Origin of the sequence: Streptomyces dangxiongensis (assembly GCF_003675325.1) — a bacterium.
In the GTDB taxonomy this organism is placed as follows: Bacteria; Actinomycetota; Actinomycetes; order Streptomycetales; family Streptomycetaceae; genus Streptomyces; species Streptomyces dangxiongensis.
The window spans coordinates 744,209-801,539 of sequence record NZ_CP033073.1 but is presented as its reverse complement, the minus strand read 5'-3'; the positions used below and the strand labels follow the sequence as shown (position 1 = coordinate 801,539).

Annotated in this window: 49 protein-coding genes and 5 pseudogenes (2 of these 54 cut by a window edge); 30 read left to right on the top strand and 24 right to left on the bottom strand. The window is 71.9% G+C overall.

Annotation, left to right across the window (positions count from 1 at the left end; all coding sequences use genetic code 11):
- From D9753_RS03830 to D9753_RS03810, 4 genes and pseudogenes are all read left to right on the top strand, one after another.
- A protein-coding gene (locus tag D9753_RS03830) for an ATP-binding protein (protein ID WP_121785720.1) crosses the window boundary here: on the top strand, positions 1-169 show its end. 410 nt of this gene lie to the left of the window's left edge; 169 of the gene's 579 nt are visible here — the last part of the coding sequence; its start codon lies off the left edge, out of view; the stop codon is at positions 167-169.
- Between the two features lie 237 nt (positions 170-406).
- Positions 407-847: a hypothetical protein gene (locus tag D9753_RS03825; protein ID WP_338057957.1), complete on the top strand. Its 441-nt coding sequence runs from the start codon at positions 407-409 to the stop codon at positions 845-847.
- Positions 848-1,065: 218 nt separating this feature from the next.
- Positions 1,066-1,895, top strand: a pseudogene (locus D9753_RS03815) (IS630 family transposase); the annotation flags it as partial.
- A 56-nt stretch (positions 1,896-1,951) separates the two neighbouring features.
- Entirely contained in the window at positions 1,952-2,299 is a 348-nt protein-coding gene (locus D9753_RS03810; RefSeq protein WP_240468019.1) for a hypothetical protein, read from the top strand.
- A gap of 326 nt (positions 2,300-2,625) precedes the next feature.
- Here D9753_RS03810 and D9753_RS03800 read toward each other — a convergent pair whose 3' ends face one another.
- The 7 genes and pseudogenes from D9753_RS03800 to D9753_RS03760 all read right to left on the bottom strand — a co-directional run bounded on the left by D9753_RS03800 (position 2,626) and on the right by D9753_RS03760 (position 8,991).
- Positions 2,626-3,333 carry a site-specific integrase gene (locus D9753_RS03800; RefSeq protein WP_121785716.1) on the bottom strand — a complete coding sequence of 236 codons (708 nt, stop codon included), beginning with the start codon at positions 3,331-3,333 and terminating at the stop codon, positions 2,626-2,628.
- A 634-nt stretch (positions 3,334-3,967) separates the two neighbouring features.
- Positions 3,968-4,162: pseudogene (locus tag D9753_RS03795) on the bottom strand (IS5/IS1182 family transposase); the annotation flags it as partial.
- Positions 4,163-4,169: 7 nt separating this feature from the next.
- Entirely contained in the window at positions 4,170-4,856 is a 687-nt protein-coding gene (locus tag D9753_RS03790) for an HAD-IA family hydrolase (protein WP_121785715.1), read from the bottom strand.
- A gap of 306 nt (positions 4,857-5,162) precedes the next feature.
- Complete coding sequence (locus tag D9753_RS03780) at positions 5,163-6,191, bottom strand: hypothetical protein (RefSeq protein ID WP_163010609.1); 1,029 nt, start codon at positions 6,189-6,191, stop codon at positions 5,163-5,165.
- Between the two features lie 676 nt (positions 6,192-6,867).
- Positions 6,868-7,329: a hypothetical protein gene (locus D9753_RS03775; protein WP_121785712.1), complete on the bottom strand. Its 462-nt coding sequence runs from the start codon at positions 7,327-7,329 to the stop codon at positions 6,868-6,870.
- 557 nt (positions 7,330-7,886) lie between these two features.
- Positions 7,887-8,378, bottom strand: coding sequence for a hypothetical protein (locus D9753_RS03765; RefSeq protein WP_121785711.1), 492 nt, complete (start codon positions 8,376-8,378; stop codon positions 7,887-7,889).
- Between the two features lie 97 nt (positions 8,379-8,475).
- Positions 8,476-8,991: a RipA family octameric membrane protein gene (locus D9753_RS03760; protein WP_121785710.1), complete on the bottom strand. Its 516-nt coding sequence runs from the start codon at positions 8,989-8,991 to the stop codon at positions 8,476-8,478.
- Between the two features lie 102 nt (positions 8,992-9,093).
- On the opposite strand from D9753_RS03760, the gene D9753_RS03755 reads away from it, so the two are divergent.
- Entirely contained in the window at positions 9,094-11,286 is a 2,193-nt protein-coding gene (locus D9753_RS03755) for a hypothetical protein (protein WP_163010608.1), read from the top strand.
- The gene (locus D9753_RS03750; RefSeq protein WP_163010607.1) at positions 11,283-12,203 is read left to right on the top strand and encodes a hypothetical protein; all 921 of its coding nucleotides are present in this window, start codon (positions 11,283-11,285) and stop codon (positions 12,201-12,203) included. Before D9753_RS03755 ends, D9753_RS03750 begins: the two co-directional genes overlap by 4 nt.
- 57 nt (positions 12,204-12,260) lie before the next feature.
- Here D9753_RS03750 and D9753_RS39220 read toward each other — a convergent pair whose 3' ends face one another.
- Both D9753_RS39220 and D9753_RS03735 read right to left on the bottom strand, forming a co-directional pair.
- Positions 12,261-12,980, bottom strand: a complete 720-nt coding sequence (locus D9753_RS39220) for a hypothetical protein (protein WP_121785707.1) — start codon at positions 12,978-12,980, stop codon at positions 12,261-12,263.
- 232 nt (positions 12,981-13,212) lie between these two features.
- Positions 13,213-13,455, bottom strand: a complete 243-nt coding sequence (locus D9753_RS03735) for a helix-turn-helix domain-containing protein (protein WP_121785705.1) — start codon at positions 13,453-13,455, stop codon at positions 13,213-13,215.
- 586 nt (positions 13,456-14,041) lie between these two features.
- On the opposite strand from D9753_RS03735, the gene panD reads away from it, so the two are divergent.
- Together panD and D9753_RS03725 are read left to right on the top strand one after the other, a co-directional pair.
- Entirely contained in the window at positions 14,042-14,461 is a 420-nt protein-coding gene (gene panD / locus D9753_RS03730) for an aspartate 1-decarboxylase (protein WP_121785704.1), read from the top strand.
- A 33-nt stretch (positions 14,462-14,494) separates the two neighbouring features.
- Positions 14,495-14,839 (top strand): GNAT family N-acetyltransferase, encoded by a 345-nt coding sequence (locus D9753_RS03725; protein WP_121785703.1) that lies wholly within the window; start codon positions 14,495-14,497, stop codon positions 14,837-14,839.
- A 675-nt stretch (positions 14,840-15,514) separates the two neighbouring features.
- On the opposite strand, the gene gndA is transcribed toward D9753_RS03725, so the two are convergent.
- Positions 15,515-16,951 (bottom strand): NADP-dependent phosphogluconate dehydrogenase, encoded by a 1,437-nt coding sequence (gene gndA / locus D9753_RS03715; protein WP_121785701.1) that lies wholly within the window; start codon positions 16,949-16,951, stop codon positions 15,515-15,517.
- 275 nt (positions 16,952-17,226) lie between these two features.
- On the opposite strand from gndA, the gene D9753_RS03710 reads away from it, so the two are divergent.
- On the top strand, positions 17,227-18,381 hold the full coding sequence (locus D9753_RS03710; RefSeq protein ID WP_121785700.1) for a transglycosylase family protein: 1,155 nt from the start codon (positions 17,227-17,229) through the stop codon (positions 18,379-18,381).
- A gap of 84 nt (positions 18,382-18,465) precedes the next feature.
- Here D9753_RS03710 and D9753_RS03705 read toward each other — a convergent pair whose 3' ends face one another.
- The gene (locus D9753_RS03705; protein WP_121785699.1) at positions 18,466-19,647 is read right to left on the bottom strand and encodes a DMT family transporter; all 1,182 of its coding nucleotides are present in this window, start codon (positions 19,645-19,647) and stop codon (positions 18,466-18,468) included.
- A gap of 227 nt (positions 19,648-19,874) precedes the next feature.
- On the opposite strand from D9753_RS03705, the gene D9753_RS03700 reads away from it, so the two are divergent.
- The 6 genes from D9753_RS03700 (at position 19,875) to D9753_RS03675 (ending at position 28,666) form a co-directional block, all read left to right on the top strand.
- Positions 19,875-20,636 carry a (2Fe-2S)-binding protein gene (locus D9753_RS03700; RefSeq protein WP_121790881.1) on the top strand — a complete coding sequence of 254 codons (762 nt, stop codon included), beginning with the start codon at positions 19,875-19,877 and terminating at the stop codon, positions 20,634-20,636.
- Positions 20,637-20,677: 41 nt separating this feature from the next.
- Positions 20,678-21,829, top strand: a complete 1,152-nt coding sequence (glgA, locus tag D9753_RS03695) for a glycogen synthase (protein ID WP_121785698.1) — start codon at positions 20,678-20,680, stop codon at positions 21,827-21,829.
- Between the two features lie 51 nt (positions 21,830-21,880).
- Positions 21,881-23,101 carry a glucose-1-phosphate adenylyltransferase gene (glgC, locus tag D9753_RS03690; protein WP_121785697.1) on the top strand — a complete coding sequence of 407 codons (1,221 nt, stop codon included), beginning with the start codon at positions 21,881-21,883 and terminating at the stop codon, positions 23,099-23,101.
- Between the two features lie 126 nt (positions 23,102-23,227).
- Entirely contained in the window at positions 23,228-25,549 is a 2,322-nt protein-coding gene (locus D9753_RS03685) for a GH92 family glycosyl hydrolase (RefSeq protein WP_121785696.1), read from the top strand.
- A gap of 144 nt (positions 25,550-25,693) precedes the next feature.
- Positions 25,694-27,025: a wax ester/triacylglycerol synthase family O-acyltransferase gene (locus tag D9753_RS03680; RefSeq protein ID WP_121785695.1), complete on the top strand. Its 1,332-nt coding sequence runs from the start codon at positions 25,694-25,696 to the stop codon at positions 27,023-27,025.
- A gap of 129 nt (positions 27,026-27,154) precedes the next feature.
- Positions 27,155-28,666 (top strand): SDR family NAD(P)-dependent oxidoreductase, encoded by a 1,512-nt coding sequence (locus tag D9753_RS03675; protein ID WP_394346683.1) that lies wholly within the window; start codon positions 27,155-27,157, stop codon positions 28,664-28,666.
- A gap of 300 nt (positions 28,667-28,966) precedes the next feature.
- On the opposite strand, the gene D9753_RS03670 is transcribed toward D9753_RS03675, so the two are convergent.
- Positions 28,967-29,362 (bottom strand): hypothetical protein, encoded by a 396-nt coding sequence (locus D9753_RS03670; RefSeq protein WP_121785694.1) that lies wholly within the window; start codon positions 29,360-29,362, stop codon positions 28,967-28,969.
- Between the two features lie 492 nt (positions 29,363-29,854).
- Here D9753_RS03670 and D9753_RS03665 point away from each other — a divergent pair, with 492 nt between their 5' ends.
- The 3 genes from D9753_RS03665 (at position 29,855) to D9753_RS37540 (ending at position 30,932) form a co-directional block, all read left to right on the top strand.
- Positions 29,855-30,028 carry a hypothetical protein gene (locus D9753_RS03665; RefSeq protein ID WP_106980896.1) on the top strand — a complete coding sequence of 58 codons (174 nt, stop codon included), beginning with the start codon at positions 29,855-29,857 and terminating at the stop codon, positions 30,026-30,028.
- A gap of 57 nt (positions 30,029-30,085) precedes the next feature.
- A complete protein-coding gene (locus tag D9753_RS03660; RefSeq protein ID WP_121785693.1) occupies positions 30,086-30,583 on the top strand; it encodes a GNAT family N-acetyltransferase in 498 nt (165 codons plus the stop codon).
- A 178-nt stretch (positions 30,584-30,761) separates the two neighbouring features.
- The gene (locus D9753_RS37540) at positions 30,762-30,932 is read left to right on the top strand and encodes a hypothetical protein (protein WP_240468018.1); all 171 of its coding nucleotides are present in this window, start codon (positions 30,762-30,764) and stop codon (positions 30,930-30,932) included.
- A gap of 49 nt (positions 30,933-30,981) precedes the next feature.
- Here D9753_RS37540 and D9753_RS03650 read toward each other — a convergent pair whose 3' ends face one another.
- Positions 30,982-32,334 carry an amidase gene (locus D9753_RS03650; protein ID WP_121785692.1) on the bottom strand — a complete coding sequence of 451 codons (1,353 nt, stop codon included), beginning with the start codon at positions 32,332-32,334 and terminating at the stop codon, positions 30,982-30,984.
- Between the two features lie 197 nt (positions 32,335-32,531).
- Between D9753_RS03650 and D9753_RS03645 the strand changes: the two are divergent.
- Both D9753_RS03645 and D9753_RS37535 read left to right on the top strand, forming a co-directional pair.
- Positions 32,532-32,666, top strand: a pseudogene (locus tag D9753_RS03645) (glycoside hydrolase family 38 N-terminal domain-containing protein); the annotation flags it as partial.
- A pseudogene (locus D9753_RS37535) lies at positions 32,667-33,171 on the top strand (amidohydrolase family protein); the annotation flags it as partial.
- Here D9753_RS37535 and D9753_RS03635 read toward each other — a convergent pair.
- The gene (locus D9753_RS03635; RefSeq protein WP_121785691.1) at positions 33,159-34,580 is read right to left on the bottom strand and encodes a lipase maturation factor family protein; all 1,422 of its coding nucleotides are present in this window, start codon (positions 34,578-34,580) and stop codon (positions 33,159-33,161) included. The pseudogene D9753_RS37535 and the gene D9753_RS03635 overlap by 13 nt on opposite strands.
- 125 nt (positions 34,581-34,705) lie before the next feature.
- Here D9753_RS03635 and D9753_RS03630 point away from each other — a divergent pair, with 125 nt between their 5' ends.
- From D9753_RS03630 to D9753_RS03620, 3 genes are all read left to right on the top strand, one after another.
- Positions 34,706-35,686, top strand: a complete 981-nt coding sequence (locus D9753_RS03630; RefSeq protein WP_121785690.1) for a DUF6777 domain-containing protein — start codon at positions 34,706-34,708, stop codon at positions 35,684-35,686.
- A 257-nt stretch (positions 35,687-35,943) separates the two neighbouring features.
- Entirely contained in the window at positions 35,944-38,010 is a 2,067-nt protein-coding gene (locus D9753_RS03625; RefSeq protein ID WP_121785689.1) for a SpoIIE family protein phosphatase, read from the top strand.
- Between the two features lie 55 nt (positions 38,011-38,065).
- Positions 38,066-38,929, top strand: coding sequence for an Fpg/Nei family DNA glycosylase (locus D9753_RS03620; protein ID WP_121785688.1), 864 nt, complete (start codon positions 38,066-38,068; stop codon positions 38,927-38,929).
- A gap of 63 nt (positions 38,930-38,992) precedes the next feature.
- Here the strand turns inward: D9753_RS03620 and D9753_RS03615 are convergent, their stop codons facing one another.
- The 3 genes from D9753_RS03615 to D9753_RS03605 form a co-directional block, all read right to left on the bottom strand.
- Positions 38,993-39,646 (bottom strand): zf-HC2 domain-containing protein, encoded by a 654-nt coding sequence (locus tag D9753_RS03615; protein ID WP_121785687.1) that lies wholly within the window; start codon positions 39,644-39,646, stop codon positions 38,993-38,995.
- A 151-nt stretch (positions 39,647-39,797) separates the two neighbouring features.
- On the bottom strand, positions 39,798-40,313 hold the full coding sequence (locus D9753_RS03610) for a hypothetical protein (protein ID WP_121785686.1): 516 nt from the start codon (positions 40,311-40,313) through the stop codon (positions 39,798-39,800).
- 156 nt (positions 40,314-40,469) lie between these two features.
- Positions 40,470-41,018 carry a sigma-70 family RNA polymerase sigma factor gene (locus tag D9753_RS03605; protein ID WP_121790879.1) on the bottom strand — a complete coding sequence of 183 codons (549 nt, stop codon included), beginning with the start codon at positions 41,016-41,018 and terminating at the stop codon, positions 40,470-40,472.
- Between the two features lie 213 nt (positions 41,019-41,231).
- Between D9753_RS03605 and D9753_RS03600 the strand changes: the two genes are divergently transcribed.
- Positions 41,232-42,386 (top strand): CapA family protein, encoded by a 1,155-nt coding sequence (locus D9753_RS03600; protein WP_121785685.1) that lies wholly within the window; start codon positions 41,232-41,234, stop codon positions 42,384-42,386.
- On the opposite strand, the gene D9753_RS03595 is transcribed toward D9753_RS03600, so the two are convergent.
- Complete coding sequence (locus D9753_RS03595; RefSeq protein ID WP_121785684.1) at positions 42,387-43,811, bottom strand: amino acid permease; 1,425 nt, start codon at positions 43,809-43,811, stop codon at positions 42,387-42,389.
- 240 nt (positions 43,812-44,051) lie between these two features.
- Positions 44,052-44,522 carry a universal stress protein gene (locus D9753_RS03590; RefSeq protein WP_121785683.1) on the bottom strand — a complete coding sequence of 157 codons (471 nt, stop codon included), beginning with the start codon at positions 44,520-44,522 and terminating at the stop codon, positions 44,052-44,054.
- Positions 44,523-44,648: 126 nt separating this feature from the next.
- Between D9753_RS03590 and lysX the strand changes: the two genes are divergently transcribed.
- Both lysX and D9753_RS03580 read left to right on the top strand, forming a co-directional pair.
- Positions 44,649-47,921: a bifunctional lysylphosphatidylglycerol synthetase/lysine--tRNA ligase LysX gene (lysX, locus tag D9753_RS03585; protein WP_121785682.1), complete on the top strand. Its 3,273-nt coding sequence runs from the start codon at positions 44,649-44,651 to the stop codon at positions 47,919-47,921.
- 92 nt (positions 47,922-48,013) lie between these two features.
- A complete protein-coding gene (locus D9753_RS03580; protein WP_121785681.1) occupies positions 48,014-48,859 on the top strand; it encodes a polysaccharide deacetylase family protein in 846 nt (281 codons plus the stop codon).
- Positions 48,860-48,913: 54 nt separating this feature from the next.
- Here D9753_RS03580 and D9753_RS03575 read toward each other — a convergent pair whose 3' ends face one another.
- Positions 48,914-49,585: a class F sortase gene (locus D9753_RS03575; protein WP_121785680.1), complete on the bottom strand. Its 672-nt coding sequence runs from the start codon at positions 49,583-49,585 to the stop codon at positions 48,914-48,916.
- Positions 49,586-50,497: 912 nt separating this feature from the next.
- Here D9753_RS03575 and D9753_RS37530 point away from each other — a divergent pair.
- A pseudogene (locus D9753_RS37530) lies at positions 50,498-50,887 on the top strand (hypothetical protein); the annotation flags it as partial.
- 168 nt (positions 50,888-51,055) lie between these two features.
- Here D9753_RS37530 and D9753_RS03565 read toward each other — a convergent pair.
- From D9753_RS03565 to D9753_RS36945, 3 genes are all read right to left on the bottom strand, one after another.
- Complete coding sequence (locus D9753_RS03565; protein WP_121785679.1) at positions 51,056-51,820, bottom strand: bestrophin-like domain; 765 nt, start codon at positions 51,818-51,820, stop codon at positions 51,056-51,058.
- Between the two features lie 34 nt (positions 51,821-51,854).
- A complete protein-coding gene (locus D9753_RS38600) occupies positions 51,855-51,983 on the bottom strand; it encodes a hypothetical protein (protein WP_276209415.1) in 129 nt (42 codons plus the stop codon).
- Positions 51,984-52,218: 235 nt separating this feature from the next.
- Positions 52,219-52,491 carry a hypothetical protein gene (locus D9753_RS36945; RefSeq protein ID WP_205614045.1) on the bottom strand — a complete coding sequence of 91 codons (273 nt, stop codon included), beginning with the start codon at positions 52,489-52,491 and terminating at the stop codon, positions 52,219-52,221.
- Between the two features lie 277 nt (positions 52,492-52,768).
- Between D9753_RS36945 and D9753_RS03555 the strand changes: the two genes are divergently transcribed.
- The 3 genes from D9753_RS03555 (at position 52,769) to D9753_RS03545 (ending at position 56,975) form a co-directional block, all read left to right on the top strand.
- The gene (locus D9753_RS03555; protein ID WP_121785678.1) at positions 52,769-53,734 is read left to right on the top strand and encodes an SCO0930 family lipoprotein; all 966 of its coding nucleotides are present in this window, start codon (positions 52,769-52,771) and stop codon (positions 53,732-53,734) included.
- A gap of 290 nt (positions 53,735-54,024) precedes the next feature.
- The gene (locus tag D9753_RS03550; RefSeq protein WP_121785677.1) at positions 54,025-54,837 is read left to right on the top strand and encodes an SAM-dependent methyltransferase; all 813 of its coding nucleotides are present in this window, start codon (positions 54,025-54,027) and stop codon (positions 54,835-54,837) included.
- Entirely contained in the window at positions 54,834-56,975 is a 2,142-nt protein-coding gene (locus D9753_RS03545; RefSeq protein ID WP_121785676.1) for a putative bifunctional diguanylate cyclase/phosphodiesterase, read from the top strand. Before D9753_RS03550 ends, D9753_RS03545 begins: the two co-directional genes overlap by 4 nt.
- A 36-nt stretch (positions 56,976-57,011) precedes the next feature.
- Here the strand turns inward: D9753_RS03545 and D9753_RS03540 are convergent, their stop codons facing one another.
- Positions 57,012-57,331 carry the end of a LysR family transcriptional regulator gene (locus D9753_RS03540; protein WP_121785675.1) on the bottom strand. The gene runs 598 nt beyond the window's last position, so 320 of the gene's 918 nt are visible here — the last part of the coding sequence; its start codon lies beyond the right edge, outside the window; the stop codon is at positions 57,012-57,014.

Genomic DNA, 57,331 nt, shown 5'->3' with positions numbered 1-57,331 from the left:
CTGTCACACCGTGCTGCGCCGCGACCCGATGCTGTCCTCCCGCATCTTCATCTGGCAGCACTTCACCCGCCTCACCCCCAGCGAAGTCCTCGAGGCCATCCCCCTGTTCCACCCCGTCTGGGCTGACGCCGACCCCGACGACATCACGTTCGCCACTGAGACACATTAGGCAAGTTGGTTGAACCTAAGTCCAGGTGTTCTGGCCGGAACACCTGCGTTTAGCTGACTGCAAATGTCGTCAACCGAGCGGGGTAGTCACGTCAACCTGCAGGTTGATCCCCGGCAGGGGAAGACCAGGAACACTGAGAGTATGCCAACCAACATGGTCCATACGGTAGTTGGGAGTAGGGGGACGGAGCGCCCCGTCCCGCTGTGGGCGGAGAGAGTCGCCCACCTCATTCCGCTGGTGGGGCTGCCGGTGTGTCTCTGGCGGCTGCCCATCGGCTTCGGTTACGCGATGGGTGGGGACAACACTCCGTCGGCGTGGTGGCACATCCCGTACGTCTTCGGACTCAGTCTCCTGACGGAGGCGTTCGCGCTGCTCGGGTTCGGGCTGGTGCGCCGATGGGGAGAGGTGGTGCCCAACTGGGTCCCGAAACTGGGTGGCCGCCGCATCCCACCCTTCGCGGCGATCGTTCCCGCCACAATCGGCGGGCTCCTCCTCCTGGGGCTGATGGTCAACTGGATCTTCACGGCCTTCCGCATCGACGGTTCGCCTGGTTTCCCGTACGCCCCGGGCTGGGACACCCTGGCGATGACGGTCAGCGGCCTGCTGACCCTGTGGGGCCCCCTGATGCTGGCTTTGACCTACGGCTACTACCGCCGCCGCTGCCGCCCGGACGCCTGAGCGTTCCCTCGCCCCGGCGCGGTCCTCCCTGTCCGCAAGTACGGGACCTTCCCGCGCCCGGAGGAGGTTGACCGCCCGCCGATTTCCTGCCGCTTCCTGTCAGCGCATCGTCCGGCGGAGGGAGCGGGGAGTCAGGTTTTGGCAGGTCGCTGAAGCCGGCCTTGCTGCCAGATCGCGGGCCGTTGGAGGGTAGCTGGGGCAGTCCGTTATCCATAGAAGCGGCGTATTTGGAGCAGGGCCCGGCCGCGCACGGCTGGGTGGAGGACCAGGTGTGGACGGCGGCGAGGGTGGCCACGCTGATCGGCAGGAAGTTCCACGTCTCCTACAGCGTCTCCGGGGCGACAAGGCTGATGCACCGGCTCGGCTTCAGCCCGCAGGTCCCCGCACGGCGGGTCGCCGAGCGCGACGAGCAGGCCGTCACCACGTGAAAGGAGGTGATCTGGGACGAGGTAGAAGAACCCGGGCGGCCTGCGGGGGCTACATCTGCTTCGAGGACGAGGCAGGCTTCATCCGGCGGCCGCCCAAGGGACGTACCTGGGGCCGACGCGGAGTGACTCCGCAGGTGACGGTGAGCGGGCGACGCTCGGGACGCCTGTCGGTGGCCGGACTGATCGCCATGCGGCCCGGCTCCCGCACCAGGCTGTGCCACCGCCTGCGCACCCACCCCGCGGGCAAGGGCAAACGCCGCAGCATGGGCGCACGCGACTTCATCGCACTGATCGACGGCATCCACCAGCTCGTCAAGGCGCCGATCGTGCTGGTCTGGGACCGCCTGAACACCCACGTATCCCACGCGATACGCGAGCTGATCACCGAGCGTGAATGGCTCACGGTGTTCCTGCTGCCCGCCTACTCGCCCGACCTCAACCCCGTCGAGTGGGTCTGGGCCCACGTCAAACGCAGCCTGGCCAACCTCGCCGTCGTTGCCCTCGACCGGCTCGAAGCCCTCGTCCGCAATCGGCCCAAGCGCCTGCAATACCGGCCCGACACCCTCGACGGCTTCATAGCCGGCACCGGCTTGACCCTCGACGCCCCAACGTCACCCTGACGAGCCGAAGTCAGTAACTGCAACCACAGCGTGGCGTTGGACGGAGTACGAAGAAGATGACCGTCTCATCTAAAGGGAGCATCACAGTGATCTTGAAGGTTCTGGCCGTCGCAGCTTTCGCGATTGCCGCAACGACGGCCGTCGCTGTACCCGCATCGGCGACGGACTTCGGAGCCGGCAACGGCGCCACGGACTTCGGAACCCGCAACAGCAACACCGCCGTCACGGGCGACGCAGGCGGCATCCTCAACACCTATGGCGCTCCGCTGATCAACATCGACGGCCGCTGCCTGGTGCCGCTACCGGAGGGTGAGGGCATCGGGGGGCATGGACTCGGCGGGCCCAACACCGCGTGCAACATCGCACCCGTCGACCAGTACCAGGCACCGCAGAAGCTGCTCTGACGTCGCGCCTGGATCGGGTTCGCAGAGTGCGTTGTCGTACTTGAACGCGCAGATCAGGAACGCATCCGGGGTGTCATAGAGCACGACGCCGTCCCGGGCGAGGAACTTGGCGGCCTTCTTCGCGAATGTTCTGGGGACGATGCGGCCCTCGAAGCGCGGGGTTGTGGCCGCGGCGGCCAGTGCCCTGCTGGCTGCGGGGCCCGAGATCTTCTCTCCGGTGGCGATGAGGACGCCGTGGACGCCGTGGCGACTCCGTGAGGCATAGCCGCTTGAGGTGCGGGCGTCCAGGACGGTGCGCATGTGCCCGTATTGGATGGCCAGCGCGATCAGCCCGCCGGGCCGGCGGGCGATGTGCCAGGCGAGGGTCCGTCTGAAGCGTGAGACCCCGATCGCGCAATGCGGGTCCTGGGGGACTGTCTGTTCGGGCGTCCCTGTACCACGGCCTTGTGGTTCACCCAGTCCACGAAGTCCTCGATTCGCTCGTTCAGCGTGCCACCGTTCAGCACGCCGGGAAGATCGCGTCGGTAGAGGAAGTCGTGTCGGGCCGCGCTGAACAGGAACTCTCCCTCGGGGACGAACCTTTCCAAGACCCGGATGGCATGGACGACCGGCGTGATGGCGACCCACGGGACCTCACGTTCCGCGCCGGCCGACACGTGGTGGCCGTCGTCGTCGGTGACGTTCTTGTAGTGGTGGCTGCGTATCAGATGCCGTCCCGGGCTGTCGTCCGCATCGGTTTCCGGGTCGGGGCAGCACCCGGATCGCAGGCACTGGGCCTCCTGGGGGCGCATGCCCGTGAGATAAAGAATGATGATCATGGCGGCGGTGCCCAGATGCCGCATCAGGGGCAGGGCCTCGGTGAAGTCCATGTGTTCGCGCCAGGGCTTGCCGTCGATCCGGCCGGTGACTGGCACGTCCATCGGACACGGTGCCGGCTGCCGGGCTGCCCGGTCGGCCAGTTCGTGCAGTCGGTTCGCGTAGTCGACCTGGCGCAGGCTCGCACCGGTGGTGGCGGCGATGAAGGTGCGGGCCATCTTGATGTTCCCGTTGATCTCGACCGCCGCGGGACATCGGCGTCCCCGGCTATGAGGGCGGCAAGCGCGGCGGTGCCCGCAGGCGTGCTGGGGTTGGCGGCAGCCACGTCGGTGAGACGACGGTGCTCGGCCCAGGCAGCGAGGATGTCGTCGGCGAAGTCATCGACGAACCGGATGGCCCAGACCAGCAGCGGACCGAGAACCTGCGGGTCCAGCGGCTCCGTCGCGTTCTCCCGGCCCGTTGTTCCCTCCGCGGCTGGAAGGAAGTCGTCGATGCCCTCGACGTCCCAGGGAGGCCGCGCGATGCCGGCGGGCTGGGCGCAGAGCTGGTCGAACGCCCACAGATCCGTCAGCGATCCCAGGACCTTCTCCGCGCGGTCCCGGCCGACACCCTCTCTCCAGCGTTCGGCCGGATACTGCCGCCACATTTCCTCGGTGCATTCGGCGAGGTCGGTGATGCCGCGCTGGTCCAGCCAGCGTGCCAGCCGGATCCACCCGCCGCAGGTGTGCCGCATGTCCGGGGCCGACGTCCGGGTCAGTGCTCGAACACCTCGGTCCCGCAGATGCCCGTTGATCATCTTCCAGGCCGGCAGCTTCACCTGGCCTCGGAGAGACTCCGGACACGGAACCCAGTGGACAAGTTCGTGCGCCAGTACGCCGCGACCAGCAGAGCCCGGTCCTCCAGCGGAAGGCTCCAGGGCCTGCCCCTGCGGACCGCGGCCGCACCCTTGCGCCGCAGCACGGTCACCAGCTTCCCGAAGGTGCGCGGGCTCAGCCCGGTGAACGGGACTGTCCAAGACGGCTCCGATGCCGTGATCACACCAGCCACATCAAGATCATTCCATCGCGGCTGATCCCTCCAGCCCGTGAGGGCGGGGTCCGGACACGAAGGCAAGGACGTCGCGGACCGCTTCGCGGAGGCTGCCGAAGTGACGATGCACGCCGTCCACCGCCGTAGGGGCGTTGACACCCCATACCGTCATCCCGGCACGCAGCCCGGACTCCACCCCGGAAGGGGCGTCCTCGATGACCAGACAGTCCTCGGGTTTGGCACCAAGTCGCGCGGCTGCCTGCAGATACGGCACAGGCGACGGCTTGCCTTCCTCCACGGCGGCCGCATCCACGAGGACCTCCGGGACCGGCAAGCCCGTCCGTGCGAAGCGTCCACGTACCCGGTGCTCGTAGTTTGAAGTCACCAGTGCCCAGGACCCGGGCTGCAGGGCACTCAGCAGCTCCGAGGCGCCGCCGAAGGCCGTATAGGCGCCGGAGCGGACGTCCTCGTCCTCCAGCTCGTGCAGTGCAGCAAGGCACTCCCCGGGGTCCTGGTCCGGAGCAACCTGCGCGAAGGTCTCCATCGGCCTCGTCCGCAGCGCCACTCGGTAGACCTCATCGGGGTCCAGGCCGTATCGCTCTGCCCACGTTCGCCAAACCAGGCGCTGATTGTCCACGGCGTCGATGAACGTGCCATCAACATCAAACAGGACAAACCTCAACGCACCAGGACGGCCGGGTTCACTGATCACGCTTCGATCATGCCATCAGGCCCTGAGCAGGCAGTTTGCGGGACAAGCCTTAGCCGCCGGTGTCAGCCGGGTTCATCGCGTACGTGGCACGGTTACGTGGTCATGCGGCCGGTGCTACCCAGGACGAGGGAGATGAGGGAGGCGAGCCGCACGAAGAGATAGTCGATCGCGGCGTCTGTGGGGAGGTCGGTCTGGTCGTGCTCGTGGTGCCGGATTTCGGCATCGAGCTGGAGCGGATACCCGAGGTCCGCTCCGGGACCTGACAGCGTCTGCCGGGCCCGGTGGCCGGCAGCAGATGCTGTATTGCTAGTGCTGCCAGAAGTCGGCGAAGTTCTGCGCCCAGGCCCTTGCTTTCGTGATCTGCTCGTTCGTGATGTGGATCCCCGGTCCCGGGTCGTTCAGGACGTTGTCCTGCTCCGTGCTGTGCGCCTGGGAATCCGTGATCAGGTGGCCGATCTCATGGGCGATGGTCGCGAACCTGTCCGACGCGCCAGCGGATATGCCCACGCACTGGCTGCCGATGAGGGCGCGGCCGATGTGCGCTGATTCCTGATGTTCTATGCGATGCATGAAGATGACTTTGAGCACACTCTTGTCCGAGATGTGCTGCGGGTGGCTGGACAAAGTGTCGTTGTTCTCCCGAAGCGGTCTGTCGTTCGCGCCCTGTCCCGTCACCGGGGCGGTGTGCTGGTTGTCCGTCTTGATGTCGATGTAATTGACCAGTCGGAACCTGATTTTCGCCTTGCCCCAGATACTGTCCGGTGAGACCCAGCCGAGATGGGTGTAGAGGCCCGCGGCGTCGGGCTCGGGCCAGAGGTCCCATGCGCGTTCCGCGAACCTCAGTTCCCCGGAGGCGCCGTCCACGCTTCGGGCGTTGACAGTCGGACTGATAACGGGGATCTGGTCCCACAGCGCCATCTGGCCGGCCGCCGTGATCTCCGAGACCGGGACGCTGTCGGAGAAGAAGCGCGCGACTTCGACGGGGACGAGAAGCACTTCCGGGTCGAGCACGATGCGTGCCTGCTCGACCGGGTTGGCGGCGAAACCCTTGGGGGCCTCGACCAGGAGCTTGATGTCGACCGGGTGGTAGCCGACGCGGATGCGGGACAGCAGCTTGACTTCGGAACCGGCGTCGCCACTGAACGTTCCCGAGGTGGCGGGCCAGGCGTATGCGCTGTCGCTCAAGGATCCGGCCCGGACGGGGCGCGGGATCGATCCCGCGTCCGCTTCGCCGTTGGCGACGGAGAGCCGGACGTCTCCGTTGGTGAAGTGCCAGGTCTTCTCCTTCCGGATGAGTTCCTGCGGCACCATGGCGTTCGCCGACTCCGAGCGCACTGTGATCAGCTTGGTCGGGGACTCGACCCGGGGGTTGTCCGTGTCGACGGAAGGTGATCCCGTTGTGAATGTTCACGGTGCCTTCGACGACGAGTGAGAGCGTCTGCACGGGCGGCGATTGCGGTACGTCCTGTGGCTTCAGCCGTGACGCGAAATCGGTATGCTCCGTCGCGTAACGATTGTTGAACCCTTCGAGTATCGCTTCCTTGAGGACCTCGAAATCCACGTCCTCAAGCCGACGGGGCGATGGATCGCCCGGCGAATGCTCGTAGTTGAACACGATGACGTCGAGGAAGACAGGGCGTTGCAGCATGCGCTCGTCGAGCAATGAGAGCAGTCCTGCGGAGAGTGCCGGGTACGGCGTGAACTCGGCGTTGCCCAGGAAGTCGGTGAGAGCGGACTTCGGAATACTGAAATCCACCCCTACGCCGTCGAGGGCACGAATCGTGGCTTCGGGATCCATGTCGTTCGGCATGACGGTCGCCCCTTCGGAGCGGAGCTGTTCCGGTAAACGGCGCGGTGACGAGCTCTATTCGGAATGATCGCGATGCATCTGCTACAGACGGATTTCTATAGTCTCACGGCATGCGGCAGCAGGGTGCCACGGCTGGCCTGGCAGCGCCTCCATTTCGGGGGCTCGCAGACGGGGCGGTAGTGATTTTCGGGGCCCGGATAGCTATCGCCTGAGGTTGGACCGGCGTTCGGGGTGGGCGGCGTAGATGTACTTCAGCGCGGTCTCGGCGGCGATGCCGAAGACGCGCATGAGGTGGACGGGGTCGGCGGTCTGACGGGCCTCGTCGAGGATGCGGTCCTGGCGGAGTTTGGACAGGCTCAGGCCGAGCGGCCGGAAGATGGCGTTCGTGACCATGGTGGAGACGGGCGGGAGCCGCTCGTCGGCCACGGTCTGCTGGCTGACCAGCAGGTAGGGGTTGGCGGTCAGGGGCCACCGCTGGTGGCGGTCGCGCAGCCAGTCGCTGGCGAGGATGTGAATGAGTTCGTCGAGGTAGACGGTGTGCCGTAGGTCCCGCCGGACCGTCAGACGGCCGCGAGCGAGGTCGAGATCGGCCAGGAGGAGGCAGCGGGTCTCGCGTCGGCCGAGGCCGTGGATGGCGACGAGCGCGACGACGAGCTTCGCCATCGGGGTGTCGGCTCGGTCGATCGGACCGCGGAGCCGGTCGGTGGGGTCCCGTTGACGAGGAAGCGGCCCCACTGTCCGGACTCCCAGTGCACGTCCCCGATGCATACGCCGCACAACTCGGCGGCCCGCACGCCGGATATGCAGGTGAGCTTGCCCATCACGTAGTCGCGACGGGCGATGACGGGCTTGCGCGCGTCCTCCAGCGAGTTGCGCCACCGGGCGAAGAACTCCCGGGCGGCCCGCTGCGACGGCGGCACCCGCAGCCCGAGTCCCCACGGTGCTTGTGGCGGTTGAACGGGGCGACGGGCGACTCAACGGCCGCCCCGAACCGGCGGGCGATCTCGCCGGCATAGCGCTGTTCGAGGAACGCGAAGTAGTGGTCGATCTGGTTCATCTTCTGTCGGACCGTGGAACGGCCGTGCTTGCCCGGCCCGGCGAAGTACCGGTCGACCTGCCGCGGAGTGAGCCGCCACGGCTTCGGCCGAGCCACCCCACACCCCCGGATCAACGGTCTCGGAGTGATCCAACCACCTCGAAGATCATTTCGTTAGGAGTTCTTAGGCGCCGGACCTGCGCGCACCAGGAGGCCATACAACGTCGACGGTCAGCCCGGCCGAGCGGGCGGCGGCCACGGTGTCAGCCGTGCCGCCACCACGGCCGGTGGGCGCGCTGCCGTCCCAGACGGCCAGCAGCCAGTCCGCGCCTTGGAGAAGGCGGAAGTTGGCCGCTTCGTAGGCCGCGCGCCCCGCGTGCTCGTACGGCATGATCACCACCTCGTCGGCGGCCTCGCACAGCGCGTCGAACCTGATGAGGTCTGCCGGGGCCACTACCGCGTCCCGGTAGTCCCTGGACGGGATGATCGCCGACAGCCGACCGCCGAGGGCCAGGATTTCCTCGGCGAAAAGGGTGTCAGCGCCGCGGGCCAGGCAGGAACGCCCCACGAGTGCGTCGCCCCGCAGGCCGGCCAGCAGTTCATGCAGGGCCGTGCGCACCGCCTCGGCTACCTCGTCGGCCAGGTCCATGTGACCGGTGACGGCGACCGTGACCACGCGGCAATCCCCTTCCGGCCCGGGTGATGTGGCCGTCACTCTATCCGGTGGCGGTCACCGGTCGAGTCGATCGAGCGGTACGGACCATCTGCAGGCTTCACAGAGCCATGGCGGCGGCGAATCCCAGGATGTAGGCACCGGCGAAGAGAAGGGGGATCCACCGCTCAACCCGGTTCAGCGGCAGATAGACGCGCCAGTCCCGGCCCTCGCCGAGAGCATGCCACTCGGCGGCCACGAAGGTGCGGGCTGGCAGCCGCTCCTCCAGCGCACCGATCACCTCGAACTTGCCCCGGTTCAACTGGTGGTAGGAGCGGATAGTGAACCACCAGGTGACACACATGCCCAGCAGGACCAGCACGGCCGCGAGGGCGAGGACGACCGGCAAATCGCGGTGGTGATCCTGGGACAGCCAGGTGCCGAGGAAGGCGAGCAGGGCGGTGTGGAGGGTCAGAAAGAAGGTGTTGGCGAGGTTGCGCCGGGCGCTGACCCGGTCGGCCATCTCCACGCACAGCCTGTACTGCTCGAAGATCGCGGCGTGATACGTGGCCCTCGCGTCTCGATAGTCCTCCGCGCCGACTCCGTCGTTCCATAGTGAGTCACTGATTTCGGCCATGGCAGTGTCTCCCCGTAGTCGTCACGCTCGCCAACCGTGCTGAAAAGATACGTGCTTTGATCGCATGGTCGGCATAAGACCCCTTGTAAGAAGGTGAGTTGATTGTCCCGGAGTGAACCGTCAGGTGACGACATCAAGGCCATGTTGTCGATCCCGCCGCAGAAGCTACGCAGGCACCCCCGGCTGCTGTACGCCCGGCGCGCGAGCGAGGCAGCGGCCAAGGCGCTGGCCTATTCCCGGGGCGGAGGCGGAGGCGGGGGCAAGCGGACGTACGACGAGCTCGCGTACCGCTATCTGTGCGCCTGCCCACAGGTTCCATTTGTCGGCGTCGAGACCCTGGCGGGCCGCGCGGAGCGAGATCGGCGGCGGCAGCGGGCGGGACTGCCCGCCGACCTGGCCCGGCTCGCCGGGCAGCGCGACTTCCTGGTCCACCGGCGCCTCGCCTTCCCGGACGGGCAGTTTCGGGTCGGCATCGAGCGGGGGCTGCTGTACGCCATGGCCGAACCGGGGGGCGAGATCGTCGGCAGGATTCCCCTGGCAGTCCGCCACCGCGCGCTGGACGGGCTCACCAAGCCGCAGGACGTCCGTCCCCAGCCCACCATGTCGGTCTGGACGCACCTGACCGAGTCGCGTTGGCTGCCACTGGACGAACTCATCGGGTACGCCCGCTTTCCCCGGATGCGCGAGGCGGCGTCCCGGCTGGTGCACGGTGTCTTCCCCGACCGGCACCATGTGTTCGTCTCACACCGCTGGCTGAACGCCGAACAGCCCGACCCGGACGGCACACAGGCGCGCCTAGTCGCGTGGCATCTGGTCGCCTCGATGTGCGAGGCAGTCCGGGTCGCCCACCGGCGTGGACTGCACACCCCTCGCCAAGTGGCTCCCGCGGCGATGCACATGCCGGTCGGAGTGGCCGGATCGGACCTGGCGGAGTGCCTGCTGGTCGGGGTCCTGCGGGAAGTGCTGGACGAGACATCACTGGTGCCGGTGGCCCAGGATGTGGAGCGGGTCGGCGTGGACGCGGTCGAACTCGGCGCATCCAAGGCGTCCGAGGACATCGGCCTGGAGCGCTTGGGCGCTCTGCTCGACGCCCTGCCCGCACTGCGGCCGCTGCTGGAGCACATCCATATCTGGTACGACTACACCTGCGTGCCACAGGCTCCCCGCACCCCCGAGGAACAGGAGCTGTTCCGCAAGACCCTCAAATCGCTGTTCCTGCTGCAGTTCGCCGGGCGCACCCTCGTGCTGCTGGACGACGTGGCCGACTACCTGGGCCGGGCCTGGTGCAGCCTGGAGGCAGCGACCGCGCTGGCGGCCACGGCGGGCGGGCGCCCGGACATCCTGCACACCGGTGGACCGGCGCGGCCGTCGGGCCCCGCGACGGACGCGGAGTCGCTGCGCAGCCTGGTGAACGACCGCCAGCTCGTCATCTGGCGCGGACTGCTGGACACCGAAGTGTTCCGGCTGCAGTCGCGCGAGGAGTGCGTGCGCCGGCTCGGACTGTCCATGGCGGAGCCGGGCGACCTTCCCTACCTCTACGACCGCATGCTCTCCTTCGCGGTGCCGAACGGCCGGATGAGCAGGCAGGCCCTGGTCACGGGGGTGGTCCCGCTGCCGGAAACGGGGGAGGGCAAGATCCTGATCCCGATGCCGGACTACTCGGGGTCACAACCGGTCGACGGCGGGCGGCCGGTCCGTGTGATCGGCACCCTCGACGGGTGGGGCGGCCTGAACCTCCGGGGCTACATCGAGGAGCAACAGGCCGCAGGGTCCCCCGACGCGACGCCGTACTGGCGCTTGACCGACCTGAACGCCACCGGCACCAGGCAGACGTGCCATGTCGCGGTCGTCGCCGAGTGCGAGGGGGAAGCCGTGCTCATCTCGTCATGGGTACGACGGCATCGGGCGGAGCTGGAGAAGCAGCTGCGGCTCACGGTCGTCTCGGGGAGCTGGACCGCGGTGGACCCCGTCCCCGTGGGGCATCTGCCGCACGGGCGGCTGCGGGCGCAGCCCGTCCGGGCCGACGTGTGGGTGGTAGTGGGAAAGTCCGGGCTGGTTGCGAACGACGTGGGCCAGGCCTTGTGCCGCGTGGTGTACGAGGCACGCCTCCCGGCCATCACCGTGTCCCTGGACCACACCGAGGAGAACGTGGAACAGGTCGTCGGCGACGTGGCGCCCGGCGCACCGCACAGCGGCCTGCTGTCCGGGTGGGGTGACGGCTATGAGCACCCGTCCGGGCTGCTGTACATGCACTTGTATGGCCATCTGCTGCAGTGGGGGGCTTCGGTCCGGTGAAGGTTCCGCATCTGGGGGAGTACGTCGAAGGGGAGCTGGGACGGGTGCTGTGCGCCCTCAGCGTGGCCGACCGGGACGGGGACCACGCCGGTTTCCGCGCACTGTGCCGACAGCACGCCGCCGAACTCGACGCCGACCGGGACGCATGGCTGAGCGTGCCCCGGGAACTGCGGGAGAGCTTCCGCATCAACATGGACGGCATGCGGCCCTTCATGCTGACGGCTCAGCGGATTGCGCGCGAGCTGGACGGGTTGGGCCGTCCCGCCGCGCTGCGCCAGCTATCGGGAGCCGACAAGCCGGGCAACCCGATGGAGAAGCTCCACGAGGCGGAGATCCTCGCCGAGGACGGGGAGTTCGAGGCCGCCGACGCACTGCTCCGCGAAGAACTCGGCGAGGGGCATGCCGACGACGTCTGGGTGGCGACCATCCACTCCCGCCTGGCCATACACGCGGCCATACGGAACGACCTCGACACGGCCATCGAGCACGCCCGCCGTGTGGACGAACTGACACGCCGTAGGCGGAAGCCCGGCACGGCAGAAGCCGCTGATTTCCTCGACGACCTACTCACGGCCCGCGAACTGCGGCGCGGCACGCCAGCCGGACGCCGGCTGGGTGCCTGCCGTGAGGCCCTGACGCACGCCCAGCAGCTAAGCGACCGCGCCCTGTTCGCGGAGAGCAACCGGGCACTGCTGCGGCTCCTCGACGAGCTGGACGCATACCCCGAGGAATCGTCCGCGCGCCGCTTCCTCGGCAAACTTTGCGGCCTGATGGGCTTAAACCACGTCCACCTGGGCGACCGCGACGAGGCCCGGGCATGGACCCGCAAGGCCCTGCACGAGTGCCGACAGCGCGGGGACCTGGCCGGAGAGGAGGTCTACGAGGCCAACCTGAAGGAGATCGACCGTAAGGAGTAGTCAGCATTGCCCAGGATGCCGAGCACCTCATGAGCAGCGTCCGTGAGGGGATCCTCATCACGATGCGGCTGGGTCATCCTTGCCACGTGACCGCCCTCCTGCGGGCCCTGCTCGTCCTGACGAGCAGCGAAGTACAGCGGTGACGGACGATAACCCCGAAACGATCAACGCGCTGACATGCAAAGAGCCCACAGCCACCGCCCACACCACCAGCCCCGTAACCAGCAGCCAAGACGAAACGTCGGGAGGAGTACGCCTTGTCCGCGGCCACGGCGGAAGCACGGTGCGGGGCCGATCGACCGGGCTCGGGACCCTGATGCGTTCCAGGACAGCGGTGAAGCGGGGGCTGTCGGCCGACTGGCCGGCGGTGAGGACGAAGGACAGCGGGCGGCAACGGCGGTCCGCCGACAGGTGCACCTTGCCGGACAACCCGCCGAGTGAACGCCCCAGTTCGGCGGCGCGGAGCCGGGCCTCGCGACGTCGGCGCAGACGCCTTCGCTCCTCGCGGGCGGCATCCGCCTGCTCATCCGGCTCGGCTACCGGCGCGTTATGCCCCTTTGACGAAGCCCCTTCCTCGGCGACGGCCTTCTCCAGGGCCTCGAGCAGCTCCGCATCGACCCTCATCCCGGCGGCGGCGGCGTGGTGGTGGGCCCGGGCCACGGTGGAGTCCGGACTCACCAGATCGAGGTCTGCCTGACCGCGCGCGGCGGCCTCGGCAATCACCGCTTCCATCAGCGTCTGGAAGATCCCGGGCCCGGCCCAAAGCTGGAACCGCACCTACCGCTCGGGCATGTCCCGACACGGACCGCCCGTACGGAACCGCCATATCACGCCGTTGACGAGCCTGCGCAGGTCAGAATGGGACCGCGCTCGCCCAGCGGCAGCAGCGGTTCGAACACAGTCCACTCGTCGTCCGTAAGATCGCCTCGGGCCATCCCGCCTGTCTACCGTCCCGACCCGACCGGGACGGCGAAACAGCCAAACCCGTGATCTCAACTCGGCACAGACCCTAGTGGATCTTCTGCTGCTCCAGCCATTTGAAGATCTCGGCCCTCTTGTAGAGGACCTTGGCGTTCCTGCCTCGGCCGGGTTTGTACCCCTTCAAGCCCAGTTTCGATGCCTCCCTGTAGACCCAGCTCGTGGACATGTTGAGCATCGCAGCGACCTCAGATGTGTCCATAAGGACGGGCTCGACGCTACGGTGCGACGTGATATCGGTGCGGGTCTCGTCGGGGTGCGACTGCGGGTCCACGGGCAAGATGGCTCCTTGAAGCTGGCCTGAGCTTGGTCGCGGCATCGGCTCGCACTCTGCTCTGGCTACATTCCGAACGCCGTTGACACTCGCCCTGTGCCACCGGCAAGAGCCACCGGACGAGCTATAGCCATGGTCGTGAGAATCGCCGGTTTGGCTAACGGCGATCCGCTGCTATGTTGCCGCGCCGCTTCGGCCACTCAGATTCCTTGATGACCCATGGTGCCTCCTCCTTTGGGGCTGAGTAGTGGGGCCTGGACCAGCTAACCCATGGCGGTGTGTGGCCCGACTCCCGGTCGACGGCCTTCGCTCCTGAATGCCGGGCAGAACGCCTGAGTGACGGCGATCACGGCCGCCCTTCGGTAGCTCTGCGTAGGCTTGTGCCGTCGTCGCGGTGGGGTATAGGAGAGCAGGCGAAGCCCTCCTGCAGTCGCCTGATGTCGCGTCAGAAAAGTCAGCAAGTGGTCAGCATGAGTCCTGAAAAATCTAGGGCAAGCTGCCCGAACATGCGACTCGTTGTAGGGTGTCGAAACAGCCCTTGACCTGCAAAAACGCAGGCAGGGAGCCTACTTGTGGGAGTGCCCCGATGTTGCGTACAATGTTCAAGTCCAAGATCCACCGCGCCACCGTCACCCAGGCCGACCTGCACTACGTGGGATCGGTGACCATCGACGCCGATCTCCTCGACGCCGCGGACCTGCTGCCCGGTGAGCTGGTGCACATCGTCGACATCGCCAACGGTGCGCGGCTGGAGACGTACGTCATCGAAGGCGAACGCGGTTCCGGGGTCATCGGGATCAACGGGGCGGCGGCCCACCTCGTCCATCCCGGCGACCTGGTGATCATCATCAGCTACGCTCAGGTCACCGACGCCGAAGCACGCGAGCTGCGGCCCCGGGTCGTGCACGTCGACGCCGGCAACCGGATCGTGTCCCTCGGCGCCGACCCGTCGGAGCCGGTACCCGGCTCCGACCAGCAGCGCAGCCCCCAGGCCGTCCCGGCCTGACCGGCCGCGAGGACCAGGACCAGGAGCGTGCCCATGGGTGACACCGAGATTCGCGACGACCGGGCGGCCGGCCGCCTGGAGGCCCTCGGCGGCGGTGAAGTCGTCGGCCACATCGAGTACTTCGTCCTGGAGTCGCCCGCGCGCGCCCTGGTCCCCGTCCACACCATCGTCGAGCCCGCCCACGAGGGCAAGGGCATCGCCGGATCACTCGCCCGCGAGCTGTACGCCCTCGCCGAGCGCGAGGGCGTCCCGGTGGCCCCGCTGTGCCCCTACGTCGTCAAGTGGGCCGAACGTCACCCCGACGTCGCCCCGCCGGCCGACCCGGAACTGCTGTCGGCCGCGAAGGACTGGCTGCGCGCGCACCCGGGACGGTTCTGAGCGGGCCCGGTCTGTGTGGCTCCGGCCACCCACCCGGCCCCGTTCGGTGCTGCCGCCGGGTGAGTGCCGGGGCGGTCGTCGGGTAGGCGGGGGAGGAGTCCAGAGGCGACGCTTCGTGACTGCCGGAGGACAGTACCCATGACGAACCCGTACCCCGACCCGGTTCCGCCCGGCCCGACACCGGGCCCGACCCCGCCGGATCCGTATCCCAGCCCGGTCCCGCATCCGGAACCGAGCCCGCAGCCCGTGCCGCCGGGGCCCGGTCCGGAACCGACACCGCCCGCGCCGGGCCCCGACCCGACCCCGCCGCCGGTTCCGCCGCACCCGGGACCGCCGGGTCCGCCGGAGCCGGCCCCGTCCCCCATCCCGCCGGGTCCGGAACCGGTACCGAACCCCGAACCCGGCCCACCCCTCACCTGACGACACGAGCACACGCGGGCGCCCCCAGGGGCGCGAGGAGCCGAGCGGCCCGCCGCAAGGCGAGCCGCCTGGTTCACCACCCAGGCGAGGTGGGCGCCGGACCCCCGCTGCCGCGCCCCCGGGTTCACGGCCCTGGCGAGGCGAACCCGGACCCCGCAGACGCGCCCCCTGGTTCACCACCCAGGCAAGGTGGGCGCCGGGCCCCCGTAGACGCGCTCCCCGGGGCCGGCCCCCTGGGCCGCCCCTCTAGGCCCCCTAGGCCGGCACCTCGGACCGGTCCCCGCCCCACAGCGTGTGGAACGCGCCCTCCCGGTCCACCCGGCGGTACGTGTGGGCGCCGAAGAAGTCGCGCTGGCCCTGGGTCAGGGCGGCCGGCAGGCGTTCGGCGCGCAGGGCGTCGTAGTAGGCCAGCGCCGCCGCGAACCCCGGCGTCGGCACCCCCTGCCGTGTCGCCGCGACGAGCACCTCGCGCCAGTCGTCCTGCGCGGCGGCGATCTCCCGTGCGAACGTCTCGTCCGACAGCAGGCTCGGCAGGTCGGACCGGGCGTCGTACGCGGTGCGGATGCGGTCAAGGAAGGCCGCCCGGATGATGCAGCCGCCGCGCCAGATGGAGGCGACCTCGCCGAGGTCGATGTCCCAGCCGTACTCCTCGCTGCCCGCGGCGATCTCGTGGAAGCCCTGCGTGTACGACACGATCTTGGACGCGTACAGCGCCTGCTCGACCCGGTCGGCGAAGGCCGCCGCCTCCGATTCGGCGAGGGGTGTCGGCTTCGGACCGGCCAGCCCCCGCGAGGCCTCCCGGAGCGCCGCGTGGCCCGACAGGGACCGGGCGAACACCGCTTCCGCGATGCCCGACACCGGCACACCCAGGTCCAGGGCGATCTGCACGGTCCAGCGGCCGGTGCCCTTCTGTTCGGCCTGGTCGACGACGACGTCCACGAACGGCTTGCCGCCGGCGTCCACGTGGGACAGCACCTCGGCGGTGATCTCGATCAGGTAGGAGTCGAGCCGGCCGGTGTTCCAGGTGCGGAAGATGTCGGCGATCTGCGCGGGGGAGTACCCGGCGACGTCGCGCAGTAGCTGGTACGCCTCACCGATCAACTGCATGTCGGCGTACTCGATGCCGTTGTGCACCATCTTCACGAAGTGCCCGGCGCCGTCCGGTCCCACGTGGGTCACGCACGGCGCCCCGTCGGCGGCCTTCGCGGAGATCTTCTCCAGCATCGGGCCCAGCGACCCGTACGACTCCACCGACCCGCCGGGCATGATGCTCGGCCCGTGCAGCGCACCCTCCTCGCCGCCGGAGATGCCCGTGCCGACGAAGTGGATGCCGTGCTCGCGCAGCTCCCGCTCCCGGCGGCGGGTGTCGGCGAAGTGCGCGTTGCCACCGTCGATGATCATGTCGCCGGGCTCCAGGAGCGGAGCGAACTCCTCGATGACGGCGTCCGTCGGCTCACCCGCCTTGACCATGACGACCAGGCGGCGCGGGCGCTCCAGGGCCGCCACGAAGTCCTTGGCGGTCTCGGCCGCGACGAAGGCGCCCTCGTGCCCGAACTCCTCCACCAGCGCCCGGGTGCGCGACACCGTACGGTTGTGCACGGCGACCGAGTAGCCGTTGCGCGCGAAGTTCCGGGCGAGATTGCGGCCCATGACCGCCAGGCCCGTGACACCGATCTGCGCTGAAGTGCTCATACCGCCTGCTCCCTGGTTGCCTCGTGTCTACGGCTCCGTCAGTACGTGCCCTCGCCCATCCTGACGTGCCGCTACGGCGAGCGCACTTGCGACCCGCCACGCATGTGTACGCGGCGACGGCGCCTTCCGCCTCATCCACCGGCCCGCCCGTCCACCCGGGCAGGGGACGTAACCGGCCACCCTCCGGGACCGGGCGGCCGAAACTCCTTCTTGTCATGGCCAGTTAGCCGCGCTTACTTTTGCCCCTCCTGACGCACGCCGAGGGGAATTCGGAAATGGCCGTACGCGGCCGGCACCGCCGGTACCAGCCGAACAGGATCAACCGCGCATCACTCACCGTCACGGCGGGCGGTGCCGGCCTCGCGCTCCCGCTGGTCGCCGCCGGCACCGCGAGCGCCGCCGACGTGGCCACCTGGAACAAGGTCGCCGCGTGCGAGTCCAGTGGCAACTGGAGCATCAACACGGGCAACGGCTTCTACGGCGGCCTCCAGTTCACCCGGTCCACCTGGGATGCGTACGGCGGCGCCCGGTACGCGCCGCGCGCCGACCTGGCCACCCGGGATCAGCAGATCGCCGTCGCCGAGAAGGTCCTGGACGGACAGGGTCCGGGCGCCTGGCCGGTGTGTTCCGGTTCCGCCGGGCTCACCCGGGGCGACGGCAGCCCCGATGTGCGCACGGAGACCGCCTCCACCCACCCCGCCCAGGCCCGCCCCGCCGCGTCCGGCTCCGTGCGGGACGTACGGCCGCAGACCACTCCGCAGTCCCGAGCGGGCCGCGCCGAGATGTACACGGTGGTGCACGGGGACACGCTCTCCGGCATCGCCGGCGACCACCAGGTGCGGGGCGGCTGGCGCACGCTGTACGCGGGCAACCGCACGACGATCGGCGCCGACCCCGACCTCATCGTGCCGGGCCAGCGGCTCAGCCTGAGCGGCACCCGCACCAGAACGGCGCCGCCCGAGGCCCCGGGGAAGAAGACGCCTGCGCCGCACCGCACCACGCACCCCGGCCCGCCCCCGACCCGGCACGCGCTCGTCGCCCCGGTGACCGCGTCCGTCGGCACCGGGTACCGCGTGGCCGGCTCCCACTGGTCGAAGGGCTACCACACCGGCGTGGACTTCCTCGTGCCGACCGGCACCTCCGTGAGGGCGGCGGCGGCCGGACACGTGGTGTCCGCGGGCTGGGGCGGCTCGTACGGCTACCAGGTCGTGCTCCGGCACGCCGACGGCCGCTACACGCAGTACGCCCACCTGTCGGCGATCTCGGTGCGGGCCGGCCGGAGCGTCACCGCGGGCCAGCCGCTCGGCCGCTCCGGCGCCACCGGCAACGTCACGGGCCCGCACCTGCACTTCGAGGTGCGGACGGGGCCGGGCTTCGGCTCGGACATCGACCCGCTCGCCTACCTCCGGGCCGGAGGAGTAAGAATCTGACCCACCGTGCGCGCGGCGCCGCTGTGCCGATCCGCCACACCGCCCGCGCGGCACCGGTGGTCTGACGCACCCACCGCACGCACGTCAGGAACCGACGCGCGTGCGGTGCCGGTCCGGCAGCGGCACGTGCACGCCCGCGGGCAGCGGGGTGTACGACGCGGGGAGCGCACCGCCGGTGTCCGCCCCGCCGCCCCCCACGCCCGGTCCGAGCAGCTCACGCGTTGCCGGTCCGGCCGGCCCGGCACCGGGCTCCGCCGTGCGCTGCCGCGGTACGACGACCAGCCCCTCCGCCGTGTCCCGCGCCGGCGCTCCCGCAGCGGACGCCGACCCGGCACCCCGAGCCACCGCACCAGGAGCCGCCGCACCAGGAGTCACCGCACCGGGAACACCCGTACCCCGAGCCGCCTCAGCCGCAGTCGTTCCGTCCTGTCCCGACGTGCGCTCCATCCGTTCCGTCGTCAGCATGACCAGGCCGCCCGCCGCCACCACCGCGCAGGCCAGCGCGAGCACCGTGCCCGTGCTGCCGTGGCGGAGCGTCTCGCCGAACATCAGGACGCCCACCACGGCGGCCAGCACCGGGTTGACGACCGTCAGCGTGGCCAGCGGGGCGGTGAGTCCGCCACCGCGGTAGGACGCCTGGGACAGCAGCACGCCGGCGACCGCGAACAGGCAGATCACCGCGAGCGAGGCCAGGTCGGCCAGGCCGACGCCCAGGGTCCAGTCCACGGCGACGGTCTTGGTGAACACCGACGACATGCCGAACGCGATGCCGGACGCGGTGGCGAGCAGGACGCTGCGCACCGCCGGATGCCGGTGCGCGGCGAGGCCCGCGCCCATCAGTGCCACCACCGCGCCGCCGGTGACGAGGGCGGTCACCACCCGCTGGGCCGGGGTGAGCGAGTGGGTGCCGGAGGTGCCGACCAGGGACAGCAGCCCGGCGAGGCCCACCGTGGCCATGAGGGCACCACGCCAGGCCGTGGCGCCGGCCCTGCGGCCGACGCACAGCGCCGCCAGGGGCAGCGCGAAGACGATGGTCAGCGCCCCCAGCGGCTGGACGAGGCTGAGCGGCCCGCAGGCCAGTGCCACGACGTGGAGCAGGCCGCCGAGACCGTTGAGCGCCAGCGCGCCCCACCAGCCCGGGCGGCGCAGCGGCAGATACGCCTCGTGCGGGGCGGAGACCGCGATCTGCTCCTGCACGATGGCCCCGGCCGCGTAGGCGACGGCGGAGACGAGTGACAGGAGCACGGACAGCGCCAGGGCACTCATCGGCGTCTCCCCTGCCCGCGGCGGGAGTTGCGGACCCGGCGTGAGGGACGGTCGGCTTCCATGACGAACACTCTGCCGGGCGGCGAACGCCCCGTCGTCGTACCTGAGGCCTCAATGCGTCCTACTCCCGATGGAGTAGGCACTCGGCGGGTCATCCTCTGGCAGGGTGAGGCAGGATCCGGCCCCGCGCGGCCGGCCCGGGAACGCGCCTGGTAGTAGTGCCTGTCGTGGACCTCGACCCCGATCTCGCCGCGCTCCGTTCCCTCGGCGGCTTCTTCGTCCTGCGCACCCTGCCGCCCTCGTCCCCGGCCGCCGGCGGCACCGGTCCGCACCGGTTCCCGACTCTCGCGGAGGCCTACGAGGGCGCGGCGTCCGACGTTCGCGGTGACGCGCTGGCGCTGCGGGTGGCCACCGTCGGGGCCCGGTTGCGGACCGCGGAGCCGCGGGTCGCCGCGTCCCTGGCCCAGCAGGGGCTGGCCGCCCGGCTGTGGTCGGCCGCGTTGGGCTGCGCCGTGCTGTACGGCCGGCTGCCCGGCCTGGACCCGCGGCTGCTGCGCTGGGACGCCCTCGCCTCCGCCCCCGACGACCTGTGGCTCACCGGGGTGCGCTCGCTGCCCGGCGACGGCGCCGCCGTCGCCGCCGCCGTCCTCGACGCCCACCTGGAGCCTCTGGGCGCCGTCCTGCGGGCCCGCTACGGCGTCGCCGCGGGCCTGCTGCGAGGCAACGCCGGTTCCGCGCTCGCCGCGACGGCCCGCGAACTGGGCCGCTGGGCCCGCGCCCACGACCGTACCGACGTCGTGGAACGGGCCAGCGCGCTCACGGACGAACTGTTCGCCCACCCCCTGCTGCGCGCCACCGGCGACCGCGCCGGCCCGGCCTTCCGCCGCCGAAGCTGCTGCCTGTACTACCGCGTCCCCGGCGGCGGACTGTGCGGTGACTGCTGCCTCACCCGCCTCCCGCGCTCTTCCCCGCGCGCCGCATCTGGGTGACCATGGGGGAGAACGTGCCAGCGAGACCAGGGGGTTGTCGGTTGCGAGTGGGACTGCTGAGCCGGGAGTACCCCCCGGACGTGTACGGCGGCGCCGGTGTCCATGTGGAGTTCCTCGCCCGCGAGCTGGCCTCGCTGGTGGACCTGGAGGTGCACTGCTGGGGTGAGGGGCGCGGCGCCGGTGTCGTACGCCACCGTCCCTGGTCCGCCCTCGACGGCTCCAACGACGCGCTGCGCACCTTCTCCGTGGACCTCGCCATCGCCGCCGCCCTCGAAGGCCGCGAACTCGTCCACTCGCACACCTGGTACGCCAATCTGGCCGGCCATGTCGCCAAACTGCTGTACGGCGTCCCGCACGTCGTCACCGCCCACTCGCTGGAGCCGTTGCGCCCCTGGAAGGCCGAGCAACTCGGCGGCGGGTACGCCCTGTCGGGCTGGGCCGAGCGCACCGCGATCGAGGCCGCCGACGCGGTGATCGCCGTCTCGGGTGCCATGCGGGAGGACATCCTGTCCTGCTACCCGGCGCTGGACCCGGCCCGGGTCCACGTCGTGCACAACGGCATCGACACCCAGCTCTACCGCCCCGACCACGGCACCGACGCCCTCACCCGGCACGGCATCGACCCCGCGCGTCCCTACGTCCTGTTCGTCGGCCGGATCACCCGGCAGAAGGGCGTGCCCCGTCTGCTGCGCGCCGTACGGGACATCGACCCGGGCGTCCAGGTGGTGCTGTGCGCCGGCGCGCCCGACACCCCGGAGATCGACCGGGAGTTCCGTGAGCTGTTCGAGGAGCTGCGCCGGGTCCGGTCGGGCGTGTTCTGGATCCCGCAGATGCTGCCGCGCCCGGAGGTGATCCAACTCCTCACACGGGCGGCCGTGTTCGCCTGCCCCTCGGTGTACGAGCCGCTCGGCATCGTCAACCTGGAGGCGATGGCCTGTGGCACGCCGGTCGTCGCGTCCCGGGTGGGCGGCATCCCCGAGGTCGTGGACGACGGCCGCACCGGTCTCCTGGTCGACGTGGACGACGGTTTCGAGTCCGGGTTCGCCCGGGCGCTGGACGCCGTGCTCGGTGATCCGGCGGCGGCCCGGCGGATGGGGGAGGCCGGACGGGCGCGCGCGGTGGGCGAGTTCGGCTGGGACGCGGTGGCCCGCCGTACGGCCGGGCTGTACGAGCGGGTCCTCAAGGAGGCTTAGTCCGGCCCGCTCGGGGCAACCATGGTTCAACCAGGGGTGAGGGGAGCGGGCATGCGTCGTGGAGGGCCTTCCGTGCTCGGGATCGTGCTGGCGGGCGGCGAGGGCAAGCGCCTGATGCCGCTCACCGCGGACCGCGCCAAACCGGCGGTCACCTTCGGCGGTACGTACCGCCTGGTCGACTTCGTCCTGTCCAACCTGGTCAACGCCGACGTGCTGCGCATCTGTGTGCTGACCCAGTACAAGTCGCACTCGCTGGACCGGCACATCACCACCACCTGGCGGATGTCGAGCCTGCTCGGCAACTACGTCACCCCGGTCCCGGCCCAGCAGCGGCTGGGCCCGCGCTGGTACCTGGGCAGCGCCGACGCGCTCCTGCAGTCCCTGAACCTGATCCACGACGAACAGCCCGAGTACGTGGCCGTGTTCGGGGCCGACCACGTCTACCGCATGGACCCGCGGCAGATGCTCGCCCAGCACATCGAGGGCGGCGCGGGCGTGACCGTGGCCGGCATCCGGGTGCCGCGCGGGGAGTCCTCGTCGTTCGGGGTGATCACGCCGGGCTCGGACGGCGTCACGGTGGAACGCTTCCTGGAGAAGCCCGCCGATCCGCCGGGACTGCCGGACGCCCCCGACTGTGTGTTCGCCTCGATGGGCAACTACATCTTCACCACCAAGGCCCTGATCGAAGCGCTGCACCGGGACGCGGAGGACACGCAGTCCGTGCACGACATGGGCGGCTCGATCCTGCCCCAGCTCACGGCGCGCGGCGAGGCCCAGCTATACGACTTCAGCGACAACCACGTGCCCGGCGAGACCACCCGGGACCAGGGCTACTGGCGGGACGTGGGCACCCTGGACGCCTACTACGAGGCGCACATGGATCTGATCGCCGAACGCCCCGCCTTCAACCTGTACAACCGCCAGTGGCCCATCTACACCCACTCGTACCAGCTCCCCCCGGCCCGGTTCAACGCGGGCGGCATCGCGAGCGAGTCCATCATCAGCGCGGGCTGCCTGATCCGCGGCCAGGTCAGCCGTTCGGTGCTCTCGCCCGGTGTACGGATCGACCCGGGCGCGGTCGTGCAGGGCTCGGTGCTGCACGACAACGTGCATGTCGGCCGGGGTGCGGTGGTCCGCGGCGCGGTGCTCGACAAGAACGTGGAGGTCCCGCCGGGCGCGACGATCGGCGTCAACCCGGAGCGGGACGCCGAGTTGTACACCGTCTCCAAGGGGGGCGTGATCGCGCTGGGCAAGGGGCAGCGGGTTCCCTGACGAACGCCCCGTCAGGCCGCCGTTCCCGCGACGCGTTCCGCGCCGTCCTGACGGCAATGCCCGGGTTCGCACCGTTCGCCCTTCACGATGCAGGCAACGATGTCGAACCTTCGGAGGTCATCCGACATGAGAGGGACCCGGCGCACGCGGCTGTGTCTGGCCGGGGTGATGGCGGCGTCCGCGCTGATCGCCACCCCCGCCGCACGGGCCGCCGAGCGGACCGACGGCCACCTCACCGACCTGGTGAACCCCTTCATCGGGACCCAGAACGAGGGCAACACCTTCCCCGGCGCGGCCGTGCCCTTCGGCATGGTGCAGCTCTCGCCGGACACCGGGCACAGCACCGGCTACGACTACGCGCACCACCGCGTCCGCGGCTTCTCCCTGGTCCACCTGTCGGGTGTCGGCTGCCGCATCGGCGGCGACCTGCCCGTGCTGCCGACCACCGGCGACGTCACCGAGACGGACTACGCCCGGTACGCGGCGGCCTTCTCCCACGACGACGAGGAGGCGAGCCCCGGCTACTACCGGGTGGGTCTCGCCTCCGGCATCCGCGCCGAACTGACCGCGACCGCCCGCACCGGGGTGCAGCGCTACACCTTCCCGGCCACCCGCAGGGCCAACGTCCTGCTGAACGCCGCCCAGTCGCTGCACAAGCCCGTCGCCGCAGAGGTGGAGATCCTCGACGACCACACGGTACGCACGGAGATCACCGGCCACGGCTTCTGCCGGGACACCGGCCCGTACACCGTCTACACGGTCACCCGGTTCAGCCGGCCCTTCACCGCCTACGGCACCTGGGACGGCCAGGCCGTCACCCCGGGCGCCCGCACCGGCCACGGCGGCGCCTACGTCCGCTTCGACACCACCGGGAACCGTACCGTCGAGGCGACCACCGCCCTGTCGTACGTCGACGCGCGCGGTGCCGCCGGCAACCTGCGGGCCGAGGGCGGCCGGCCCTTCGACGCCGTACGCCTCCGGGCCCGCGAGGAGTGGGAGGGCCGGCTCGCGGCCGTCCGCGTGCGGGGCGGCACGCCCACGCTCCGCCGGACCTTCTACTCCTCGCTGTACCGGTCGTACCTCGCGCCGAACGTGGGCGGCGACGCCGACGGCCGCTACTTCGGCTGGGACCGCCGGACCCACCGCGCCCGGGGCTTCACGTACTACCAGAACTGGTCGCTGTGGGACACCTACCGCACCCAGGCGCAGCTCCTCGCCCTGCTCGCCCCGCGCGAGGCCCGCGACATGGCCCGGTCGGTGGTCGCGATCGACGAGGACGGCGGCTGGCTGCCCAAGTGGGGGTACGGCCCGGTCGAGACGAACATCATGACCGGTGACCCGGTCACCCCGTTCCTGACCACCGCCTACCACATGGGGCTGCTGAGGGGCTTCGAGGAGCGGGCCTACCGCGCCCTGAGGAAGAACGCCGACGGAGTGCCGCCCGCCGCGTACCCGGGCGTCGGCCGGGAGGCCAACGCCGAGTACCTCGCCCATGGCTTCGCGCCCTACGTCAAGGGCCGCCCGTACGCCAAGATGGGCGACTCCGACTACCACCAGGGCGCCTCCGTCACCCTGGAGTACGCCCTCGCCGACGCCATGCTCGCCCAGATGGCCCGCGGTCTCGGCCACGAGGACGACGCCGCCCGCTACGCGGCCCGCTCGCGGAACTACCGCACCATCTTCGACCCGGCCACCGGCTTCTTCCGCGCCCGCGACGCCTCCGGTGCCTTCACCGGCCCCCCCGACCCCGCCCGCGGCACCGGCTTCCACGAGGGCACCGCCTGGCAGTACCAGTGGCTCGTCCCGCAGGACCTGCCCGGCATGACCGGCCTGATCGGCGGCACCCGCGCGGCCAACGAGCGCCTGGACGCCTTCTTCGCCTACGACCAACTGCTCGCGGACCCGGAGCGGACCGCCCGCGAGGTGTGGGTGCACGGCGACCCGTACGCCTACTACAACGCGGCCACCTACAACCCGCAGAACGAACCGGACCTGATCGCTCCGTACACCTACCTGTCCACCGGGCAGCCCTGGAAGACCACGGACGTGGTCCATGCGGCGCTGACCCTGTTCACCGACAGCCCCACCGGCATCACCGGCAACGACGACCTCGGCACGATGTCCGCCTGGAACGTCCTGTCGTCCATCGGGCTCTTCCCGGTCCAGCCCGGCTACGACACCTGGGGCCTGACCACCCCGGTCTTCGACCGCGTCGACCTGACCCTGGACCGCTCCTACTGGCCGGGCGGCCGGCTGACCGTGCGCGCGCCCGGCACCTCGGCCACCGACCGCTACGTCCAGGCCGTCCGCGCCGACGGCACGCCCCAGCGCCGGACCTATCTGACGACCGGGGCGCTGCGCTCGCTGCGTGCCCTCACGTTCACGGTCGGCCCGCGCCCGTCGGAGTGGGGTACGTCACCCGGAGCGGCGCCGCCCGTCCTGCGGTGACCCCCGTGTGTCCTGCGGCCCGTCCCTTCCGGTGGAGCGGGCCGCCACCCGACGGTCGTTTTGAGTGCTGTGATGGTGTTTGACGTTAATCGTCCGCCGGGGTTTGACTTCTGGTCACCCGTCGCCGACGCGTGAGGACCGCCCGTGACTTCCGACCTGCTCGCCCCCCTCGACCTGGCTTTCTGGAACATGGAGTCCGACCGGAACCCCATGCACCTCGGCGCGCTCGGCCTCTTCACCGCACACTCGCCCACCGCCGGCGCCCACGCCGCCGACCTGCTCGCCGCCCGCGCCGCCGCCGTACCCGGCCTGCGCATGCGCATCCGCGACGTCTGGCAGCCGCTCGCCTTCGGCGGCGCCACCCGCGAGACCGTCCCGGACTTCGACCCGCTCGACCACGTGCGGCTGCACGCCCCGACCGCCGACTTCCACGCCGCCGCCGGCCGGCTCATGGAACGACCGCTGGAGCGCGGCCGGCCGCCCTGGGAGGCGCACGTCCTGCCCGGTGAGGACGGGGTGTCCTTCGCGGTGCTGTTCAAGTTCCACCACGCCCTCGCCGACGGGCTGCGCGCGCTGAAGCTCGCCGCCGGCATCCTGGACCCCGTGGAGCTGCCCGAGCGCGCGCCCCGCGCCATCGAGCCGCCACGCGGCCCGCTGTCCGACCTGCGCAGGCTGCCCGGACTCGTCCCCGAGCTGGTCAAAGGCGCCCTGTCCGACGTGGGACGGGCCCTGGACATCGGCGCCTCGCTGGCCCGCTCCACCTTCGGCATGCGGCCGACCTCCGCGCTGACCTGCGCGCCCAGCGGCACCCGCCGCACCGCCGGGGTCGTCGTCGACATCGACGACGTGCACCGGGTGCGCAAGAACGCCGGCGGCACCGTGAACGACGTCCTCATCGCCGTCGTCGCCGGGGCCCTGCGCCGCTGGCTGGACGAGCGCGGCGACGGCAGCAAGGGGGTGGCGCCCCGCGCGCTGATCCCCGTCTCCCGGCGCCGCCCGCACGCCACGCAGCCACAGGGCAACCGGCTCTCCGGGTACTTGATACCGCTTCCGGTCCACGAGTCCGATCCGCTCGGCCGTCTCGACGCCGTGCGCCGCGCGATGGTCCGCAACAAGGACGCGGGGCCCGACCGGGGTGCCGGCGCGGTGGCGCTGCTCGCCGACCACGTTCCCGCGCTCGGGCACCGGCTCGGTGGGCCACTGGTCGGCCAGGCGGCCCGGCTGTGGTTCGACATCCTCGTCACCAGCGTGCCGTTGCCCGGGCTCGGGCTGCGGCTCGGCGGTCACGAGCTGGCCGAGGTGTACCCGCTGGCTCCGCTCGCGCCCGGACAGGCGCTGGCGGTGGCGATCTCGACGTACCGCGGGCGGGTGCACTACGGGCTGGTCGCCGACGCCGAGGCCGTGCCCGACCTGGACCGGTTCGCCCACGCGGTGTCGGCCGAGCTGGAGACCCTGCTGAGCGTCTGCGGGCACTGAGCCCGGGCCCGCGGCCGGTGGCCGTGGGCGGGCCATTTGGTGCTGGGGCCGTGCGCTCCGTAAAATTCCCCGTTCGAAAGCGGGCGCGAGTCGGAGCGCTGCGCGGGTGATCAGGGAAACGGCAGCGCGATGACGGTGACAGAGGACGGGTCTGCGTCCATGGAGGTCCCCATGGACGTCCCCACGGACGCCTCCATGGACGAGGTGGTCTTCGGGCCCGGTATCGACCCCGAGCGGCTGGCCGTCTGCCTGAGCGTGCTCGAGGAGCTGGACCGGCTCGACGTCGACCACCCCGACGCGATCCAGGTGCGCCGGGCCACCTCGCACATCTACCGCACGGTCAAGCAGCGCCGCCGCCAGGAGCGCCGGGCCGCCAAGACCGCGCACGACCGCGCCGTCACCGAGGCCACCGCCACCGGCTCCGCCGAGCGGATCGACGACGAGACCGAGGGCGTCCTGCCCTCCTCCAAGGTCGACGAGGGGCGGATCGCGGGCATACTCCGGCGCCCCCGCTCCTGCTACATCTGCAAGCAGCGCTACGTCGAGGTCGACTACTTCTACCACCAGCTCTGCCAGAGGTGCGCGGACGAGAACCGCGCCAGGCGGGACGCCCGCGCCGACCTCACCGGCAAGCGCGCCCTGCTCACCGGCGGCCGGGCCAAGATCGGCATGTACATCGCGCTGCGCCTGCTGCGCGACGGCGCGCACACCACGATCACCACGCGCTTCCCGAACGACGCCGTCCGCCGTTTCAAGGCCCAGCCCGACAGCGACGAGTGGATCCACCGGCTGAAGATCGTCGGCATCGACCTGCGCGACCCCGCCCAGGTCGTCGCCCTCGCCGACTCCGTCACCGCCGAGGGCCCGCTCGACATCCTGATCAACAACGCGGCCCAGACGGTACGGCGCTCCCCGCAGGCGTACAGCGAACTGCTCGCCGCCGAGTCCGCCCCGCTGCCCGCCGGTGAACTGCCGGCCGCCGAGGTGATCGGCACCTTCGGCTCCGGCGCGGTCGCCCAGCTACCGGTCGCCGGCGGCGGCGCGCTGACCGCCCAGGACGTCACCGGTCTCGCGCTGGTCTCCGGCTCGGCGTCGCTGGAGCGGATCGCCGCCGGTACGGCGATCGACGCCGGCGGTCTGGTGCCCGACCTGCACGACACCAATAGCTGGGTGCAGACGGTGGAGGAGGTGACCCCGGTCGAGCTGCTGGAGGTCCAGCTCTGCAACTCCACGGCCCCGTTCATCCTCATCAGCCGTCTGCGCCCGGCGATGGCGGCGGCGAAGTCCCCCCGGACCTACATCGTGAACGTCTCCGCCATGGAGGGTGTCTTCGAGCGCGGTTACAAGGGCGCCGGCCACCCGCACACCAACATGGCCAAGGCCGCCCTGAACATGCTCACGCGCACCAGCGCCCAGGAGATGTTCGAGAAGGACGGCATCCTGATGACGGCCGTGGACACCGGCTGGATCACGGACGAGCGCCCGCACCCGGACAAGGTGCGCCTGGCCGAGGCCGGCTTCCACGCCCCCCTCGACCTGGTCGACGGTGCCGCCCGCGTCTACGACCCGATCGTGCGCGGCGAGGCGGGCGAGGACCTGTACGGCGTCTTCATGAAGGACTACGCGCCCGGCAAGTGGTGACCGGCACGGGTGACGTGCCCCGCCGGGCGTGCAGGGCACGGACGGCGCGGGGGCCGCGCCAGCGTTTGAGCCGGCGCAGCGCCTCCAGCCGTCCGGCGGCCCGGTCCAGCCCGCACCGGCCACGTCACCCGGACGGCCTTCACCGCGACACCACCCCGGCAGCCGTCGCCGCGACGGTTGTCACTCCGGCGGCCGTCGTCCGGACGGTCGTCACGCGGACGGCGGTCACGCGTACGGCTGTCACGCGGACGGCGGTCACGCGTACGGCTGTCACCCGGACGGCCGTCGCACGGGTGGCCGTCAGTCCACCGCGCCGAGCCGCGCGTTCCGGGCCGCCACCAGTTCCAGCACCGTGCGCCAGTCCTCCAGCACGCCCGCGTCGAAGCCCGCCGTCCGGGCCTCCTCGGCCGCCTGACGCAGCCGCGGCACGTCCTCGTCGGCGGGGGACGCGTCCCCGCGCACCAGCCGGTACACCCGCTCCCCGAGCAGGGCGCGCACCGCCTCCGCCGCCCTGCCGACCCGCGCGGCCTCGTCGCCCGGGCCCAGCAACGGCCCGACGCCGTGCACCAGGGCCGCCACCTGAAGCTCCTTGTCGGCGGGCCGGCCGCGCCGCAGCAGCGCCGCGGTCCGCAGCGCGTGCCGGTGCGGGGCGGCGTACAGCAGGTCCATCAGCTCCTCGACACTGCGCAGCTCCATGCGTCAGTCCTCTCGCGAGTCAGCCGTTGCCGCGCCAGCAGAGCATGACGAGCTTGCCGCCCGGCCAACGGCGCCTGAACTGCGCCGGGTCCGGACGGGCGGGCGCGGGCCGATCCGGGGGCGCGTGCGCGGACGTAGGCCGAGTGGGTGATCCGCCGCGTCGCACGAGTGATGCGCATTGTCATAAGAACCCACACATTGGGAGGTATTGGAAGCCGGACGAAGCGTATTGGTTACACCTTGTTTGCATTCCCTATCGAGCGGATGCCTGCTCATTTGGTTAACCTGGGGTGGACGGACAGCAGTACGGGGTCCCACCCACACCCATCGTCCGTCCTGGGGTGAGCCGGTCGACAACGGCCTGCTCTGTCTTGAGATATTGGCGCCACCGCGTCCGAACTGGCCTTCCATCCAGACCCGAACGGGCGTCGAACGCCGGAGCGCAGACCGTCCGGTACGCCCCGAGGGTGACCGACACATAAGGAGTGCGCGGTGACACCGGAGAAGACGAATCGCGAACAGCGCCCCAAGGAACGCACGGAGCGCGCGGGCCGCCGGCCCGGAGAACTCGGCAGCCTGGACGTGTGGGCCCGGTCCGCCCCGATCCGCCTCGCGGGTTACGAGGACGACCTCGCCGAGCCCCACATCCTGCCGAGCGTGGACTGACCCTCGGGCCGGACCCGTCGCGATCGCCGCACGCATGGGCGTGACAGACTCACGCCCATGCCGATCAGAGAAGCCGTGGCCGCGGACTGGCCGAGTATCTGGCCTTTCTGGCACCGGATCGTCGCCGGCGCCGAGACCTACACCTGGGACCCGGACACCACCGAGGAAGCCGCCCGCGCCCTGTGGATGAACCCGGCCAAGCGGGTCTACGTCGCCGAGGACCCGGCCGGCACCGTCGTCGGCTCCGCCTACCTCACCCCCAACTACGGCGGCCCCGCCTCCCGCGTGGCCAACGCCGGCTTCATGGTCGACCCGGACCACACCGGCCGGGGCATCGGCCGCGCCCTCGCCGAGCACGTCCTGGCCGAGGCCAGGGCCCACGGCTACCGTGCGATGGTCTTCAACGCCGTGGTCGAGACGAACCCCGCCCTCGGGCTCTGGACCTCCCTCGGCTTCACCGTCCTCGGCACCGTCCCGGAGGCGTACGAACACCCCCGGCACGGCCGCGTCGGCCTGCACATCATGTACCGGGCGCTGGACCGACCCGCGGGCTGACCTCGCGTCCGCCGGGTGGATCCCGGAAACGGAACCCGACGACGTCGAGAGCGTGACCGGTCACTGGAGTCACCCGCATGGCGGCACCGGTACTTCGGGCGATCGAGGCGGACGGGACGAGCTGGGACGACCCGTCCGAGACACAACTGCACGACCTGCCGGCCGACATGAGCCCCACATGGCGGCGTGGGTACCCCGTGAGCACGAGGCCTTCTCGGTCGAACCCGTGGCCGAGGTGCTCCAGGACGGGGCCTTCGGGCGGCCGGGCCGGCGCGAGGCCCTCTCCCGGGTCCCCTGGTCACCCGCCGTGCCCTGCGCCCGCCACCACCACCCCCTCACCGACCCTTGACGCCCGCGACCGACCCCGTGGCCGCCGCCGCGGCGCGTGCCGCCCTCCGCTACGAGCGGTCCGGCACGGGGGCCGTCCGCTGCCACGGGCTCAGCTCCTCCAGTTCCTGCGCCAGCTCCAGCAGGACGCCCTCCGTGCCCGGGCGGCCCACGAGCTGGACGGCACACGGGGCACCGGAGGGCAGGGTGCCGAACGGCACGGACATCGCGGGCCAGCCGGTCAGGTTCCACGGCGGCGTGAACGGCGAACAGGCGGTGTTGGCGAGGAGGTTGCGCAGCCAGCCGCGTTCGTGCCACGGGCCGGCCTGCGGCGAGCGGCGGGCCAGCGCCGGGGTGAGCAGCACGTCGTACGCGGTGAAGAAGGGGGTCAGCCGGGCGCGCAGCCGCTCCCGGGCGTCGCCGGTGCGGACCGTGCCGACGAAGCGGCGGCCCACGGTCGCGTGCACCCGGGTCCGGCGGGCCAGCCGCCCCCGGTCCAGGCCCTCGGCGTCCACCGCCGTCCCGGCGGTCCAGTGCTGGAGCGAGGTCACCCCCAGGGACAGCGGGTACGGCGGTTCGGCGCGCCGCACCTGGTGCCCGGCCCGCGCCAGCACACCGGCGGCCTCCCGGACGGCGGTCGTGTACGGCCGGCTCACACTCACCCCGGGGAGCGGACTGCGCACGGCGGCGGCGATCCGCCGGGGCGTCCGCTCCTCCCGGCGCTCGAACCCCGCGTCCGCGAGGACCGCCAGCATCAGCCGTAGATCCCCGACCGTCGTGGCCAGCGGGCCGTTCTCCGACATGCCGAACCAGTCGCCGTTGCCGATCCCCGCCGGGACCACGCCGTGCCCCGGCTTCAGGGTGACCAGTCCGCAGTTCGCCGCCGGGATGCGCAGCGAGCCCATCCCGTCGTTGCCGAGCGCCAGCGGCACCAGCCCCGCGGCGACCGCCGCCGCGCTGCCGCCGGAGGAGCCGCCCGCCGTACGGGAGAGGTCCCACGGATTGCGGGCGGTGCCGAACGGGCCCTCGGTGGTGCCGAACACGCACAGCTCGGGCACGTTCGTCAGGCCCACCACCACCGCGCCGGCCGCCCGCAGCCGGGCCACCGTGACGTGGTCCTCGGTGGCCGGGGTGTCCGGGGTGGCGGCGGAGCCGTCGCGGTGCGACTCGCCGCGCACCGACAGGTTGTCCTTGACCGCCAACGGCACGCCCGCCAGCGGCAGTTCGTCCAGGCCGCCGCGGGAGGCCACCTCGTCGGCCTCGGCGAGCGCCGCCTCCGCCCGGACCTTCCGGAACGCTCCGACCCGCCCGTCGAGCCGGTCGATCCGGGCGAGGTGGTCGGCCACCACCTCGCGGGGCGTGACCCGCTTCTCGCGGACTGCGGCGGCGATCTCGACAGCGGTCCGGCCGGCCCAACTGCTCACGGGCGCTCCTCGTTACTGATCGGTACGGAAGACGGGCAGGGAGAACTCTGCCCGCTCGGGGTGCCGTACGTCGAGAGCCCGGGGCGACCGACCGGCACGAACGGGCGGCACGGTTCGAGGTGCGCGCCGTAGGGGAGCTGTACACCTCGTCGGCCCCCGCGCCGTCACGCCCCCCGGTAGTCCGCGCGGCCCCGGCCCCGCCGCGGATCATCAGGGCGGCCGGCTCCCGGTGGCTGCTGACGCGGAAGATCTCCTGGTCGCGGACGAACAGCTTCCCCCATCACACCTTCTGGTGGGAGGGCATCGACGGCACCCGGATCTTCACCCACTTCCAGAACGAGCCCGACCCCCGGTGGCTGCTGCGCCCCGACGTCCGGCGCGGCCTGGCCGCCGTGGCCGGCGCCGGCCTCGTGTACGACCTCGTGGTCCTGCCCCACCGGCTCCCGGCCTGCGCCCGGGCGGCAGCGGCCCTTCCCCGGCTCCTTCGTCCTCGACCACCTGGGCGAGCCGCCCATCGCCTCCGGGGACCATGAGAGGTGGGCGGTGGACCTGCGTGCCCCCGCCGCCCTGCCCGACACGGTGGCCAAACTCTCCGGCCTGGTCACCGTGGCCGGCCCGGCCGCCCGGACCCCGGCCGCGTTGCGCCCGTACACCGACACGGCCCTGGACGCCTTCGGTCCCGGCCGGCTGATGTCCGGCTCGGACTGGCCGGTGCGCACGCCGGTGATGTCGTACGGCGAAGTGCACCACCTCGCCCAGGAGTTGACCGCGGAGCTGGGGGAGGCGGAGCGCACGGCGCTCTTCGAGGGCACCGCGTGGCGCGTCTACGGCCTCTGAACCGCCCCGGCCAGCCGCGTGGGCGGCAGATACTCCCGCACGTACGTCCGCTCCCAGCACGCTCCCGTCTCCCGCCACTCCCGCGGGCTCGTGTAGCGGTACCGGAACAGCCGGGCCCGGACGTAGCGGGGCGGGGTGTCCGGCGGGAAGGGGGAGCGGCGGAGCAGCCTGAGCGTGTCACGGTCGTTCTCCAGCAGGCGTTCCACCAGGCCGCCGAACCACTCCCCGGCGTAGCCGGGCGACAGCGCCGCGAACCACATCAGCCAATCCAGGCGCAGATGGTAGGGGGCGAACTGGCGCGGCCAGTGCCGGGGATCGCCGGGCTTGCCGCGGAACGCGTACTCCCGCCAGTCCGAGTCCTCGCGCGGGCTGCCGTCGAGCGTGCCCTCGACCACCACCTCGTAGCGGACCCGGCTGACGCTGCCGAACGCCCCGTACGTGTTCACCAGGTGCAGCGGGTCGAACGAGCGGTTCATGACCTGGCGGCGGGAGATCATGTTCACCACCGGGCGGTAGCTCAGGAACAGCAGCAGCGCGGCGACCGCGAGCACCAGCACCTCGTACCACAGCGGTGCCGGACGCACCGACGGCGCGGATACCGGAAGCCGCAGCGCGGACAGGGCCAGCACGATGGTGATCCAGTTCAGCCAGGAGAAGTTGCCGGACAGGACCAGCCACAGCTGGGTGACGATCATCAGGGCCGCCGCGGCCGAGGCCACCGGCTGCGGGGTGAAGAGCAGGAACGGTACGACCAGTTGGGTGACGTGGTTGGCGGCCGCCTCCGCCCGGTGCAGGGGCCCCGGCAGATGGTGGAAGAACCAGCTCAGCGGGCCCGGCATCGGCTGCGTCTCGTGGTGGTAGTACAGGCAGGTCAGCTTCCGCCAGCAGGCGTCGCCGCGCAGCTTGATCAGCCCGGCGCCGAACTCCACGCGGAACAGGATCCAGCGCAGCAGGAACAGCACGACGACGGGCGGCGCCACCTCGTCGTTGCCGAGGAACGCGGCCAGGAAACCCGTCTCCAGCAGCAGCGACTCCCAGCCGAACGCGTACCACGTCTGGCCCACGTTGACGATCGAGAGATACAGCGCCCACGGCACTAGCCACAGCAGGATCCCCGCCCACAGCGGCAGCGCGGAGTCCGCGCCGGCGAGCAGGGCCACCGACACCGCGCACCCCGTCCACGCGCAGGCCGCGAAGAACCGGTCGGAGTAGTGCAGCTTGAACAGACTCGGGGCGCGCCGGAACCGGACCCGGGCCGTGAAACGGGGGATCGGCAGCATGCCGCGCTCGCCCAGCAGGGCGCGGAACTGGAGGGCCGCCGACAGGAACGCGACCAGATACACGGCGGCCAGAGCCCGCTGGAAGACCAGTTGGCTCAGCCAGTAGCCGGGTGCGGTGAACCAGTCCACGCTGTGCGCGCCCTCCGTGCGGCGACACCGGTGCCGCTCTCACGGCGACGTTCCCCGAGTTGCCAGCCGAACGCGGGCGATGCCAACAATAGGGAGGAATTACCCGGAGTGATGCGGAGTGTGCGGTGCGGATACCTCCCCGATCCATCGTCACGGCCTGCGTGCTCCCGGTCGCGCTCCTCGCCGCGGGCTGCGCGGGCACCGGCGTCAAGGAGGACCGGGTGGGCGAGGCGGTGTTCCTCCAGGCCGCCACCGAGCGCGGCCCCGAGCCCTTCACCGAGTCCGGGGCCGGGTCCGAGCCGAAGACCACCGCATCCGGTCCAGCCCCCCACACCGACTCCCCGGCCGCCGCCGGCACTGTCACCACCGGCCCGGCGCCCGACCGGGCCGGCGCCACCATGCCGCCCACGTTCGCACCGGACTCGTCCGCACCGCCCCCGTTCACACCGGCCCCGTCCGCCGTGCCGACCGGTGGGCGAGCCCTGGCCCCGCTGCCCTCGGCGCACACCCTCTCCGGGGCGACCCCCGGCCTGTACCGGGGCACCCCGCACGTCGCCGGCTGCGCCGTCGAACGGCAGATCGGCTCCCTCACGGCGGACCGCGGCAAGGCGGGCGCCTTCGCCCACGCGGTGGGCGTCCCCGTCTCCACCCTCCCCGGCTATCTGCGCGGCCTTACCCCGGTCGCGCTGCGCCGGGACACGCGGGTCACCAGTCACGGCTACCGCGACCGGCGGGCGGTGGGATACCAGGCCGTGCTCCAGGCGGGCACCGCCGTCCTGGTCGACGACCGCGGTGTGCCCCGGGTGCGCTGCGCCTGCGGCAACCCGCTGAAGGCGCCCTCGGCGGCCCACGACGGCGTGGACGCCCGTGGTGCCGCCTGGCCCGGCTACCGGCCCAGCCAGGTGATCGCGGTGACCCCGGCGCGCCGGGCCGTCACCAGCATCACGATCGTCGACGTCGATGCCCGCGTCTGGATCGAACGCCGGACCGGCCAGGACGTCGGCCGGGACCGGATCGTGGCCCCGCCCCCACCGGTCCCCGTCAGTCCGACCGGACCCGACCCCGACCGCGACGACCCAGGGGCCCCGGCCCCCGGGGGCCCCTGACCCCGGGAACCGCAGCCCCCACCGCACCGGCCCCGCCGATGCCGTCTCCGACCGCACCGGCCCCGGAAACTCCGCCCCCCGCCCGCCCGGCCCGGCGACGGCGCCTGAGCCCGGGCGGTGGACCGTACGCGTCCCCCGGCCGGCACGGCCCCGGCGCGGGGCGCGGCGTCGGCAGCGGTGCGGCCGGGGTGCCCGGCGGCCGCACCCGGGCCTGGGCCGCAGTCGAAGAATCGGGCAAATGCTGGCAAGGTGGGCCCATGGCTGATCGGGGAGCGAGCGCCCTGTCACTGCCGCAGGACTGGCCCGCCCATCCGGACCCGATCCTGGCGCTCAACCGCATGGGCAGCTTCGACTGGGACCTGGACGCCGGCCTGTTCCACATGGACGCCCAGGCCTTCGAGGTGTTCGACCTGCTGCCCGAGGAGTACGACGGCCGCCCGGAGACCCTGGCCGTCCGGGTGCCGCCGCCGGAGGCCGCACGGCTCGACGCGGTGGTCTCCCGGGCCATCAAGGACGGCAGCGAGAACTACGGCGCCTACTTCCGCATCCGCTGCCGCGACGGCACCTCGCGCTGGACGCACACCCAGGGCTACATCCGGCGTGACGACTCGGGCCGTCCCCGCCGGGTCGTCGGCATCGTCCGGGACGCCACCGAGGAACTCGCCGACAGCGAGGCACGCAGCCACCGGGCCGCCCAGACCGAGGCCTTCCGGCAGCAGACCGGCGTCGTCCAGGTCATCTCCGCCGCCCTCGCCCATGCCCGCACCATCCAGGACGTCATCGATGTCCTCAAGGACACCCACGGCGTCCGTCACCTCGGCGCGGCCAGCCTGGTGATGGGCCTCGTCGAGGCAGGCCGCATCCGGCTGGTCGCCGAGGGCCCCGTGGGCAGCTTCGTCCCCGGCACCCGTGTCACCCGGATCGACGAGCCGTATCCGATGAGCGAGGTCGTCCGCACGCTCAGCCCCCGGTTCATCGAGTCGCCGGAGGAGTTCGCCGAGGGCTACCCGATCCTCTGGCCACACCTGCACGACCTGCACATCACCTCGGCCGCCTACCTGCCCCTGATCGCCCAGGCGCGGCCGATCGGCGCGATGGGACTGCTCTACGACGACCGGCGGGGCTTCTCCGCCGAGGAGCGCGCCGTCCTCGTCGCGCTCGGCAGCAGCATCGCGCAGAGCCTTATGCGGGCCAGGCTGTACGAACAGGAGAAGGACCTCGCCCAGGGCCTCCAGCAGGCCATGCTGCCCCGCACCATCCCCCGTGTCCGCGGCGCCGACATCGCCGTCCGCTACCGCTCGGCCGCCCTCGGCCGGGACATCGGCGGCGACTGGTACGACGTCATCCCGCTGCCCGGAGGCCGGGTCGGCGCGGTCATCGGTGACGTCCAGGGCCACGACACGCACGCCGCGGCCGTCATGGGCCAGCTACGGATCGTGCTGCGCGCCTATGCCGCCGAGGGCCACACCCCGGCCACCGTGATGGCCCGCGCCTCCGTCTTCCTCCACGAACTCGACACCGACCGCTTCGCCACCTGCCTGTACGCCCAGGCCGACCTGGCCACCGGTGTCGTCCAGATGGTCCGCGCCGGACACATCGACCCGCTGGTCCGGCGCAACGACGGCACCTGTGACCGGGTCCCCGTCGAGGGCGGGCTGCCGCTCGGCCTGTCCGCCGAGTTCGGGCGGCTGGAGTATCCCGTCTCCACCCTCGAACTGGACCCCGGGCACACCCTGCTGCTGTGCACCGACGGGCTCGTCGAGCAGCCGGGCACCGATCTCGACGAGAGTCTGCGCGGTCTGGCCACGCTCATCGGGAACGGCCCGGACGAGGTGCGCGACCTCGCCGACCGGCTGATCCGGCTGGCCGAGGAGCAGGGCGGCGACGACGACGTGGCCCTGCTCCTGCTGCGCCGCCGCGCCCCCGAGGCCGCGCGGGCCTGCGGCCGGCTCCGGCAGCACGTCGCGCCCGGTGACGCGAAGGGCCTCAGCCAGGCCCGGCACATGATCCGGGCCGCGGTCCGCGCCTGGGGCGCCCGCGACCGCGCCGACGAGATCGAGCTGGTCGCCGACGAGCTGATCACCAACGCGCTGATGCACACCGACGGCTCCGCGATCGTCACCCTTCGCGCCCTGGACGGCAGTGACCGCAGGCTGCGCATCGAGGTCGAGGACTCCTCCAGCGCCCTGCCGCGCCGCCGCGAGGCGGGGGAGCAGGGCGTCTCCGGGCGCGGTCTGCTCCTGGTGGACCGGCTCGCCGACGTGTGGGGCGTGGAGGCACGTGGCGGCGGCAAGGCGGTGTGGTGCGAGTTCCGGATGCCGTAGCGGCCGGCCCGGCGCAGCGCGGGGCGTTGTCGGTACGGGATGGCACTCTGGACCTATGCCGGAACTGCCCGAGGTAGAAGCGCTGACGGACTTCCTCACCGAGCACCTGGTCGGCCTGCGGATGGTGCGGGTGCTGCCGGTCGCCGTCAGCGTCCTGAAGACGTACGACCCTCCGGTCACCGCCGTCGAGGGCGCCGAGGTGACGGCCGTGCGCCGGCACGGCAAGTTCCTGGACATCGGGACGGACGCCGGGCTGCACCTGGTCACCCATCTGGCCCGCGCCGGCTGGCTGCACTGGAGGGACCGGCTGCCGGACGGCCCGCCGAAGCCCGGCAAGGGCCCGCTCGCGCTGCGCGTGGCGCTGGAGACGGGTGGGGGCTTCGACCTCACCGAGGCCGGCACCCAGAAACGCCTCGCCGTGTACGTCGTCCGCGATCCGCGGGAGGTGGAGGGCATCGCCCGCCTCGGCCCGGACCCGCTCGCCGACGACTTCGACGAGGACCGCTTCGCGGCGCTGCTGACGGACGAACGGCGGCGGCTGAAGGGCGCTCTGCGCGACCAGTCGCTGATCGCGGGCGTCGGCAACGCCTACAGCGACGAGGTCCTGCACGCCGCGCGGATGTCCCCGTTCAAGCTCGCCGCGTCCCTCACCCCGGCGGAGACCCACCGGCTGTACGAGGCCCTGCGCGGCACGCTCACCGAGGCGGTCGAACGCTCCCGCGGTGTGGCCGCCGGGCGCCTGAAGTCGGAGAAGAGGAGCGGTCTGCGCGTGCACGGCCGGACCGGCGAGCCCTGCCCGGTGTGCGGTGACACCATCCGTGAGGTGTCCTTCAGCGACTCCTCGCTCCAGTACTGTCCCACCTGCCAGACGGGCGGCAAGCCCCTCGCCGACCGCCGGCTGTCCCGACTGCTGAAGTGAGCCAGGGTCGGCTGCCGAACCGAGGCCGCCCCGCTCGCCCCGCGCCCCGCCGGCCCCGTGTCGTCACGGCGCGTCGACCGTGACCAGCCGCTTGCCGTCGTCCGTACGCACCTCGTACCGGGCGATCTGGCCGGGGTGCAGCGCGGCGGCCCCCATCGCGGTCGTGGGCCGGGTGCCCTCGCCGGGGCTGGTCCAGCCGGCCACGACCTGCTCGGTGCCGTCGTGGCCGACCGCGACCAGCCGGCAGGTGTGCCGCCCGGAGCCGTCCTTGATCTCCAGCCGCAGATCACTGCCCCAGTCCGCGTCCGCCGAGGTGACCCGCGCCCACACCCCGGTGTCCGGATCGGTCGCCGCCATGACGTGCCGGGCCGGCGCCGCGTGGCCGGCGAAGGCCACGATCCCGGGGCCGGCCACGGCGAGCGCCACCGACGCGGCCAGGCCGTACAGCAGCCGGCGCCGCCGCGCCCGCTGCCGCTGCGCCAGCTCGCCCAGCAGCCGCTCCAGCAGCCGGGGGCCGGGCCGCGTCATGGGGTGCACGAAGCGCGGTGTGGCCCGCCGGTACAGCCTCAGCTGCCGGGTCGTGGGCCCGAACCCGGTCACGTGTGCCGCGCACTGGGGGCACTCCATGAGGTGGTCCTCGAAGCGGAAGGCCTCCGCCTCGTCCAGCACGCCGAGCGCGTACGCGCCGACGTCGCGATGCCTTTCCAGGGACCTCATGCCGAATCCTCGTGCCTATGGGTGCGGGTGGGGTTACTCCTTGCTCCCACCCGTACGCAGCGCACCGCCGAATCACTCAAGCCGCGCACAGAATCGCGGACAGGGGATTCGGAGCGGTCCGGCCCGCGGATTGGTGTGAATTCCGCTCGGTTCAGAAGAGGTGGATCGCCAGGTGCCCCAGGGGCAGTCCGAGCCGCCAGGCCGGGGTCCACACCTTCGGCCCGTCGTCCTCGCCGGACACCGCGCCGCCGCCCGGCACCGCGTCCAGGTCGGGCGCGAGCAGTTCGGTCTCCTCCAGCCAGCGCCAGGCGTCCGCAGCCAGTGCCAGGTCGGGGGAGGGGAGGCCGGAGCCGGCCGCCCGCTCGGCCAGCTCGGCCATGCGGTCCCGCACCCAGTCCTGCCACGGCTGGTCATAGGCGGTCAGCGACAGCCAGTTCTCCAGTTGTGAGATCACCCGGATGCCGGAGAGTTCGCCGTCGGTGTCGGACAGGAACACGGTCAGCGCCAGCGCGTCCCGGCCGGCCCGGAACTCGAAGGACGTCGGTGGCATCAGATCGCCGGTGCGCAACAGCTCGTCGGCGATGTACTCGGCGTACAACCAGGCCATCGGGACGGTCAGTTCACCGTCGTCGGTACCGCCCCTGCTCTCGTGACCTCTGTGCCGCATCCTTTCCTGCCCTTCCTCCGGTGCGTGCGCGCCGCCCGACGCCGGGACCCGGCCTCCCCGGCCCGGCCCCCGCGCGGAACGCGGATGAGGACAGCCCATGCCCGAAGGGGGTCCGGCAGCAAGGCGATTTGCCGAGCCTTGACCCGGCTTCCGGTTTCACCGCAGGTCGGCCGTGTAACCGGGGAGGACCCGGCGCAGGGCGCGCAGCGCGTAGAACGCGCGGGACTTCACGGTACCGGGTGGGATCCCCAGGGTCTGCGCCGCTTCGGCCACGCTGGCCCCGAGGAAGTACACGAGTACCAGGACGTCACGGTGTTCCGGCGTGAGTGTCTTCACAGCCTCCCGGACGTCGAGCATCGCGGCGGCCCGCTCGGCGTGGTCGGCGGTCACCCGCGCGTCCTCGGGGACCGCGTCGCCGACCTCCCGGGGCCGGGCCCGCCGGGCCCGGCGCGCGTCGATGGCGAGCCGCCGGGCGACGGTCAGCAGCCAGGGCCGTACCGAGTCGAAGCCGTCGGCGTGCAGCGCCTCGGGATGCTGCCAGGCCCGTACCAGGGTCTCCTGGACCAGGTCCTCGGCGCGCTGCCGGTCTCCGTCGCAGAGCCTGAGCAACAGGGCGAACAGGGGGCCGCCGTGCTCGCGCTGGAGCGCGGCCAGCTCGTGCCCGGCGGTCGTCGTCCCGTGGGTGAGTGAGGTTCCGGCCGTCATGGCCGTATGGCAGCGCAGGGCCCGGCCGGCCGACAGGGGGTGGGCCCGGCTGTGCGACGGACGGTCGATCGCGTCGGCGAACGGTCGGACGAGCGGTCCCCGCGGCACCGGACGGGCTAATCAGAGGCCCCGGACTGTTTATCCGGCACATCAGCTTCATACCCATATGCCGTCACGGCCTTGTCTGTATATACGACAACCTGGGGTGAGTTGATGATCGGACGCAGACAGCAGGTGGCCCTGGCCCTGACCGCCGTTCTCACGGTGGCGGCCGCCTGCCAGAACCACAACCGGCAGGACTCCGGTGCGCAGCAGGGGCGCCCGGCACCCTCCGCGGCCCGCGGGTTCACCCTCGTCGCCTCCGGAGACGTCCTGCCGCACACCTCCGTGATCGAGCGGGCCTCCTACGACGCCGGCGGCCACGGCCACGACTTCCGCCCGATGCTCTCCGGCGTCGAACCCCTCGTGTCCCACGCCGACCTGGCACTGTGTCACATGGAGACCGTCTACGGCGTCGAGGGCGCCTACACCGGCTACCCGGCCTTCAAGTCACCGCCGGAGATCGCCAAGGGCCTCGCCGCCACCGGGTACGACGGCTGCTCCACCGCCTCCAACCACGCCCTGGACGACGGCACCGCCGGCATCCGGCGCACCCTGGACGCCCTGGACGCGGCCGGCCTGCGGCACGCCGGGACGGCCCGCAGCGAGGCCGAGGCCCGCTCGGTGACACTCCTGCGGGCGGGTGCGGCCGAGGTCGCCCACCTGTCGTACACCTTCGGCAGCAACGGCAAGCCGCTGCCGCACGGCGAGCCCTGGGCCGTCAACATGATCGACGCCGACCGGATCGTCGCCGACGCCCGCACCGCCCGGCGGGCCGGCGCCGACGTGGTCGTCCTCTCCGTGAACTGGGGCACCGAGTGGCAGGACGAACCCGACCGGCTCCAGCTCACCCTCGCCCAGCGGCTCACCGCCTCGGCCACCGCCGGCCGCCCCGACATCGACCTGATCCTGGGCACCCACGCCCACGTCCCGCAGGCGTACGAGAAGGTCAACGGCACCTGGGTGATCTACGGCATGGGTGACCAGATCGCCGGTGAGATGTACAACCGCGAGGGTGCCCAGGACCCGCGCGGCAACGAGTCCACGCTCGGCCGCTTCACCTTCGCCCCGCCCGACCGGCCGGGCGCGGCCTGGCGGGTCACCAAGGCCGAGTTCGTCCCGCAGCTCTACGACCTCGACGCCGGCCGGGTCGTCGACCTCGACCGGGCCGTCGCCCAGGGCGCCGACCTCGAAGGGGTGCGCGACCGGATCCGGGACGTGGTGCTCAGCCGCGGGGCCGGCCAGGACGGCCTGGTCATGGCCGAGTGATCACTGGGCGGTCCGCCGCTCGGCGAGCGCCGAATGCCGGTAGGAGTAGCCGAAGTAGATCACGCAGCCGATCACGAACCACACCGCGAACCGGACCCAGGTCTGCCACTGGAGGCGTGTGACCAGCCAGATGGAGAACAGGATGCCCAGGGCGGGCAGGAACGGCATCCACGGGGTGCGGAAGGCGCGCGGCAGCTCCGGGCGCCGGTAGCGCAGCACGATCACCGCCGCGCACACCACCACGAACGCCAGCAGGATGCCGATGTTGGTCAGTTCGGCCACCTCGCTGATCGGGAGGAACCCGGCGATGGCGGCCGAGGCCGCCCCGACGATCCAGGTGACCCGGGTCGGCACGTGCCGCGTGGGGTGCGTCTTGGCGAACCAGCGCGGCAGCAGCCCGTCCCGGGACATGGAGAACCAGACCCGGGTCACGCCCAGCATGAACGTGAACATCACGGTGAGGATGCCGATGATCGCGCCCACCGCGATCACGTCCGCGAGCGCGCCGAGCCCGACCGACTTGAACGCCGTGGAGAAACCGCTCTCCTTGTCGATGTCCTGGTAGTTCTGCATGCCCGTCAGCACCAGGCAGGCGGCCACGTACAGCACCATCGAGATCGCCAGCGAGTAGATGATCGCCCTCGGCATGTGCCGCTGCGCGTCCTTCGACTCCTCGGCCGCCGTGGACATCGCGTCGTAGCCGAACACCGCGAAGAACACGAGCGCCGCGCCGTCGAACGCGCCGCCGAGGCCGTACGGGAAGAACGGGTGGTAGTTCCCGCTGTCGATGTGGAACACGCCCACGCCGATCACCAGCAGCACCACCAGCACCTTCAGGGCCACCACGAAGGTCTCGAAGCGGGCCGCGCTGCGCATGCCCAGGTTCAGCAGCCAGGCGATGAGCAGGCACAGCACCACCGCGAACAGGTCGACGCGGTGCCCGTTCCCGGTGCCGGGCGCGCCCAGCATCCAGGCCGGGAGCTGCGCGCCCATGTCCGTCACCAGGAAACCGAAGTAACCGGAGATGCCGATCGCCACCACCGCCACGATCGCGGTGTACTCCAGCAGCAGGTCCCAGCCGATGAACCAGCCCGCGAACTCACCCAGCACCGCGTAGCCGTACGTGTACGCCGAACCGGCCTTGGGGATCATCCCGGCGAACTCGGCGTACGACAGGGCCGCGCAGGCGCTCGCGAGACCGGCGATCAGGAAGGAGATCACCACCGCGGGCCCCGCCGTGCCGTTGGCCACCGTGCCGGCGAGGGTGAAGATGCCCGCGCCGATGATGCCACCGACCCCGATCGCGGTGAGCTGCCACAGCCCGAGCGTCCGCTCCAGCCGGGGGCCCTCGGTGACCTCGGTGTCCTCGATGTGTTCGATGGGTTTGCGGCGGAGAATGCCCTCACCCGCGCGGAGCCTGTCCATGCGCCTCACCTCTTCGCCGACGGCAACGGCTGACGGCGGATCATGATGGCTCAGGGGCGCCCCCCAGGGAAGGCGCCACGCACGACCCGGGACGGAGTCCCCGAACGACCCGGGACAGAGCCCACGCCCGGGTCGGCGGGCCGGTCACACCGTGCCGGGGCCGCGGCCCGTTCGGTGGCCGGCGGCAGCTCGCGGGCGGGCGACGGGAACGTCTGCCCGTCGACGGCCGGCACCCCGCCGCTACGGTACGACCGTCACCGGCCAGCGTCCCGCCTTCACCAGCCGGACCGCCACCGAACCGATGAGCCGGTGCCCGGCCTGCTCCGAGGCGCCCACCACCACCGCGTCCGCCTTCAGCTCGTCGGCCGCCGTGACCAGACCGGTGTACGGGTCGCCGCGGAAGGTGTGGAACTCCCAGCGCACCTCGAATATCCCCTTGACCCGCTCGGCGGCCTCCCGGATCTGCGCCACCAGCTCGTCGGCGATCTCGTCGGTGGTCTCCGCCACCGGCGCCCCGAGCGCCGCGCCGGCCGCGAGCACCGGTTGCACGTACACCACCGCGAGCAGCGCGTGCTGGCGCCGGGCCAGTCCCCCCGCGTACGCGGCGGCGCGCATCGAGGACTCCGAGCCGTCCACCCCGACCAGGACGACCTTCGGCCCGTCCGTGCCCCGCTCGAACTGGTACGAGCGCTCTTCGTGCTGTTCCGTCACGGCCGTGAGGCTATCGGAACCGCCCCCTCCCGCCGAGACGCGGGGCTCCGCGCCCGGCCCGCACCACCGTGCGGCGCCGGCCCGCTCGACGCGCGGGCCGTGCCGCCCCTTCCTACAGTCGGAACCATGACTGCCACCGCAGGGCCCGCCGCACGCAGCGGTGCCCCGGCCAGCCTGCCCGCCGGCGGGCGCCTCGGCTGGGTCCCGGAGGCCTTCGGGACCCTCTTCGCCGCCCTCGGCCTGCTGTGCGCCCTGCTCGCTTTCATAGCGCCCGTGCGCCGCCTGCTCCGCCCGGTCGTCCGCACCCTCGACCTGCTCCTCGTCCCCATCAGCGCCAACCTGGCCTACGCCGTCTTCCTGTTCCTGCTGGCCGGCGCCACCGCCGCCCGCAAGAAGGTCGCCTGGTGGCTGGTCGTCGTCTACCTCGGGCTGCTCGTCCTCACCGACGCGCTCGGCGCGGCCGTCGGCCTGTACGCCGAGTCACTGCCGTCCCTCGTGCTGTGCGCGCTGCTGCTGCTCCTGCTGCTGGCGGCCCGCCGGGAGTTCTACGCCGCCTCCCGCCGCGGAGCCGTGCGCCGGGCGCTCGCCGTGCTGCTGGCCGGGCTGGCCGTGGCGATCCTGCTCGGCTGGGGGCTGGTGGTGCTGTTCCCGGGCACCCTCCCGGCGGGCCAGCACCTCGCCTGGGCGGCCGACCGGGTGTGCGGCGGACTGGTCTCCGACAGCTCCTTCGACGGCCGGCCGCCGCACCGGGTCACCTTCGCGCTCGGCCTGTTCGGCGCCCTCGCCCTGCTCAACGCGGCGGCCACGCTGTTCCGCTCCCAGCGCCTGGAAGCCGCCCTGCACGGCGACGAGGAGGCCCGCATCCGCGCCCTGCTCACCGCGTACGGCGACCGGGACTCCCTCGGCTACTTCGCCACCCGGCGCGACAAGGCCGTCGTCCTCTCGCCCAGCTCAAAGGCCGCCGTCACCTACCGCGTCGAGACCGGCGTCTGCCTGGCCAGCGGCGACCCCGTCGGCGACCCGGAGGCCTGGCCGCCGGCCATCACGGCCTGGCTGGACCTGGCCCGCCGGTACGCCTGGGCGCCCGCCGTGATGGGCGCCTCCGAGGACGGCGCCCGCGCCTACGCCCGTGCCGGACTCGGCGCCCTCCAACTGGGCGACGAGGCGATCCTGCGCATCCCGGGCTTCGACCTCGACGGCCGCGACATGCGGGTCACCCGCCAGGCCGTGCACCGGGTGCGCCGCACCGGCGCCACCTGCCGGGTCCGCCGCCACGCCGCCCTCACCCCGGCGGAGATGGAGGAGATCGTCCGCAAGGCCGACGCCTGGCGCGACACCGAGACCGAACGCGGCTTCTCCATGGCCCTGGACCGGCTCGGCGACCCGGCCGACGGCGACTGCCTGCTCGTGGAGGCACTCGGTGACGACGGCCGGCTCCTCGCCCTGCTCTCCTTCGTCCCCTGGGGCCGGGACGGCGTCTCCCTGGACCTGATGCGCCGTGACCGGACCGCCCCCAACGGGGTGATGGAGTTCATGGTCGCCGAACTGTGTGCCGCCGCCCCGAAACTGGGCGTACGCCGGATCTCCCTGAACTTCGCCGTCTTCCGGTCCGTCTTCGAGGAGGGCGCCCGCATCGGCGCCGGACCCGTCCTCCGGCTCTGGCGCCGCTTGCTGCTGTTCTTCTCCCGCTGGTGGCAACTGGAGGCGCTGTACCGCTCCAACGCCAAGTACCACCCCGAGTGGTACCCGCGCTTCATCTGCTACGCCGACACCGCCTCCCTCGCCCGCATCGGCCTGGCCTCCGGCATCGCCGAGGGTTTCGTGTCCGTACCGTCCCTGCGCAAACTCTGGGGAAAGGGGCACCCGAGGGCCGGGCAGCGGCCCGCCACCACCGGGGCGCTGCCGTCGTTGACGGCGCTCGGCCCGCACCGAGGGGACCGGGCCGGGCCCGCGGCCCCGGACGCGGGCCTGCCCGACCAGGTCCGCGTCCGGCACCACACACTCGACCGGCTGCGCGCCACCGGCACCGACCCCTACCCGGTCGCCACCACCGCCCCCTCCCACGCCCTCGCCGACGTACCGCCCGGCACGGACGTCACCGTCGCCGGACGCGTCATGCTGGTCCGGGACTTCGGCGGCATCGTCTTCGCCGTGCTGCGCGACTGGTCCGGCGACCACCAGATCGCCCTCACCCGCGACGGCTCCGGCCCCGACCTCGACCGCTTCACCGCCGACACCGACCTCGGCGACCACATCACCGCCACCGGCCAGGCCCGGCCCAGCGACCGCGGCGAACCCACCGTCTTCGTCACCACCTGGCAGCTCACCGGCAAATGCCTGCGCCCGCTGCCCGACAAACGGCGCGGCCTCACCGACCCCGAGGCCAAGGTCCGCCGCCGCCACCTCGACCTCCTCACCAGCCCCGATGCCCGCGCCGTCGTGCGCGCCCGCTCCACCGCCGTCCAGGCCCTCCGGCAGGGCCTGCTGGAGCGCGGCTACCTGGAGGTCGAGACCCCGATGCTCCAGCAGATCCACGGCGGCGCCAACGCCCGTCCCTTCACCACCCACATCAACGCCTACGACCTCGACCTGTATCTGCGCATCGCCCCCGAGCTGTACCTGAAGCGGCTGTGCGTCGGCGGCCTGGAGAGGGTCTTCGAGCTGGGCCGCACCTTCCGCAACGAGGGCGTCTCCCACAAGCACAACCCCGAGTTCACGATGCTGGAGGCCTACCAGGCCCACGCCGACTACGACGTCATGCTCGACCTCACCCGCGAGCTGATCCAGGGCGCCGCGACCGCCGCCTTTGGGTCCCCGGTCGCCCGCAGGGACGGCAGGGAGTACGACATCTCCGGGACGTGGCCCGTGAAGACGGTGTTCGGGGCGCTCTCCGAGGCACTCGGGGAGGACATCGGCCCCGGTGCCGAACTCCTGCGGCTGCACCGGCTGTGCGACCGCGCCGGGGTGCCGTACACGCCCGACGACGGACCCGGCGACATCGTCCTGGAGATGTACGAGCGGCTGGTCGAAAACCGGACCGAGCAGCCCACCTTCTACAAGGACTTCCCGACCGACGTCTCCCCGCTGACCCGGCAGCACCGCACCGACCCGAGGCTCGCCGAACGCTGGGACCTCGTCGCGTTCGGCACCGAACTCGGCACCGCCTACTCGGAGCTGACCGACCCCGTCGAACAGCGTCGCCGGCTCACCGAGCAGTCCCTGCTGGCCGCCGGCGGTGACCCGGAGGCCATGGAACTCGACGAGGACTTCCTCCAGGCCCTGGAGTACGCGATGCCCCCGACCGGCGGCCTCGGCATCGGCGTCGACCGGCTCGTCATGTTCCTCACCGGCCTGACCATCCGCGAGACGCTGCCCTTCCCGCTCGTCCGGCATCGCTGAGCGCACCGCCCGCTCGGCTGTCCGGGTGCAATCCGGCCGCCGCACCGGTGGCGTCGTGGTGCGCCGGAGCCCGGCGGGGCGACTGATGAGTCATGCAGAAGGATCAGTTGCCCACACGGCGCCGGATGCTGTTGGCAGGCGCCGCCGCTCTGGGAGCCGCGGGAGCCGCGGGTGCCGCCGGCGCCCTGCTGGCGGGAGGCGTCGGGGAGGCGGCCCGGACCACCGCGGACCCCGTCGCCGGCCCGCAGGCCCGCCAGGCGCTCAAGCCCTCCGCCTTCCGGCTCCAGCCGCTCACCGGATACGGTCCGCCGCGCGCCGCGCCCCGCAAGCTCAAGGTGCGCAAGGAGCCCTTCGTGCGGATCTCCGGACACGGCCGGCGCATGATGCTGACCTTCGACGACGGCCCCAACCCGAACTACACCCCGCACATCCTGGACACCCTGGCCAAGTACCACGTCCGGGCGATGTTCTTCGTGTGCGGCGAGTGCGTCGTCGAGAACAGGGAGCTGCTGGCCCGGATGGCCGACGAGGGCCACGTCGTCGGCAACCACACCTGGACCCACCCGCTGCTGACCACCCTCGGCCGCAGGGAGATCCGCTCCGAGATGGAACGCACCAGCGACGTCATCGAGGACACCTACGGCGAGCGCCCCCAGTGGTTCCGCGCGCCCTACGGCGCCTGGAACCGGGCCGCCTTCGAGCTGGGCGCGCAGATGGGCATGGAGCCGATGGCCTGGACCGTGGACACGACGGACTGGACGGTACCCGGCACGGACACCATCGTCGAGCAGGTGGTGCAGGGTGCCGCCCCCGGTGTCGTGGTGCTCTCCCACGACGCCGGCGGCGACCGTTCGCAGAGCGTGCGCGCGATCCGCGAGTACCTGCCGTACCTGCTGGACTCCGGATATCACCTCACGGTGCCCCCCCGGCGCATGTGACGGACGCCCGGCGACGCCGGGACTCCGGCCGTCCGCCCGCCGGGCCGCGGTGGCTCAGCCGACCGAGGCCAGGCGGGCGAAGACGACCACGTTGCCGTCGTAGCCGTTCTGCTTGGAGAAACCGCCGCCGCAGGTGATGACCCGCAGTTCCGGCGTCCCTTTGGAGCCGTACACGCGGTCGCCGGGGAAGTTGTTCTTCTCGAAGACCTCGACCCCGTAGACCTCGAAGACCGCGGTCCTACCGTCCTGTCGCACGACCTCCACCCGGTTCCCCTTCTTCAGGGCCCCGAGACCGTAGAACACGGCGGGGCCCTGCTTGTTGTCGACGTGGCCGACGACGACGGCGGTGCCCTTCTCGCCGGGGGAGACCGCACCGGTGAACCAGCCGGCCGTGCCCGGGTTCTCCGGCGGCGGCGCGGCGACCCAGCCGTCCGCGTCGAGACCGACCGGCACGACCGGCGCGTCCACCTGGATGGCGGGGATCCGGACCCGGTCGACGGCGGAGAACGGCAGCGTGACGGGCGCGGCGGCGAAGGTCTCCAAAGCGGCGCTGGTGTCCGGGGCCGCCGCGGACGCGGGCTGCGGAGGCCCTACGTCGAACTCGCCGGAACCGTTGCGCATGAGCGCCAGGCCGGTCAGCAGAACCAGCGCTATCACCCCCCAGGGGGCACGCTTCCTGCGCCGTTCCTCCTCCTCGGCCAGTTCGGACAGCCTGGACGCAGACATTCGCCAACCCCTCTCCACGCTGTCGGCACCACGTCCCTCGCACATGGCAAAACGCTAAGTCCCGCGTGCGCGACGGGCGACGGGGCGAGAGGCGAACGGGTGGCCCGCGGGCTTTCCGGTGCGCCATCCGAGTTGCCGTTCCGAGGATTTTTCTGATGGCCTGTGACCTGCGTCAATATCAGATTGTGTGGATATCGGTCGGCGTGTCGGCTCACCAGGACGGACCATTCTCGACGTGCGGGCGTGTTCCGCACGTCGGAGGGTCGGTCCGGGAGGTGCTTTCTCGCCGATCCACCGGGAACGGGACCCGGGGCGCCTTCCGCGGAGGATCACATGCGAAACCAACGTGCCCTCGCGGCGGCGTGCGCCGCGGTCGCCGCGCTCGGGCTCGCCGCCCCCGTGGCCGTCGCGGACGGCATGGGCAATGGGGGCGGGCCGAGCAGCACCGACACCACCGTCATCGTCCCGGGAACCGGCACCGTGAACGGCAACGGCAACGGCAATTGGAACGGCAACGGGAACGGGAACGGTGGCTTCGGGAACGGGAACGGTGGCTTCGGGAACGGGAACGGGAACGGTGGCTTCGGGAACGGGAACGGGAATGGCCGCGGGGACGGCGGTTTCGGGAACGGGAACGGGAACGGTGGCTTCGGGAACGGGAACGGGAATGGCCGCGGGGACGGCGGTTTCGGGAACGGGAACGGGAACGGTGGCTTCGGGAACGGGAACGGCCGCGGGGACGGCGGTTTCGGGAACGGCAACGGCAACGGCAACGGGAACGGGAACGGCCGCGGGAACGGCGGTTTCGGGAACGGGAACGGCGGTTTCGGGCACGGAAACGGCAACGGTGGCTTCGGCAACGGAAACGGTGGCTTCGGCAACGGAAACGGCCGTGGGGACGACTTCGGTGGCCCGCGCAACATCGTCGCCACACCCGGCGTCATCGCCGCCGGGGGCCGCCTCACCGTCACCGTGAACGGCTGCCGGGGCGGCACCATGACCTCCCGGGCCTTCGGCACCGCCCCGCTGACCTCGTTCCGCGACGACACCGCGCGCGGGGTCGCCACCATCGACCGCGACGCCCGTCCCGGCCGGTACGACATCACCGTCCGCTGCGACGGCCGCACCCTGACCCGCCCGGCGGCCTTCACCGTGATCGGCGGCGTGCAGGGCGGTCTCGGCGGCGGCAGGTCCAGCGGCGCGACACCCACCGACATGGCCATCGGCGGCGGCCTGGTGGCCACGGCGGTGATCGGCGGCGGCGCCTTCTGGCTGCGCCGCCGGCACGAGAAGCACGTCTGAGCCCCCGGCCCGCCGACCCACGGGTCGGTCCCGGCTGCCGGGCACAGCGCACGTCGACAGGCCTCCGCCCCGGTCCCCCACGGGAGCGGGGGCGAAGGCCTGTCGTGCCGCGCCGGGGCCGTCCCCGGCGACGGCGGCCGGACAGGGACCGTGCGCGCGGCCGGCGGGCTATCCGGTGATGTGCGGGAAGAGGTTGAGGAACGGTTCCGCGGTCACCGCGATGCCCCGGCTGTACGGGGCGTCGAGGTCCCAGATGAGGAACAGCATGAACGCGATGGTGGCCGAGAACAGCCCCGCGAGGACCAGCTCGCGCCCGGTCCGGCGGATCTGGAGCGCGAACACCATGCCGATGGTGATCAGGCCCCCGGCGATCAGCCCCCACCACACGACCGACGGCATGGTGGCGCCGGTGGAGTCGGCACGCGCGTTGCGCGCCTGGTCGGCCGCGGCGAGCTGGTCCAGCAGCGGCTGGTAGGTCTGGGCCTCGAAGTCGTTCTGCGGCCGGTAGTCGGTGACGTCCTCGCGGACCTTGTGCAGCAGGGTCGCGCCGCGGTCCGTGACCTGTTCGTCGTCGGCCATCGCCGCCCACTCGGTGTGCACGACGTAGCCGATGTAGGCGTCGATGTCACCCCGGACGCGGTCACGGACGTCCGGCGGGTAGACCCGGACCCGCTCCGAGATCTCGTGCAGTGCCTGGGCCTCGGACTGCACGTAGTCCTGGGCGGCGCTGCGGGCCTCCCACACGCCCGCGATGGCCAGGCCCAGGACGATGGCGTAGATGACGCCGATCCACATCGTCATGTACTCGATGACGTCCGGGGTCTCGCTGGGGTCCTCGTCCTCGGCCGCGGTCCGGTGCCGTAGCAGCGTGATGACGACCACCACGGCGCAGGCCCCCAGCATCGCGAGGACGAGAACAAGCCAATCCGACAACTGGTGCCTCCACAGGGTGAGCGGGGCCGGCGCGTCAGCGCGGGCGCAGTGCCGCGACGGCGACGATCGCGGGGACGGTGATGAGCAGGACGTAGGTGACGGGCGTGGTGTGGCCGCGCGCGTGATGGCTGACGGGGTGCGGGTGGTACGCCGGGTAGCTCACCGGCGTCACCGTGGGCCGTGGCGTGGGAGTGGGTGCCGGCTCGGGTGCGGGCTTCGGCTTCGGCGGCGGTGGCGGGGCGGGCGTCGGTGCCGGTGGGGGAGCCGGAGGAGCCGGGCGAGCCGGAACGTGCCGGGCGGGCGGTCGCGGCCTGGGCGGCGTCGGCATCGGCGTGGGGGTGGGCGTCGGGCGCGGCCGGGGCGTCGGCTTCGGTGGGGGTGGGGGCGTGGGCGTCGGCTCAGGCGGCGGGGGCGGTGGGGGAGTCGGCGTCGGCGTGGGTGTGGGTGTGGGCGGGCACGGTGGCGGGGGCGGCGTGGGGCAGGGCGGGTCCGGCCAGTGGTGGCCGCCGGCGTGGGCGACCACCACCGTGCCGCCCGGTCCGGTCGAGGCGGACGCGCAGGCATCGGCCGACGCGCTGCCGGCCCGGACAGCCCACCAGGGTCCAGGTCAGCGTCAACAGGGCCCACACCCTCGTGGTGGGTGCGCATCGGGTCGCTTCGGGTCCATGCACGATCAAGATCATGGGGTGTGAGGAGCCGTCGTGCGCCGTTGTGCGCCCACAATGCTCCGAAAGGGGGACATGGTGTGATCAATGGTTTGACGGCGGAAGGGGTCCGGCTGCCGAGATGCGCACACCTGTACGAGTCTTCGGCGGGCCGGGCGCGTCGCGGCGCCCGGAAAGAATTTCCGGCCGCCGTTGAACGCTGCGGCCCCCGTGCCGCGTACCCATGGTCGTGTGGTGGCGCGGCAGGCGCCGCGAATATCCAGACGATATTGGGGAGTTACGGATGAAGACCTCCTGGCGGACCGCCTCACTGGTGGCCACGGCAGCCTCGGTGCTGGCGCTGACGACGGCGTGCGGTCAGGACAACAGCGCCGCACCGGCGGCGGCGGCCCAGAACGTCGGGGCCACGGCCGCGGCCGGTGACTACAGCAGCCCGGGCGCCGGGACCGCGACCGCCGCGGGCAACGGCTACGGCGCCGACGGCAGCCAGGCCTCCAGCTCCCCGACCGTGGCGGCACCCGCGGGCAAGCTGACCGTGGCGAGCAACCCCGACCTGGGCAGCGTGCTGACCGACGGCTCCGGTCTCACCCTCTACCGGTTCGACAAGGACACGGCCAACCCGCCCAGCTCGAACTGCGCCGGGAGCTGCGCCACCACCTGGCCGCCGGTCCCCGCCGACGACGCCAGTGCCGGCGCCGGCATCGACAAGGCGCTGCTCGGCGAGGTCACCCGTGCCGACGGCACCAAGCAGCTCACGGTCGGCGGCTGGCCCGCCTACCGCTATGCCAAGGACGTCAACTCCGGTGACGTCAACGGCCAGGGCGTGGGCGGCAAGTGGTTCGCGCTGGCCCCCACGGGCAAGAAGGCCAAGGTGTCCGACCTGCCGGGCCTGTCCGTCCGCGAGGACCCCAAGCTCGGTGAGGTCGTCGTGGACAAGAACGGTATGACGGTCTACCGCTTCCTGAAGGACCAGGCCTGGCCGAAGTCCGTCTCCAACTGCACGGGCGCCTGCCTGGAGAAGTGGCCGGCCGTCGGTCCGGTGAACGCGGACGACACGGAGGGCGTGAAGAAGAAGGGCCTGATGCCCTTCACCCGCCCCGACGGCGTCCGGCAGATGTCGGTCAACTGCTGGCCGATCTACACCTTTTCCGGGGACAAGGCCCCGGGTGACACGAACGGTCAGGGTGTAGGCGGCACCTGGTACGCCGTCTCGCCCGACGGCAAGCCGGTCGGCGCGCCGGGCAAGTAGATCACCTCCCCAGGGTCGATAGTCCCGCCCGGCCCGGCGCCACGACCGAAGGTCCGCCCCCTCCGCACCGTACGGAGGGGGCGGGCCCTTGTGTGCGTTGCGGCAACGGCGACGGCCGTGACGGCGCCTGCCGCAAGCCGTGACACAGCGGGACCACTTGGGCACTTGCCGCAGGCAGTGACCGGGAACGGATGGTCAATTTCCGTTTCAGGTCGCTCCTTTGGCGGGCGATCAGTAGCCTCAGCTCGAACACCGGATCGCCTACACTTGTCCACGCTTTGGAGACATACATGGAGCGTCCCGCCTGGGCCCCACGGAGCATCGACATCTCGGTGCCGAGCGTCTCACGGATGTACGACTACTACCTGGGCGGTTCGCACAACTTCGAGGTAGACCGGGAAGCGGCACGCAAGGCCATGGAGTTCATGCCGGGCCTGCCGAAGATCATGCAGGCCAACCGGGCGTTCATGCGCCGGGCCGTGCGGTTCGCGGCCGGGGAGGGCATCACCCAGTTCCTCGACATCGGCTCCGGCATCCCGACGTTCGGCAGCGTCCACGAGGTGGCCGGAGCCGCCGTACCGGGCGCCCGCGTGGTCTACGTCGACCACGACCCGGTCGCCGTCGCCCACAGCGAGGCGGTCCTGGCGGGCCACGAGGACGCCGACGTGGTCGCCGCCGACCTGCGCAAGCCGCGGGAGATCATCTCGCACCCCCGGGTGGAGCGGCTGATCGACCTGAATCGGCCAGTGGCCCTCCTCCTCGTTGCCATACTGCACTTCGTGGAAGACGCGGACGACCCGTACGCTGCGGTGGCCGAGTTGCGCGAGGCACTCGCGCCCGGCAGCCTGCTGATCCTCACGCACGCCTCGTACGAGGGGATCCCGCTGCCCGCCGAGCGGGCCGAGGGCGCCGTGGACGTGTACAAGGACATTCGCAATCCGCTGATCATGCGCTCGCGCGAGGAGATCGCGCGGTTCTTCGAGGGGTACGACATGGTGGAACCCGGACTGGTGCCGATGCCGCACTGGCGCCCGGACTCGGCTCCCGAGGACGAGGACCCGTATGCCTTCTCCGGATTCGCCGGCGTGGGGCGTACGGCGTGACCGCGGAGCCGGACGGGCCGGAGGACAGACTCCGCCGGCTGACGACGATCTGGAGCCGGGCGGTCTTCCCCGTCACCTCCACCTCGCTGACCCGCCCCGAGTTCGAGGACAGACTCCTGCCGCTGGCCCGCCGGTTGAGCGGACTGCTGCGGGCCCGCAGCTTCGACGCGGACGCGGCGAAGGCCGTCGGCGCGGCCCTGGTCGGGGCGCACTGCACCGACCCCGAGGCGCTCACCCGCACCCTGGAGTGCGTCGACGCCTACCTGGTCCTGTACTGCGGTGAGGACGGCGTCCAGGACGAACTGCGCATCCGCTCCTCACGGTTGCAGCACGCGATGGCCGCCGGTTACGCCCAGGCGCTGCGGGAACGCACCCTCGCCGAGCAGGAGGCCATCGCCCAGGCCGCGTTGCAGGCCCAGGGCGTGGTCGCGCAGGCCCTGCACGCCAGTGAGGCCCGCTTCCGCGCGGTCTTCGAGGGCGCGGCCATAGGGATCGGCATCGCCGCCCTCGACGGCACCGTCCTCCAGGTCAACGAGGCGCTGCTGCGCATGTTCGGGGCCTCCCCGCAGTCTCTGCGGGGCCGGCGCGTCCAGGACTGGGTGCACCCCGAGGACGCCCCGCAGACCTGGCGGCTCTACGAAGAACTCGTGCGCGGCGAGCGCGAGCACTACCACATGGAGAAGGCGTTCAACCGCCCCGACGGCACGGTCCTGTGGACCAACCTGACGGTCTCCTTGCTGCGCGACGCCGACGGCAACCCGCAGTACCAGCTCGCCCTGATGGAGGACACCACCGAGCGCCGGCTGCTCAACCTCCGGCTGCGCTACGAGGCCACGCACGACGCCCTCACCGGCCTGCCCAACCGCACCCTGTTCTTCGAGCGGCTGGAGAAGGCCCTGAACGCGGGCGAGGGCCAGCGCTTCGGCCTGTGCTACCTCGACCTGGACGGCTTCAAGACCATCAACGACAGCCTCGGCCACGCGGCCGGCGACCGGCTGCTGGTGGAGGTCGCCGACCGGCTGCAGTCCTGCGCCACCGCGCCCGGAGAGATGGTCGCCCGGCTCGGCGGCGACGAGTTCGTGGCCCTGACCACGGGCCCCGGCACCGCCCACGAGGTCGACGAACTCGCCGAGCGCATCATGAACGCGCTGGTCACCCCGGTCAGCATCGACGGCCGCGACCTGCTGGTCCGCGGCAGCCTCGGCATCGTCGAGGGCCCGGCGGGCGAACGCACCGCGGCGGAGGTTCTGCGCAGCGCCGACATCACCATGTACCGGGCCAAGTCGGCGGGCGGCAACCGCTCGGAACTCGCCGACCCCGAGGCCGACGCCCGCGCCATCACCCGGCACGGCCTGACCACGGCCCTGCCGACGGCCCTGGAACGCGGCGAGTTCTTCATCGAGTACCAGCCGCTGGTCCACCTCGGCGACGGCAGCGTGCGCGGCGCCGAGGCGCTGGTGCGCTGGCTGCATCCGCAGCACGGCGTCCTCGGCCCCGACCGGTTCATCCCGCTCGCCGAGCACACGGGCCTGATCGTGCCGCTGGGCCGCTGGGTGCTGGAGGAGTCGATCCGCCAGGCCCGCGCCTGGCGCGAACGCCACGCCGGCCAGGCCGCCGGCCCGCTGCGGATCAACGTCAACCTCTCGCCCTGCCAGCTCACCCATCCCGGTCTGGTCCAGGACACCGTCGACATCCTGGAACGCGCGGGCGTCACCCCGGACGCGCTGTGCCTGGAGGTCACCGAGTCCGCCCTGATCGGCGCCGACGACGACCTGCTCAAACCGTTGCGCCGGCTCGCCGAGATGGGCGTCGACATCGCCCTGGACGACTTCGGCACCGGCTACTCCAACCTGGCCAACCTGCGCCGCCTCCCGGTGAGCATCCTCAAACTGGACCGCTCCTTCACCCAGGGCATGCAGCAGTTCCCCGCCGATCCCGTCGACCTGAAGATCGTGGAGGGCATCGTCTCCCTCGCCCACAGCCTGGACCTCGCGGTCACGGTCGAGGGCGTGGAGACCGGCGCGCAGGCCGAGCAGCTCCGGATCCTGGGCTGCGACACGGCCCAGGGCTGGTACTACGCCCGCCCCGGTCCGCCCGAGCGTCTGCACGACCTGGCCCTGGTGGACACGACCGGCTGACCGCTCGACGGGGGTGCGGGGGCGCCGGGCGGCACATCACGGCGGCCGTACGGCCCGGCCCCCGCCGGGGTCAGCGTTCGACAGCATCCGCTGGAGCTCCCGAGCGGCCCGGGGCGGTGCCACGTCGCTGCGGTGAGCCAGCGCGATGGTCCGGTGCAGCCCTGGCCGGGCCAGCGGAGTGACCCGCAGCCCCCGCCCCGCCCGGGTGGCCACCATCCGCGGCACCACGGCGATCCCCAGCCCCGCCCGCACGAAGCCCAGCACCGCGTCCATCTCGCCCCCCTCCACGGCGAAGTCCGGTTCGAACCCGGCGGAGCGGCACGCGGCGACGGTCAGCTCCCGCAGGTCGTACCCGT

Coding starts and splice junctions, on each gene's coding strand:
- D9753_RS03810 (WP_240468019.1), top strand. CDS start 1,952: ATGACCGTCTCATCTAAAGGGAGCATCACAGTGATCTTGAAGGTTCTG.
- D9753_RS03800 (WP_121785716.1), bottom strand. CDS start 3,333: ATGGCCCGCACCTTCATCGCCGCCACCACCGGTGCGAGCCTGCGCCAG.
- D9753_RS03775 (WP_121785712.1), bottom strand. CDS start 7,329: ATGGCGAAGCTCGTCGTCGCGCTCGTCGCCATCCACGGCCTCGGCCGA.
- D9753_RS03760 (WP_121785710.1), bottom strand. CDS start 8,991: ATGGCCGAAATCAGTGACTCACTATGGAACGACGGAGTCGGCGCGGAG.
- panD (WP_121785704.1), top strand. CDS start 14,042: ATGTTGCGTACAATGTTCAAGTCCAAGATCCACCGCGCCACCGTCACC.
- D9753_RS03725 (WP_121785703.1), top strand. CDS start 14,495: ATGGGTGACACCGAGATTCGCGACGACCGGGCGGCCGGCCGCCTGGAG.
- gndA (WP_121785701.1), bottom strand. CDS start 16,951: ATGAGCACTTCAGCGCAGATCGGTGTCACGGGCCTGGCGGTCATGGGC.
- D9753_RS03710 (WP_121785700.1), top strand. CDS start 17,227: ATGGCCGTACGCGGCCGGCACCGCCGGTACCAGCCGAACAGGATCAAC.
- D9753_RS03705 (WP_121785699.1), bottom strand. CDS start 19,647: ATGAGTGCCCTGGCGCTGTCCGTGCTCCTGTCACTCGTCTCCGCCGTC.
- glgC (WP_121785697.1), top strand. CDS start 21,881: ATGCGTCGTGGAGGGCCTTCCGTGCTCGGGATCGTGCTGGCGGGCGGC.
- D9753_RS03685 (WP_121785696.1), top strand. CDS start 23,228: ATGAGAGGGACCCGGCGCACGCGGCTGTGTCTGGCCGGGGTGATGGCG.
- D9753_RS03675 (WP_394346683.1), top strand. CDS start 27,155: ATGACGGTGACAGAGGACGGGTCTGCGTCCATGGAGGTCCCCATGGAC.
- D9753_RS03670 (WP_121785694.1), bottom strand. CDS start 29,362: ATGGAGCTGCGCAGTGTCGAGGAGCTGATGGACCTGCTGTACGCCGCC.
- D9753_RS03660 (WP_121785693.1), top strand. CDS start 30,086: ATGCCGATCAGAGAAGCCGTGGCCGCGGACTGGCCGAGTATCTGGCCT.
- D9753_RS37540 (WP_240468018.1), top strand. CDS start 30,762: ATGGCGGCGTGGGTACCCCGTGAGCACGAGGCCTTCTCGGTCGAACCC.
- D9753_RS03625 (WP_121785689.1), top strand. CDS start 35,944: ATGGCTGATCGGGGAGCGAGCGCCCTGTCACTGCCGCAGGACTGGCCC.
- D9753_RS03620 (WP_121785688.1), top strand. CDS start 38,066: ATGCCGGAACTGCCCGAGGTAGAAGCGCTGACGGACTTCCTCACCGAG.
- D9753_RS03615 (WP_121785687.1), bottom strand. CDS start 39,646: ATGAGGTCCCTGGAAAGGCATCGCGACGTCGGCGCGTACGCGCTCGGC.
- D9753_RS03610 (WP_121785686.1), bottom strand. CDS start 40,313: ATGCGGCACAGAGGTCACGAGAGCAGGGGCGGTACCGACGACGGTGAA.
- D9753_RS03605 (WP_121790879.1), bottom strand. CDS start 41,018: ATGACGGCCGGAACCTCACTCACCCACGGGACGACGACCGCCGGGCAC.
- D9753_RS03600 (WP_121785685.1), top strand. CDS start 41,232: ATGATCGGACGCAGACAGCAGGTGGCCCTGGCCCTGACCGCCGTTCTC.
- D9753_RS03595 (WP_121785684.1), bottom strand. CDS start 43,811: ATGGACAGGCTCCGCGCGGGTGAGGGCATTCTCCGCCGCAAACCCATC.
- lysX (WP_121785682.1), top strand. CDS start 44,649: ATGACTGCCACCGCAGGGCCCGCCGCACGCAGCGGTGCCCCGGCCAGC.
- D9753_RS03580 (WP_121785681.1), top strand. CDS start 48,014: ATGCAGAAGGATCAGTTGCCCACACGGCGCCGGATGCTGTTGGCAGGC.
- D9753_RS03575 (WP_121785680.1), bottom strand. CDS start 49,585: ATGTCTGCGTCCAGGCTGTCCGAACTGGCCGAGGAGGAGGAACGGCGC.
- D9753_RS03555 (WP_121785678.1), top strand. CDS start 52,769: ATGAAGACCTCCTGGCGGACCGCCTCACTGGTGGCCACGGCAGCCTCG.
- D9753_RS03550 (WP_121785677.1), top strand. CDS start 54,025: ATGGAGCGTCCCGCCTGGGCCCCACGGAGCATCGACATCTCGGTGCCG.